The sequence below is a fragment of the Nostoc sp. genome, assembly GCF_036917375.1.
GTDB lineage: Bacteria > Cyanobacteriota > Cyanobacteriia > Cyanobacteriales > Nostocaceae > Nostoc.
Window position 1 is genome coordinate 1 of record NZ_JBALDN010000050.1, and the last position, 57,671, is coordinate 57,671.

Below are 57,671 nucleotides of genomic sequence, written 5' to 3' on the forward strand. Positions count from 1 at the left end.
AGCGATCGCACAAAAATGGTAATAGCTGAAGTACTTACAGGGTGGGGAGTTGAAGTTTTGGAGCGAATAGAAGAAGTAAGTATAGATTTATGGCATCGCACTTATTGCCATCTTAAGATTTACAGTGCGATCGCACTTTATTCCCTTTCCTTACGCTCTACGACTTAGTGGTAGAGGTCGCTGTGCTAAAACTCCTTTATAAAGTTCTTCCAGCAGACTAATATTTTTACTAAGTGTATAACGGTCTAATACGCGCTGTCTGGCTTTTTGCCCCAGTAGGGTTGTTAACTCTGGATGGTCTTGCAACACTGGTAAGAGAGTTTTTAATTGCGATCGCGCTGTTTTAGTACTAATAACTACACCTGCGCCCTTTTCCAATACTTCTCCGTCTGCACCCACATCTGTTGCTAAACAAGCTAACCCACACGCCATTCCTTCTAACAGAGATAGGGACAAACCCTCTACCAATGAAGGCAAAACAAATACATCTGCGCCCCGCAAAATTTCGATGCGTCGGTCTTCATCAGCGACAAATCCCAACCAGATAATGCCGTATTCTGAACCATAAAACGGCTCTAAGGAAGACTTCAAAGGGCCGTCGCCAACAATTAGTAACTTAGTACCAGGCGCCATTGCCGACTGCTTCCAAGCGCGGAGGAGAGCTTCGACATTTTTCTCTGGTGCTATGCGACCCTGATAGACAAATAAACGTTCGGCTTTAAATTCTGCTTTGATTTGAGAAAATCCTGGAGAATACTTGGCAGTATCAACACCGTTGGGAATTACGGCAATATTTTCTTCCCTTACACCCATCCCTGCCAATAATTCTCGCTGAATTTGGGAAAATACAATCACGCGATCGTAGTTAACTAAAAAAGGCGCGTAGAGCTGATAAGCCAAAAGTTGTGTTCCCGATACCAGCTTTGCTCCCTTACCAGCAAACGGTGTGTGAAAAGTGGCAACTAGGGGCAACCTCAGTTCCTCACAGATTTCTGGTAGAAAAAAGTCTAGGGGAGATAAGGTTAAGGAAGCATGGACTACATCTGGTTTGATTTCCCGCAGTGAATCGGTTAAAACTTTGGTGGCTTTAAAAGTGGGAATTGTGTAAACCTGGGACTTATAAATAAAAGGTAGGGAAACCTCTCGAAGATTCGGCCAATTATCAGGTTCAGACTCTTCCTGGGCGAAGTGAAGAAAGCTAACTTGATGTCCCCTATCTAGCAAGGCATTTGTAATTTCTCGACTGTAGGTGACATTGCCGCAAAAGGGTGATTTTTTTCCAATCCAGGCTATACGCATTCTTTATTTAGCTGTAAGAAAAGCGGGTTTAATCTATTACTTGGTGTCCTTGGTGATTTTCCTTTTATCTAGCTATACTTGCTGGTTTTTTTATTTATTAAAAATTTCCAAGACTTTCTACTAGTTTAAAAAGCTTATTGTCAGCTGATTAAACCAGTGGATTGATGGCTTTATTTATTTTAGTTACTAAGTTGTTAATTTCTGATATTTCAACAACTTATTCCGACTAATGTCAGATTCATATCCGGCAAGTATGTGATAAATTTTCACTGGCAACAGTTTACCATGAACGCAAAAGCTTTAAGTAAATTATTAATTACGTCAAGGTAATGAATAATAACTACTGTTAGCTGATAACTACTTGTGTGAGTTATACCAGGTTAATATACCTCCTGAAAAGACGATCGCAGCTAATCCCATAAAAACTACCTGTAATCCCAGAAAGGTTTCTGCGACACCAGCTAATGCTAAAGGTAAGGAGAGGGCAATATTAATTACATTGTTCTGCAAACCAAAAACTTTACCACGCATTTCTGGAGGTGTTTCTGTTTGGATTGCGGTTTGCATAGGAATTCCCACTAGTGCCCCAAAGATGCCCACTAGGGCCACCAGTAACAATACGAGCCACAGTTGAGTTGTAAATACTGACAGACCAATCAGGGATGCTGCCATACCCATACAACCGCACAGACTTAGCTGAGTATAGGAGAAACGTTGACCAAATTGACCGAGAATCGTTGCTCCACCAGCGATGCCAACACCACCAGCTGCTAATAAAAAGCCAAACTGAGAGGCTTTCATGTTGGGAATTATTTCTGCCATCCGAACGGCTAGAACAGTTAATGCTGCAAAAACAGAAAACAAGATAATCAGTTGAAGCAAAGCATTGCGGACGCGATGATTTGCTTTGAGATAGGCAAAACCGTCTCGCAAGTCAGAGAATACGTGAGGGAATTCTGTATCGGGGTGGTGGTGTTTTTCCTTAGTTGCCAGGAGGAACAAAATTATTCCAGCGATCGCATAACTGCCACCTACTAAAAGTTCTTTGCCCAAACTACCACTACCACCAATTTGCAGCCAAAGTCCATCTGCGATCGCTAACAATGGTTCTCCAACAGCAAACCCAACAATTACCGATGCCATCATCGTTGTTGTGTAAAGCGAATTAGCCGAGAGTAAATGCTGTTCTTCTACAATTAAGGGAATTGCCGCCTGTTCTGCCGGGGCAAAAAACTGCGTCAAAGTCGAAACTAAAAAAGTCACACCCAAGATAATTACAAAACCCACTGGCAGCAATCCTATGGGTTTCCAATCATGAGTCAACCACAGCATGAAGGGAATTGACAAAACCAGAATGCCGCGCCAAATATTTGTTGCTACCAGTACAGCCTTTTTCGACCAGCGATCGACAAACACGCCAGCAACGGAACCAAACAATACGGCTGGAATAGTAAAAGCCATCATCAAGACTGATACCCAACCACTAATACTCTGATTGCTTCCTTGAAACTGAGTATTAATCAAGGCAATCATCAGTACCAAATAGACTTTATCTGCTAGTTGAGAGAAAACTTGACCGCCCCAAAGAGCCAAGAAATTAGGATTTTTTAATACAGGTAAAAATCCTAGCTGTTTTACATTCCCTGTAATAGCTTCTCCACCTGAACCCGACCCATCTAATTTCGGTAATTCTTTCTCTGGGATAGTAGCTACTGACAAATTCTGCCCATTACGAAGGCCATTGCTATCTACCTCAGCAGTGGTTAATTTGTCCTCAGATTGTGTTTCTGATTGGCTTGTAACATCAGTTTTTGGGATCTCTGTTGTCCGACTTTGATCGTTTTGAGAAACGTCTTTTGGGGACACTTCTTGGCCATTTATTTGACTAGGTGTACACTTGGGAACAGCACTCAAGTGATTCCTGACTGTAGGATCTGATACCCTATTCTGTTTTTTGGCGAGGCTTGGTGACAAAGGCAGGATTTTCTTATCCAAATCAGACGGTTGCATCATGGTTGGCAGCAAAATAAGAATCGATCAAGGTAGCAGAGCGGATAGGGCGACCTAATTGATACTGAGCATACTGGCGCAATATCTGCTCAACAGATAACCAGTCATGATCTCTAGCACCATCAATTTGCATTATCTCTGGTTGTGACAGATGTTGAAGCAAAGCTAGTTGCATAGCACCCAAACGACTAGAAATAACAGGTATTTCTTGCCGATGCACAACAATTGTTTGGGTATTGGGGAGCCAGTGCGTTGCGGAGGTTCCCTCCGTTGAAGCAACTGGCGTCATGGAGGATGGGGCATGGGGCACAGGGAATTGGTTATTAATTTCCCCCTGCTCCTCTGCTCCCCTTCTCCTCTGCCACTCTGCCCTCATCTCCCTCTCCCCCTCTTTTCGTAAACGTTCCCTAGCTTCTAAGGAAACCGTTCCACCCGCAGGGATGCTAAATCCTACCTGCCAGTTGGGATCTGTGAAGTCTGGCTTAAGGGAACGTTGAGATAGGCAACAGATTTGCACTTGTGGTGTCAGTCCTGCTAAGGCTAAAAGGTGAAATACACCATGAGCTAGATGAGCTAAAACACCAGATGGATTTGCACTAGACACCGCCTCTAAGCGATGGAGATGTTCATTGAACAAATCATAAAGTTCTTCTTGGGGTTGTTCGCTCAAAGCTTCACACAGAACTATTTCTGCTAAATATTGACTGGCAGCCAGTTTTCCCAAATCTTTAGCTAAACCAGGATAAGTTTTTAACGTTTGTGCTTGAGTAATTTTATCAAGCGATCGCCCTTTGGCAATCAATAGTTCATTCACAACGAACATTCCACTCCTACCGCCCAGGCTGGAGTTGTGCTTACGTGACCCTGGAGCCACGGCTCGAATTAGACCGAATTCTCGTGTCAAAATCGTCACTATTTTATCCGATTCTCCTAGCGCCTGGGTTTTAAGATTAATACCAGTTGCTTTATAGGTTCTACTCATTGCTCATTAGTCATTAGTCACTAGTCATTAGTAGTTATTAATCATTGCTCATGGGTCATTAGCTTAGGACAAATGACAAATGACAAAGGACAAATGACTATTCACCCTTTCCCAGGTTATCGCGCTGACGGATCAAATCCATACCGCGAGATGTGCCTAATCTAGTAGCACCCGCTACGATTAAGTCTAGGGCTTGATCGATCGTGTGGATACCACCTGAAGCCTTAATTCCCACCTTTTCTTTTGCCAATTCCTGCAAAAGTCGTACATCTGCCACTGTGGCACCACCATTCCAACCTGTACTAGTTTTTAAGAATGCTGCTCCCGCCTCCATAGCTATTTCAGCAGCTATTTTTTTCTCTGCATCTGTCAACAGGTTAGTTTCCAAAATTACTTTGACCGTTTGCCCAGTCTCTTCACAAATTTCGGCAATCTCCCGATGGACTTCTTCAGTTTTGCCAGCTTTCAACCAGCCCAAGTTCATGACTACATCCAACTCAGTGGCCCCACTATCCACCGCTTCTTGAGCTTCGTACAGTTTCACGGCTGAAGTCGTTGCACCAGAAGGAAAGCCTATCACTGTACAAACTTTCGGGTTTTTACCGTGGAGGAGTTCAACTGCTTGCTTGACATTAGCGGGGAACAGACAAACCGCCGCAAAGTTGAATCTATATGCTTCTTCACACCATTGCTCAACCTGCTCTGGAGTAGCCGTTGGCATTAACAGGGAGTGATCGATAAATGGCGCAATATCAATGTCTGGATAGTCTGCTGCCATCGTGTCTTCTGCCAGTGATTGATTATTAAACTTTATAAAAAATTAAAACATTTCTTATATATATATTAAACCACATTTATTACGAGTTTATCCTGAAAACAAGTTGCTGAATTGTCTTTAATATTGGCTTTACAGATATCCCAGGATTATTACAAGTGTTTAAGTTAACGCTAATTAGTAGTAATACTAGGAATATCAAGAGTGTTTTTTATACTATTTGCTAAGAAGTTAATAATACTTTGAGCCAATGCCTGCGATGCCAAATATGGAACACCATTACCAATAGTTTTAAACATATTAGTGAGTGACATATTTTCTGGAAGTACAAAATTTGCAGGCAAAGATTGGATAGCTAAAGCTTCTGCTACAGAAATCCGTCGGACTTTGTAAGGATGTAAATGTACCTCATTATTTCCATAGCAAGCTGTCGGAGAGTAACGCCATCTATGCAGACGTTTGAAAGATTTTTTAGAATCATCTCCTTCATCAATAGCAGCAAACTTTGTGATACCTGCCCTTGGTTGAAAACAGTTTTCCGTATTGGGATGTTTTAGAACATTATTTTTTCTAAACCAGTATTCAACTGTTAATTCTTCAGGTATATTATCAGGACAAGGTGTTAGAGAATTTTCTTGGAATGATTCACACTTACGCCAAGGGTAAGCAAAGACTTTTTCGGGAGGATATAAAATATAATTATCCCAAGGGAAATATTGCTCATGTAGTAACTTTTCCCTACCGATTTTGATTCCTATGTTCTGAAGAAAATTATTTTTGAAACCAATTAGAATAATTCTTTCTCTATCCTGGGGTACGCCGTATTCGATAGCATTAATTAATCGCTCTGTTAATATATAGCCTGCTTCCTGTAATTGAAGCTTGAGCGATTCAAAAAATAAACGGTGTTTTGTCGTTTTCCATAACCCCTTAACGTTCTCAAATAAAAAGAAATCAGGAAGATTGCGGCAAATTAATTCAACGTAAGAAGCGGAAAGCTTGCCATTATCTCCTAAACGTCCTCTATTTTTCCCACCAATAGAAAAATCAGGACAGGGAGGCCCACCGATGAAACCAATTATATTATGAGATTTGCGGCAGTCTTTGACTAATTCCTGAAGGTGTTGTGCTTCTTTTTCGATAATAAGTTTTGTTACATCTGCTGCTTCACCCTGATGATATCCATATTCAGGCGATCGCATTTTCAGAACTTCTCGTGAATGGCGATAGGCGGCAATGAATGGGGCGAAGATTTCATTAACATAAACAATATTAAAACCGCTGGTTTCAAAACCTAAATCGAGGAAACCTGAGCCAGCAAAAAAAGAGAAAATACAAGGGCGATCGCTCATTGAATTACTAGTACGAGCCAAAATATTATTAATATTCAGATTTTAGGAAAATGGGTTATTTACGTAATTTATACTAACTATCCTAATTTTGATTTAAGGGTTAGCAAAAACTAATATACTTAGGGTTTCTACGTAAGTACCAATTAAAAAATCACAATTGAAAAACTGCTTAAATAGTCAAAAAAATTTACAGTTTCCCTAAGTATTACATCTTAAAGTTTACTCAATCTTTAAGGAAAATACCTGACAGAAAAAGAGTCTGGAGTCACAATTAAATATAGGGGTTTCCAAACCCAAATCATATTTCAGACAAATATTTGTCATTAAATAAAAAACCGGGGTACTTCGGACTAAATTTTTATGCGGATTTTAATTTACTCCTACAACTACTATCCAGAACCGATTGGTATTGCCCCACTGATGACTGAATTAGCAGAGGGACTAGTGAAACGTGGGCATGAAGTGCGTGTAGTAACCGCTATGCCCAATTACCCTGAGCGGCAAATTTACCAGGAATATCGGGGTAAATGGTATGTCAACGAAGAAAAAAATGGCGTTCAAATTCAACGCAGTTACGTTTGGATTCGTCCACAACCCAACCTTTTAGATAGGGTGTTATTAGATGCTAGTTTCGTCGTCACTAGCTTTGTACCCGCCCTTATCGGTTGGCGCCCAGATGTGATTCTCTCAACATCGCCATCCTTGCCAAGCTGTGTACCAGTTGCTCTTTTAGGATGGTTACGTGCTTGTCCTGTAATTTTAAATCTACAAGATATATTACCAGAAGCAGCCGTCCATGTCGGTCTATTGAAAAATAAATTACTTATCCGGTTGTTTACATTATTGGAAAAATTTGCTTACCGCACTGCCACTAAAATTAGCGTCATTGCCGATGGGTTTGTGGAAAATTTGCGATCTAAGGGTGTAGAAGCTGACAAAATTGTGCAAATTCCCAACTGGGTTGATGTAAATTTTATCCGCCCTTTGCCTAAAGAAGATAACCCTTTCCGCACAGCACATAATCTAAAAGGCAAATTTGTAGTACTGTATTCTGGTAACATTGCCCTAACCCAAGGCTTAGAAAGCGTCGTCAAAGCTGCTTCTGTCTTGCGCCATATCCCAGATATTGTCTTTGTCATCGTTGGAGAGGCAAAAGGTTTACAGCGATTACAACAGGAATGTCTAGACTGCGGCGCAGATAATGTGATGTTACTGCCATTTCAACCCCGCAAAGATTTACCACAGATGTTAGCAGCCGCGGATGTTGGTTTAGTGGTACAAAAGAAAAATGTTGTATCCTTCAATATGCCGTCAAAAATTCAAGTGTTACTTGCCAGTGGAGGGGCCTTAGTTGCCTCTGTACCCGATAATGGTACGGCAGCAAGAGCCATTAGGCAAAGTGGCGGCGGAGTTATCGTTCCTCCAGAAGATCCCCAAGCTTTAGCGATGGCAATTTTAGATTTGTACCAAAACCCCGAAAAAGTCAAAACTCTGGGTTACAAAAGTCGCCAATATGCCGTTGAGCAATATGCTTTTGAGCAAGCTTTAAATCAGTATGAGTCCTTGTGTTACTCATTGACAGCAGAACGTAGAGCAATTCAATCTACAGGCATAGTTACGAAACAAGAAGTTTAATTTTTGCTGCAAAGTTATGTTACATCTGTAGAAATTACGATTATGCCCTCATGTCTAAGTATTAAGAGATTTCGAGGGTAGTTAATTTTACTATTAAAAATATAGCGATAGATAAGCAGGTTGTCAGTTGGATTGTTGAACTAAAAATCTCACGGCTCACTTCATTCAAACCGTGGGTTAATGATGAAAAAGTAAGTATTGATACTTAAACGTGTGCGTATATAAAAAATCGGACTTTTGCTAGACCAGTAATTAGTATGCTGTGTTGTATCGTAATTTTTAGCAGACAGTATAAAGCGTAGATGTGTAGTTATCTGCAAATTACTAGCTTTAAATTACATATTATGCTGTTTGATGAATCTGCAATTATTTTCGCTGTCAATTTCTGCTGGAAAGCTATTGGTTGATTTATCGCTGCACAATAACCATCAGCTTTTGGGCTGTTGCGGATATCGAAATCTAAACAGCTAATTATCAAACTAATCCCATAGACACCTGTTTTTTTGTTAGTATTCAAAAAAACCTATTGACACATTTGTCAGATCAATTGTTCGTTGTTTGTAAGTAAATGTCAACAATTGTTTCAAAAGGAAGAAAGCACCTGAGGTTTAATGACTGATTATTTCCAAGGAAATTTCCCATTGCAATCTGTCCCACTGACGAAGAGTGCGGTAATAAGCCACGGCCAAACCGAAGAGGCGAGTGAAAAATTAGCTGCAACGATCGCTGTTGCGGCATCAGATCGCAAAGCAGGTGAGATTCTATTGCTCAAAGTAGCAGAGGTATCTTACCTGGCGGATTACTTTGTGATGATGACTGGCTATTCTAAGGTACAGGTAAGGGCGATCGCTCAAGCAATTGAAGGAAAAGTCGAAACTGAGTTGCAACGCCGTCCCTTAAGGACAGAAGGAAAAGTCGAGGGCAGTTGGGTACTACAAGATTACGGTGATGTGATCGTTCATATCATGATGCCCAAGGAACGGGAGTTTTATAATTTAGAAGCGTTCTGGATTCATGCAGAACGTATTCCCCTTCCAGAATCTGATGAAGGTGAGGGTAAGCCAACATGATTAGGTCTTCGGTTTCTAATTGCCCAGTTCCTACAGACCAACAACCACTCAATGAATACGAAGAGTTAAAAACTTCCTGGCTGTTTCGTGATACTACTTTACATTGGCGCGAGTATATCACGAAACTTGTTTGGATTTGGGGTTTATCTTGGCTCTTCGCAGGGCCGATAGCTGCGGCAAGTTTTCCTCCTCACAAGTATATTGCACATTTTATTCTTTGCGGTGCAGCAGGAGCCAGTGTCGGGTTAGTGCTGATACTGGTAAGGTTATACTTAGGCTGGTTCTACGTGTGCGATCGCCTTTGTAGTCCCACAGTATTTTATGAAGAGTCCGGCTGGTACGACGGTCAAACTTGGACTAAACCACAAGAAGTCCTTAACCGCGATCGCTTAATTGTCTCATACGAAATCAAACCCATTCTGCGGCGGTTACAATTTACCTTCGCTGGGTTGGCGGGAATGTACGTTATTGGTACTATAGGTTGGCATTTGTTTTAAAGAGTTATTGGTCATTGGTCATTAGTCATTAGCTAAAGATTAATTACCAATGACCAATGACTAATTTAATTAAAAAAGGTGATAAATATAAACCCATGACAATGGGAAAACGAACTCAAGCCACAGCACTGGAAGTCCGGTTGCTGCGGGAAGGTATTATTGAATCCAGGCATATAGTCCAAGCTGTTGTCTGCGACGAACGAGGACGGGTTCTAACCGTTGCCGGAAATTCTGAAACTGCTGCATTTATCCGTTCAGCCCTCAAACCATTTCAGGCACTTGCTGTCACCACCACAGGTACACTAGAACGCTATCAACTCAGCGATCGCGACTTAGCAATTATCACAAGTTCCCATAAAGGAAAAATCGATCAAGTCCGACAGGTATTTAACATCCTTTGGCGGGCCGATCTCGATCCAACTATACTCCAGTGTCCAATTCCTGAAGATAAGCGGAGTCCTCTGGAATACAATTGCTCTGGAAAACATGCGGGAATGTTAGCTGTTTGTCAGCAACGCCATTGGCCCTTGAATAACTACTTGGATCGCAAGCACCCAATCCAGCAGTTAATTTTGGGCAAGGTAGCAGAGTTGCTGCGAATGCCAGCCGCAGAATTTATCAGCGCTCATGATGACTGTGGCGCACCAACATATCTAATGCAACTCGGTCACATGGCATCTTTGTATGCACTGCTAGCCTCTAGTACCAACTTGGATATGGAGCGGATTGTCCGTGCCATGACTCATCACCCCGCAATGGTCGCAGGAGATGGAGAATTTGATACGGAACTGATGCGCTTAACTCCAGGAGAACTAGTCAGTAAAACTGGTGCCGAAGGAGTGCAGTGTATTGGTAGACTCGGTGAAGGCTTGGGATTAGCAATCAAAGTCATGGATGGGGCAAAACGCGCAAAATATGCCGTTGCTATTCACTTACTCCAGCAAATGGGGTGGATTAGTCCCAGCGCCGCCGAAAGCCTCTCAGAAAAGTTTGTCACCTTGGGAAAATACAAGCGTTTAGAAGTAATTGGAGAATTATCGTTTTTGTAGTTGCCAAACTCTTGACTATAGGTTACTATAAATAAGTCGAGAGCAACGCGGGATAGAGCAGCCTGGTAGCTCGTCGGGCTCATAACCCGAAGGTCAGTGGTTCAAATCCACTTCCCGCCACCAAATAAAATATAAAACAAAACCCTACAATCAGTAAAGATTGCAGGGTTTTGTTTTATTTTGATCTATTCTGGAAGAAATAGCCATCCAAAAAGCGCGGAGAATCATGGTTGTGAAGTTGCAGCGACCAATTTTAGTGGGAGGATTGGGACTTTCCTTTTCCCTGTGGATGTTGGACAGTTGGCACGATTCTATAGTGCAGGTGGGTGAGTTTGGTTTGTTGAGTGCCTTAGCTGTAGGCGGTGGTTTGTGGTTATTCCAGCAAAATCGCCCCAAAAACAGTTTAGAGCAGCTAGATGGTATGGTGGTGGATCGGGCGACTGTGGAAAATGCGATCGCTAAAACTGAAACTGTAATTAACCAACTAGCACAAGAAGCAGAAAACCATCCAGCCTTAGAGACACTCAGAGAACAAGTTGCCCAATTGTTGCTGGAATTAGACAGGCAAAAAATTAAAGTAGCTGTGACTGGCGGGAAATCCGTGGGTAAAAGCACTTTAATTCAAGTGCTACAGCAAAATTTAGAGACACAAAATTTCGTATCTCTACAAGAGACAGCACCTTTGTTTAGAGAAGTCGGTGAAAATTCAGATGCGGCTATTTTGGCGGAAGTAGCAAAATCTGATTTCGTTCTATTTTTAACAAACGGTGATTTAACAGACTCAGAATTTCAAACCTTACAGCAGCTAAAGGCAGCAAATCAGCCTAGTATGCTGGTTTTCAACAAACAAGACCAGTATTTAACCGATGAAAGCGCCAACATCTTGCTGTCATTGAAACAGCGGATGCAGGGAAGTGTAGTTGCAACTGCGGCCTCTCCCATTGCCATCAAAGTCCGAAAGCATGAGGCTGATGGTTCTGTGCAAGAGTGGATGGAGCAACCAGCAGCTGATATTCAGCAGTTAACTCAGCAGTTGGGTGAAGTTTTAGCACAGCAAGGACAACGGCTAGTTTGGCTAACTACCGTGAGAAAAGCCGGGTTGTTGAAAGCTGAGGCGAAAAACTGGCTGAATGGAACCAGACGCGATCGCGCCACCCCAATTATTGAACAATATCAGTGGATAGCTGCTGCCGCTGCCTTTGCTAACCCAGTACCAGCCTTTGATATTCTGGCAACTGCGGCAATCAATGCTCAAATGGTAATGGATTTGGGTAATATCTATCAGCAAAAATTTTCTCTAGAACAGGCACAAACTGTAGCTGGAACAATGGGAAGTTTAATGCTGAAATTAGGTTTAGTTGAACTTTCTACAAAGGCTATTAGTACTGTTCTGAAAAGTAATGCCGTTACCTTTGTTGCTGGTGGCGTAGTGCAAGGAGTAAGTGCAGCTTATCTGACTAGAGTCGCAGGGTTAAGTCTAGTTGAGTATTTCCAACAGCAGGAAATAGCGATAGATTCTGGAACTGGTTTGAATTTGGAGAATTTGCGGCAAACCTTGCAAAAGGTATTTCAGCAAAATCAGCAGATTGGTTTTTTGCAGGGGTTTGTTAAGCAAGGTGTGAAGCGTTTGTTGCCAGAGGTACAGCCGGTTGAAGTAGTTAGTGTTCAGAAGGCAATGGGATAATCTCACGCAAAGGCGCAGAGTTTTTCTTAGCGCCTTTGCCTGAAGCTAAAAACCAGTTTTCAAGTATTTTTATATACTATTAATCACAGTTAAAAGTCTTTGTGCTATTGGCTCAAAGTATTCAACTGAGTCTCTAGCTCTACTAATGTGTGCCCCACGCAGACCATCTGCACTGGTACAATCAAAAACTGGTTTTTTTGCTTCTAGTGAATAAGGAATTAGACTGTGAAGATTAGGAATTTTTCCTAGATTAAAAGTTTTATCAGGCCAGTAGTGAACTTGACCCAATTTTGTTAATCTGTTGACGATATTTTCTTCAATTGCCGACTCTATGCGATTTCCAAATATCTGCCAGCCTTTTGTCATTTTTTCTTCAGAATCTTCGCGGATATTGTGTTGTTGCATCACATAGCCTAAAAATGTTGGGCGTCCGTGCGGTAGAGCTAAACTTTGATCTTTCCATGCATCATTACATTGTTCCCAACCTTGACGCCATGCTTCGAGTTTAGAACCTAGATTTTCTGTACCTCTAATCGAGAATAGATCAGGAGAGATAGGAATTATAAAATAATCACTAGCCCCCAGTACAGCACGATTGAGAGCGCCTAGATTAGGCCCAAGATCAACCATAATGACATCCGCTTTGACACGGTTCGCTGCCCAATTAATATAACGATAAATGGCAGACTGAACTCTTAAACTAGATTCACTACCACCTCTTCCACTGTTCCATGTATCACCCAAAAGGTCTTCATAGTTACTTAAGAGCAAATCGCCAGGAACTATATAAAGATTTGGATAGCTGTTTGGACTTATTTGAGATGGGCTACGTTGACGAATATCTCCAATTGATCTATAAACTGGTTCAATTGCTCGCCAAATACTATTTCCACGCTCGCTCCATGATCGTTCTATATTGCTCTCAGGCAGGGCATAAGCTGTTAAATTGCATTGGCTATCACAATCAACCATCAGTACAGTTTTATTAGACTGTTCAAGAAGATGGGCTATATGAAACATATAAGTGGTTTTACCCACTCCACCTTTATTATTAAAGATACTAATGATGGCTGGCATATAATAAATTAAACTTTCAAATATTACAGTAACATTTGAATGATAAAATGTGTATTTTATACTTTTTTGCTGGTTCAGTTTTCTTACATTTAGGTTTTGAAACCAGCTATTATAACATTGTTTGTGTCAAAGACATTTTCTCACAATTCATGCCAGTATATTGTCATTGAAGCAGAGATTCACTTTTTATTTGTTAAACAGAGGATGACACTTGCGTTTGTAGTGCTGTAAATCAATCTAAAATTTACCCAAGCCTATTTTAGGCTTGGGTGTATTTAAGAATATCGTGAGAGTTGCGAGTTCTCAAAAAATTGTGAATAAGGATAATTAACTAAACAGCACCACTGTTTCTATTAAACAGAATAGCTATAGTTTTGAAAATTAGCTTTAAATCGTACACTAAACTCCAATTTTTTTGATACTGCAAATCCAGACGAATTACATCTTCAAAACTACGGACTGTAGAACGTCCATTTACTTGCCATTCGCCAGTCATGCCGGGTTTTACATCTAAACGCTGCCACTCAGGTACTTCATAGCGTTCCACTTCATCGGGTGTAGGTGGTCGGGTGCCTACTAAACTCATTTCTCCTTTGAGGACGTTCCAAAATTGGGGTAATTCATCAAGACTAGTTCGCCGTAACAAGCGCCCTACCTTAGTAATTCTAGGGTCATTTTCATTCTTGAAAAAAGCACCTTGCACTTGGTTCTTGACTTCGGATTTCTTCGCTTCCGCATCCACACACATAGAGCGGAATTTCCAAATTTTAAACCGTTTCCCCATCCAACCACAACGAATTTGACTAAAGAAAATGGGCCCGGGATCGTTAATTTGAATAGCGATCGCAATCGGAATAAATAAAATTCCTGTAATTAATAAACCAATCACTGACCCAACAATATCTAAGAACCGTTTCATCCAAGATGCCATAGAAGGATGAGTAGTGGGTAACTGCTCTACTTTACGGGAAGTTGTCTTCCGATTATCTACTACGTCATTTTGTTCTATTAACGAGCCATCCTCCACAAGTTCTAGAGGAAAAACCTGATCCAACCCTGTGAGTTTTAGAACTGCCATGACTTGAGGTGTTACATTCCGCAGTGTTAATGTAATATCCTTAGTCTGAGCATATTTAAAATTACTTACCAGGGCACCTAAACCACTACTATCGATAAAAGTAGTTTGGTGAAAGTCAATGATGATTTGCTTGGGATGTGAATTGGTCCCAATTAAGCCTTGGCAGGTTTGCTTAAAGCCTAAAGCCTCCAGCACGCTCAACCGCGTCGGCACCTGCACTATAGCAATGTCGTTTAGGGAATTAACTGGAAAATCGACCTCTGTCGGTTGGCTAGTCATGAAGCTCTGCACTTTCGTTGCCATGTATAATGTAATATGCCAAACATTAGTTTGTCCTACAAAATTACTTAACCTAATATCGGAATTAGTGGTAATTAGGACTAACTGCTATTTACCGGGGCTGAGATTGGAGATCGCTAGCGACGATTCACAATAGAACAAGAAGCCAAAAAACATCCTTGCTGTTGTGCCGACGCAGCGCGATCGCGTTGCTCTCATCAAATGATTGCTAAAAATACGGTTACACCCACCGCACGCCTGATTGAGGTCTTTTCTGCCATTCAAGGGGAAGGACTGAATGTAGGGACACGTCAGATATTTATTCGTTTTGCTTTGTGTGATTTGCGCTGTCACTTTTGTGATAGCGCCCACACTTGGAGTGCACCTACAACTTGTCGGATAGAGCGATCGCCTGGATTGCGCGACTTTGAAATTCACTCTAACCCTGTCCCATTACCCATATTACTCGAATGGGTGGAACAGCAAAATTTACCTTGTCTACACGATAGCATTAGCTTAACTGGCGGCGAACCACTTCTTCATGCCTCATTTTTAACGCAGTTTCTACCCCAAGTGCGAGCCATAACTGGTCTACCTATATACTTGGAAACTGGCGGACATCGCCCAGAACAACTAGCAATGATTATCCCATACTTAGACTCTGTAGGTATGGATTTAAAACTGCCCAGTGTTAGCGGCGAAAGTCATTGGCAAGAACATAGTAAATTTCTCCAGTTATGTTATGACTCATATTTAAATGTTTTTGTCAAGATAATTGTGTCTCAAAACACAGATCCCGCCGAGTTGGAACGTTCAGCTTCGTTGGTGGCAGAGGTTAGTCCAGATATCTCAGTATTTTTACAACCTGTTACGCCTTTGGCAGTATCAGAACAATTTTCTCCAGTACCTGTACTTGCGCCTTCCAGCGATCGAGTTTTGATGTGGCAAGCTTTGATGAAGGGGTTTCTCAAGCACGTGCGCGTGATCCCTCAGACACATAAAATGCTGAACCAGTTGTAAAATTTTAGTTTGATAAAGATGTAGTCAAGAAAAAAGTAAGATTTTATGAAATGGTAATTGGGCTGTTGCCGCTAATTAAGGAGGCGGCAGCCCCTAAAGTAGGCAGTCTAATTAGCTAAATCAAAAGACCACTAAGAGGTTTTATTACGTAAAACCTTCTCTTCCTGACTCAGAGAGAAACTTGAACTAAAATTCAAGGCAGGGAGAGGTTTGTCAAACTCAGGTTGATTTAGGTATTTCGGGGGTAGGTAATACCCACCCAACCTAATTTATGCTTGCTATAGTGCGCCCTCATCTGGAGCTTTAGATTTAGCTTTTGCCTTATTGGCACTGCGTTTTAGGGCAGAGAGTCTTGCTTCGTATCTCGACCGTTGGCGCTTACTAGGAGTATTATCAATCAGGGTTTTCAAGGCGCTACCGAGACTCTTGTAGGCATTAGGGAGGCTATAACCAAAACGAGTTGCTAAAGCGATCGCTTTCTCATCAGCATTAAGCAATTCTCTTAGTTGCTTTTCCCCATTATTCTTTTGGTACAGTCGCCAGCCTGACACGCCACAAAGCGACAAAGCTAACACCAGCAGCAATCCATCTTGTACCCACAATTCCCCTACAGCACCACCTAGACCAATGGCTAGTGCTGCCATTTCCCAACCATCTTTAGGAATTGTGTCATTTTGAACGCGAGCAACCTCATGCCAGAACAGCAAATTACGCTGATCCATAGCGAGGGCATCCCATTTCACCAAATCAATTTGAATTTCTACCTGGTCTTTACCAATTTCTTCGCAGCGAACCAGGGGTGGATTGACCTCAGTTGTGCCTTCAACCGTGACCCAGCTTTGCAGTTCTGGTGGTAGTAAAGCTTTCAACCGCCGGAGTTCGCTCATTTCCGCTTTGGCAGAGGAGGTTGCATAGGATGTCATAATATCCAGCCCCAGAAAATTTCAGTATATAGTGAGGGTATCACTTTGGAGTATAGCTATTTAAGTGATGATCCGTCTCACTCACTAGGAAAACTTCCTCGCTTTTTTCGCGCTTCCATTGCTTTTTCTAGTAAATCTAACAATCCTGGGGCTTCTTCTTGGATACTGAGTAATAGCCTTTCCCCAAGTTCTATATTCCCCGGATCGAGACCTGTTGCCATCACTTCTTTCAGGCGAGGTATTGCTATGCCATCCACAATCTGAATTAATCCACTCAGACAACGGTGAAATTGTTTTTCTGTAAGAATCGAGTCTTCTAAAGGAAACTCAATAATGGCACGAATTTCACCATCGGATGGGTCATACTCCCATTGCAACATTTTGGTTTCCCAGGAAATGGCAAGCATTGTTTGGAGGATAGCTGCCTTGTGAGGATGCTCTTGGATTCCTCCCAAAACTTGAGGGGCAAATACCCGAAAAAATTTTCCTTCTTCATCCAGTTGGACAACTATTAGAAAATCTTCTAGATTATCAGCCTCCACACCTGTTATAATTCGGTCTTCTTCATCATCAAAGCGGTAGTCCCAACCAAGGTTGTCTAAATAGTTGGCAATCTGTTTGAGGTTAGCTCCCATAAAAGCCTCATAAGGAACGTGGAGCAGTTGTTACCAGACCTAGTTTAACCTGCTAGGGGTTGTTGTTTGGGTTGGTGTGGATACTTCCGATCGCATAGAAGTATGCAATTAAGGTATTGGGGATGGGTTATAGAGTATGGGGCATTGGAGATAAGAAAAATAGACGCTCGGTCGGACTTATGAAGGATATTTTTTGAATGACTCTTGCGGATTCTTAAAGAAGCAATCATTACTGTTTTTCAAATCTTAGCCAATAAAGGATATAGTCCTAACTCTCTTAAATTTTAATTTTTTTATAAATAATTTTAATAAATGTCTTGCTAGAGCAAGCATAGTGGCAGAATTTGTAATCGAATTCAAACATAAAGCCAAGTTTAAATAATTTCTACAAATAGTATCTAAGGTTGTTTAAATATACGTAAAAGCCTCAGATACTAATTTTTATTTTGAATAATATAGCATAGTGATGAGACATTTTTGTGTTAAAGTTAACAAATTATTTTCAGGAAATGATTGTAGCTAGCAATACTTTGTTAATTATTAACATCAAGAAATTTTATGCGTAAATCAGCATTAATGATAGCGAGTACACCTCTAGCTTTTATTACAAATTACCTAAAAAATTTGCCCTATTATTGAAACTTATAAAATCATATCAAAAAAATGGAATTGCGACACCTGCGCTACTTTATTGCTGTAGCTGAAGAACTGCACTTCAGTAGAGCCGCCGAGCGACTGCACATCGCTCAACCGCCCTTGAGCCAGCAAATTCAGCAATTAGAGACGCAATTGGGGGTAGAACTATTTCACCGTAAAACCAAACGACAGGTACAATTAACAGAAGCAGGGGAAGTTTTTTTGCAAGAGTCTTATCAACTTTTAGCTCAACTCCAAAAAGCAATTGAGCTAACCCAAAAAACGGGAAGAGGTGAAAAGGGACAATTACGAATTGGGTTTACCAGTTTGGTAACTTACGATTTGCTTCCTGTAATTTTGCGGCAGTTTAGAGAACAGTTTCCAGAAGTAGAGTTGGTATTGCAAGAATTAACCACAACTCAGCAAGAGCAAGCACTACAGGATCGCCGCATTCATGTAGGTTTTGCCCATCCACCCTTAGAAGACAACACACTCAATCAAGAGTGCATTCAGCAAGAAGCTTTAATTGTGGCTATGTTGGAAACTCATTCTTTAGCCGAACAAGAAAAGATTTCAGTGCGATCGCTAGTAAACGAAAACTTTATCATGTTCCCTCGCCATTTGGGGCCCGGACTTTACGATCAAATCGTAAGTCTTTGTCAGCAAGGAGACTTCAGCCCAAAAGTGACTCAAGAAGCGATTCAGATGCAGACGATTATCGGATTGGTTTCAGCGGGAATGGGGATTGCGATCGCACCGTCTTCATTGCAAAATCTTCAGAGAACTGGTGTAGTTTATCGTACTTTAGAGGATAAAACACCATTAGTAGAAACGGCTATAGTGTGGCGAGAAGAAGATATGACACCTGTACTAAGAGAATTTCTACAAGTTGTCAGAAGTATCTGTTAAGAAATGACGACCCTTTTCTGACAGAGATGCTATGGAAAATAACAAAACATTTAAACTTTGTATTTATAAATATAGTTTTTTGAAATAAAAAATTAATAAATGAACGAGCGCTACAGTATGGTAATTCAATGGTCAGATGAGGATAATTGCTACTTAGTACACTTGCCGGAATTTCCTTGGCAGCAATTCCACACTCATGCTAAGAGTTATGAAGAAGCCGCTAAACATGGGCAAGAGGTAATTGAATCTTTGATTGAATGGTATAAAGACCAAGGAAAACCTTTGCCAGAGCCAATTACTTTTCCTCAAAAACCGTTAAAAGTGGCTTAAATATTTTTAAGATACAGGGCATCGCACCTTACCCCAATTCCTCAATATCTGCACTTTCCCCTTCAAACTCAACAGGCTCAAACTTTACCTTGTTGTATAAATCTTGTAGAGAAATCTCAAAGGGTACGGTTACAAGTGCGATCGCTTCATCTTCTTCATCATATTCACGAAGCGTCCATTGCTTTTTCCCAATTTTGGAAAATTGATCTACATGAATCCAAGTTTGGTCAATTAATAGATATTCTTGGAAAGTGGAAATAGTTCGGTAAGCCTGAAATTTATCTTCGCGATCGTAGTTTTTAGTAGATTTAGACAAAACCTCAACAATAACTCGGGGATTTGTAATAATATCTGTACGATTATTGAAAAATTCTGGTTCATCGGCTATTACTGTCACATCTGGATACGTGTAGATACGCTTTTGGTATATCCACAGACGCATATCGCTATTAAACACTTCGTATTCTTGTTGTCTGAACGCGAAGTTTAACACAGCATAGAAATTACCAGCTATACGATTGTGATTTGCTGTTCCACCTGCCATAGGAATTATTTGCCCGTCAATGTATTCACTTTTGTAGTCAGCAGCTTCTTCTAACTCTAAATATTCCTCTGGGGTATAGTATCGCTGTTTTGTTATTTGCATAATTTTATCAGGTAGCAATGTTTAACGATATGGAGCATCTAGTGACCCATGTTTACTGAACAGGTTAACATGGTTAGATAGAGGTGTTATGTGCTTTCTACAAAGTGAGCGTAGGCGCAGCCCGCAGTTCTCTACGAGACGCTGCGCGAAGGACAAAGCTCAGTGACCACCGTAGGCATCGTTATTTCAATTCACAAAGTCTTTTAACTTCTTTTCCTATTGATAACCAGCAGCTTGTAAGAGAAACAATTTGGCATAACGTCCTTCTAGCTGTAACAGTTCTTCGTGAGTTCCCTGTTCTATAACTTCGCCGTTTTCTATAACTAGAATTTTGTCAGCCATTCGTACTGTCGAGAAGCGATGGGAAATCAAAAGTACCATCTGATTTTGAGTAATAGCGCGAAAATGATTGAAAATCTCAAACTCAGCTTGGGCATCTATTGCTGATGTTGGTTCATCTAACACCAAGATATCTGCTTGCGATCGCATAAAAGCACGAGAAAGAGCAATTTTTTGCCACTGTCCCCCAGAAAGTTCTTGTCCTCCCTTAAACCAACGACCAAGTTGAGTCTGAAAGCTTTGGGGTAATTGGTCAATAAAAGATTGGGCCATGCCTTTTTCAGCAGCAGTTTTCCACTGTGTTTTGTTTTCAAGATGTTCTACATCGCCTACGCCAATATTCTCCCCGACAGTGAACTGGTAGCGGACAAAGTTCTGAAAAATCACACCAACGCGCCGCCGCAACACATCCACATCCCATTCCTGCAAGTCCAAGCCATCTAAGAAAATTCGCCCAGAGTCTGGCGTGTAGAGTCGAGTAAGTAGTTTGATTAAAGTAGTTTTACCGGAACCGTTTTCACCCACAATTGCCAGTTTTTCTCTGGGTTTAAGATGTAACGAAATGTTTCTCAATGCTGGCTTAGAACTTCCCGGATAAGTAAATGAGACGTTCTCAAAACGGATACCATCTTGGGAATTTAACCCAATGGTTGCCTTACCCCAAGATTTTGGTACTTCTTCTTCCAGAAAATCGTAGAGATTTGATAGATATAGATTGTCTTCATACATCCCTCCAATAGAAGTGAGGGCATTGGAGAAAGTAGATTGTCCTTGGCGAAAAACGGTGAGATACATTGTCATATCTCCCAAAGAAATCTTACCTAGCACTGTTTCCAGCACAATCCAAGCATAAGCTAGGTAAAAAGCACCTGTACTGACCAAACTTAAGAGATATCCCCAAAGTCCTCGCCGCAGAGTTAAATCGCGGTCTTCGCCATATAGTTGATCGAACAGGCTGCGATAACGTCCTAGCAGCATTTCTCCCAACTGATAGAGTTTGACTTCTGTGACAAAATCTTCTCTTGCTAATAGATTTTCTAAGTAGTGCTGTTGTCGGGTTTCTGCCGCACGCCAACTAAATAAGCGAAAGGCTTCTCCAGCAAATTTTGTTTCGGCAATAAATACAGGCATAGCTGCCAAAACCAGCACCAACACTGCCCAACCTGAGAAATTTACTAGCAAAATACCGTAGGTGAACAGAGAAAGACCATTTTGCACCAACCCAAAGGTGCGGTTTACTAAGGAAAGCGGACGAACCGATGCTTCTCGTCGGGCATTGGTCAATTTGTCATAAAATTCTGAGTCTTCAAATTGCCTAAGATCCAGTGTCAGCGCCTTTTCTAAAATGAGTACGTTTACTCGCTGACCCATTAGCGCCCGCAATAACGACTGACAAATGGTGATTCCCCGTTGACTGCCTGCTAGTAAAATTACAGCGATCGCTTCTAATCCTACATAAAACAACGAGGGATAAATATTGACAAAACCATCGCTTTGTGTATTAGATTGAGATGCAAATACCACTGCATCAACAATTAACTTACTAATGTAGGATATCGCCGCCGGGAAAAGACCAGCCACTAAAGTTAGACTAGCCAGAAAAATAGTAAGCGATCGGCTAGTAGTCCATACCAAGCTTACAGCCCGTCCACTGTAGCGGAAAACCGTCAGTGATTGACGTAGGATATTTCTTTTTTTTTAATTTTCATCTTTCTTGCCGCGAGATACCCCAGCTTGGGCGGATCTTCCTGACTCTATTAAATCTTTATTAATTTTACATTTTTCTAAGAATGTTCGCTGAAAACCCCGAAGTTGAAATCTAAAAACTAGTTTTGTAGGGTGTGTTATGCCGTGGGCTAACGCACTAGGATGTTAACTTTGTACCATTTTAGGTGTTCAAAATTAATGCAATATATATAATATGCCAGTAGTTCTAATCAAGCGGACACTGACTTTTACACAAAGGCTTTCAAATAGGTGTTATACATATAGCTCCAGAGGGTGCAATTGCACAGGTCAAAGTAGGGCGATCGCCTATCGTCGTAGGCTGGGTTGACAACAGGAAACCCAGCATCACTTTTCTCTGGCAGTACTAACCAGAAGCCAGATTGCAATTTAAGCCGCAACCGTGGATGCAATCGCGAGGCTAAAATGAGAGGGCGATCGCTTCCTTTCACCAGCCCTCAGACGAGGAGATTCTCAAATGCCATTAGCTGAACTCATGTCACAAATCCAAGAACTTCCAAAAATTGACAAGCTTCGGCTAATGCAGTTCCTTGCCACAGAACTGGTCAAGGAAGAGGATGCAAACTTCTTTGTTGCGAACCGGGAGTATCCAGTCTGGTCGCCGTACAATTGTTCTGAGGCTGCCAATGTCTTGATGAATCTTCTGGCGACAAAGCAGCAAGAGAAGAATGGTTAACACTCAAAAATTTCCCTACAAAATCATTGATAGTAGCCTTGGCATGGTTGATCAAATGCCATACATACCTTTGATGCTCAGTCTTAATGGTCAATCTCTGAACACTGAGGGTTTATTGGATACAGGTGCAAGCGTTAATGTTTTGCCCTATGAGTTGGGTTTACAACTGGGCTTAATTTGGGAGGATGAAACTCTCTCAGTTCTATTGACAGGGAACTTGGCTCGATTTGAAGCTCGTGCAGTCGTTGTTGATGCTCAAGTCAGTTTATTCCCCACCATTAATCTTGCATTTGCTTGGACACAAACACCCAATGTGCCTTTAATCTTGGGGCAAGCTAATTTCTTCTTTGAGTTTGATGTTTGTTTCTTCCGCGCGCGTTCTGAATTTGAAGTTCGTCCCAAAGAGGTTGGATAAAATGAAGATAGGAGCGTCAGTTGGCAGCGATCGCTGAGGTACGGTCTAACAATCTCGTTGCACACCGACTGTACAGAGTCTCTGATTTTCGGTGCATTAGGACTAATGTCCATAACGCACCCTACCAGATTCAAGCCAATGTGCATGAGGTTTTCCGACTTGTGTGTACACAGTAAGTCTTTAGACCGGAGAGTGTCAGATCCACAATCTCCTACCTACTTTCCCATTTAATCTTTGATGAGTATCTTCCAACAAAGCTGGAATATCTAACTTTTCTGGACACCGAGGCAAACAGTCACCACATTCTGTACAACGGTTGCCTTTCATTCCTGGGAACCAGTGACCTGCATTTTCAAACATTCCGTAACGATATTGGCCATAGTCTTGCATCTCGTATGCCACGGCAAGATTACGTAACCGTAATACCTCTGGAATATTGATATTTTCTGGACAAGGCAAACAAGCATAACACTGGCTACAATTATCAGTTTCCAAAGCAAGTTTTTGGTGATTTTCTAACTGCTGGAAAGTGGAAATTTCTGCTGATGTTAACTCTTCATCATGGTCAGCAATTTGCAAAGGTTCTCTTAATTCACCTGGGTTAGCTGGCCCTATACTCAAAGTAGTAATACGGCGATCTACAAGTAAAAATCGATAATTCAATTCTAAGGGTGAATACGGATAACACAGGTCTTTTAAGGTTTGAGGTGGCGTGTAGAGGCGTCCTCCCTTATCAGCAGGGGAAATAATGAAAATGCCCATATCCTTTTCGGCAGCTAGTTGAATTGCTGGTGCGTGCCGTTGAAAAAAATAGTAATAATGCAGATTGACAAATTCAAATAAATCTGTGTTTATTGCAGCCTGAATTAACTCTAATGGCCCGTGCGTGGAAAAACCGACGTGTCGCACTCGACCATCAGCAACAGCTTCCTCTACTGCTTGCATACAGCCATTTTTGGCTTGTACCCATTCCAAATGTTGCCACGTATTCAAACCATGAACACCTAAGCAATCTAAATAATCTAGTTGTAATCGTTCTAGGGATTCGTCGATGCACCGACGCATGGTGTCAGCATCTGCTGTGGCTGAGATTTTGGTAGTGACATAAAGCCTAGTTCGGGGTACTGACAACCCAGCTTTTAGCGCCCTACCAAGATACTCCTCGCTTTTGCCATAACCTCTGGCGGTTTCTAGATGATTAATTCCTAGCGTTAAGGCTTGTTCGATGGTCTGGTGAGCATTTTCAAAATCAGCCAAGTAGCGCATTGTTCCTAAGGAAAAAACCGAGAGGCGCAGATTCGTTTTTCCAAAGCGTCGGTATTTCATAAATTGAATCTTGAATAGTGAGTCCTAAGTAGAAATACGATTAATAGTGTCTCTACAAGAATGAACAGAGAAAGAATAAAGAAATTATTTTATTCTCTAGATTCTCTATTCTTTCTCAGCACTGGCTCAACCCGAACTATGCGCTAACAGCACTCAGAACTCAGCACTCAGAACTCAGCACTCTCCTAGCTGTCGTCATTACCAAAGCGCTTGATCAAATCTTCAGGACGGAGATTAGAAATAAATTCACGGAAGGCTTGCTGTTCGGCTTCATCTGCATCGCGATCTACAGGGATAGAAGCATCGGCAATGACTTCTTCCATTACCCAAATGGGAGTATTTGTACGGAGGGCAATAGCGATCGCATCGCTAGGACGCGCATCAATTTCTTTTTTGACTTCGCCTTGCTGGACAATTAAAGCTGCATAAAATGTATCCTTTTGCAGGGAATGAATAATCACCTTTTCTAGAGTCATGTTCCAAGTCTCTAGAATATTCACAATCAGGTCATGAGTTAAGGGTCTAGGAGGCTTCTGATTCTCCAGTGCGCCCATAATTGCCCTGGCCTGTTCCTGACCAATGTAAATTGGCAAAGCCCGCCGATCTGAAGAATCTTTCAAAAGGACGATCGGGCTGCGAGTTATGGCATCTAATGCTATGCCAGCGACTTTCATTTCAATCATTGCCTAAGCCTCTACAATGCTTTGAGAGTCTTGGATGCCGTGTAACAAATAGCACCCCTTTTTAGGCGGTTTGGTGACAGTAATAAACATAAGCATTCGTTCTCTATAATTGCTTCTATTAAACTCCGAACTTGTGGTGAAAACCAGAGTAAGTCAAATTGGTCTTCTTAGACAATAACCTTCTTACCCAAGTATGCCCTGTGAAGGATGCTAATGTGTTAATATTCCTATGCGAAAAAACTTTGCGAAAAAAAGTCAGAAAATATACTTCGATGTTCGAGATTTCTGTGACAATTACCAATTGATTTCAGCCAAAATTAAGCAATAAATAGAGTTAGTTTGACAAAAAAGCCGTGTTTACAGGATTAATCCAGGCATTAGGAACGATGGAACCCTTAGGGGGCGATTCTTGGCAAATTACTTGTGTAAGCCAGTCGGGTGAAGTAATTATGCAAGATTTGGCTTATGGTGACAGTGTTGCTGTAGATGGTGTTTGCCTGACAGTGGAACAAGTTTTAAAAGAAGGGTTTATTGCCACGGCTTCACCGGAAACTCTACGCCGGACAACCTTGGGGGGTGAGCAAACCCAAAGGAGATATGTCAATTTAGAAGCGTCGCTCAAGGTAGGCAGTAAAGTTGGCGGTCATTTTGTGATGGGTCATGTAGACGGCATCGGTCGATTGCTAGTGGCAGAACAAACGGCTAGTTCTTGGGAAATGACCTTTATTGCTTCCGTTGCGATCGCACGGTACATTGTCCCCAAAGGTAGCATTGCCGTCAATGGCATCAGTCTCACAGTCGCCGCTTATGAGCCAGAACTCTCCCAATTCAAAGTAGCGGTAATTCCCTTGACATACAGCGAGACAAATCTTCGCTACTTGGTTTCTGGCAGTTTGGTGAATCTAGAAGGGGATATTCTCGGCAAATACGTCGAAAAATTCCTTTATTCTGGCAACCCCCACACCAGAGGCACTGATAACAATAGTATAGATGGCATTACACCCGCATTCCTCGCAGAACACGGGTATCTCTGAATTTTAGATTTTAGATTTTGGATTTTAAATTAATCTAAAATCCAAAATCTAAAATTTCCAATCTAGCTGCCTGGTTCCTGGCTTACCTGAGCGGTTTGCAAACCTCGCACTAACTGGCTGAGGGCACTTTGTAATTCCACGCCTGGGTCAGTAGCAACCCACCCATCTTGTGTCAGGTGGCGGACTTCAAAGTGCAAGTGAGGGCCTGTGGAGTTACCAGTACTGCCAACTCGCCCGATGACAGTTCCAGGTTGTACCCACTGACCGGGTTGAACCAGGATTTCTGACATGTGACCGTAGAGAGTTTGTTCAGCGGATTTGTGATTCAGGATCACGGTTAAACCATAACCACCCACCCAGTTAGCAGTTTCCACTTGACCCGCAGCAGCTGCCAAAACTGGTGTTCCCGTAGGCGCACCCAAGTCTGTACCTGCATGGAAGCGTTGATTACCTGTGATTGGATGAATTCGCCAACCAAACAAAGAAGTAATGGGAGCGGGAATAGACAAGGGATACATCATTCCCGTACCGCTATAGGCAACTCTCCCCATGTAGGGAATTTGTGGCAATACTGATGCCAGTGAGAAGTCGTAAGCTACGTTGCTGGGGCGGGGTGCAATGTTGCCATCTGCCATTGGTGGCGGTAAAGTCCCACCACTCGGTGCAATGGGAGTTACACTCACTCTTGTGGGGCTGAATTCTGCGGGAGTCGGGATAAACCGATTCGGGCGAAATGCGCTCTTGGTGACACTGCTAGAACCACTTTGAGCAGCACGCCATCTACTGGTGTTGCCAGTAGTTGCAATTTGCCGCACAGTTGGAACTACTGGTAACTGGGCGTTTTGACTTCTTCTGAGCCAATTAGGTGCTGGTTTACCATTAGAATTAGCTACACTCCTCTGGGGTGCTTTGGCGCAAGCACCGCCTAATATACTTTGCCCTGACGGCAAAATGGCTCGACAACCACTGGAGCGTTCTGTAAGAATTACAGAGTTTGGTGCTTGATAAGTACCTGTTGCACCACTGTCATAACTATTAGGATCGATATAAGCGTTATTATAATCCTTGTTTTTCTCCGCCGTTGCACTGACAGGGCTGTTAGAGTTATTTGATGGTTGAGCAACTACTGGAAGTTTTTCAGGTGCATAGCGGGCAGGGGTATTGGGTTTTTCCTGTCTCACCCTTACAGGAGTAACCTGAGAGGCTTCTACTTTGGGCTTTGACTGTCTGATAATCACAACAGGTTCAGCAGCTTCGATTTTGGGTGTAGACTGCCTAACTGGCTCTTTTGATTGAGCAACCTCTGGCCTGCCCAGTCTCTGTCTGAGTCTGGCTCGCCGTTGGGAAAATTCCGGTTGTGCTTGAGGGGTTTCCGGTGCAACAGCCTGTTTCTTAAAAGTCGAGGCTTTAACTGGATTTGTAACTGCTGTTGGTTGAGAACTTTCAACAGTGGGAACGATGTTGTCTATTTGTGTTTCCGTTTGGGCAAACACGAAGCCACCGCTAAGGAGGCTAACGCTACTCAGCCAACAGAGGCTCTGGGCTGGTAGTGTTGAGGCAAAACGTTTTTTTGTTAGACCTTGCTGCCATAAGTAATGCAAACGATGATGGGCAGAATTATTGCGCTGCGTCATTTGTTCTCTCAGTTGTGTGTAATTAGCCTAAAGAGATGATGCTAGTGGTTTGTTTTGCCCAAAGAGCGAAATTTTGAACAAACCTCAAATTTAAACGGAAGATTTATGGTACCCCAAACTGATTGTACCGGGTTCAATATAAATTTCCGGTGTATTTAGTCCCTTTGTATCATGTGTTTCTAAATCAACTCGTAAATTTCCTTGAAGAGTCACTCCAACTACAGTACCCGAAAGATTATTGACGTACACCCGATCGCCCATGTTTGTAAGCAAATCTAAATAGCGAGACAAGAGTATGCTTACTCCTTCTTGAAAAAGGCACTCCATACCGGATTCTATTCCCAGCAAGACTCTAGAGGTGAGCATTTCCAGACAAGAAATTGGTCTAATATCTTGGGAAGCTTGCCACGATTCCAGATTGATTCCAGTTTCTGGGACTGGGTTTGTCCAGTTAATACCAACACCGATTACTGCTTGGGTGATTTGTCCTTTGTTTACTTTGGTTTCTGTCAAAATGCCGCCTAGTTTGCGACCATTTAAAACTAAATCGTTGGGCCATTTTATCCCAACATCTATACCGTGTTGGCGCAATTGCGACGCAATTCCCCAAGCAGTAGCGAAAGTTAGCTGGTAGCTGTCAGTAGCCTCTATTTTGTGGTCGAAAGAAATCGCCACGGAAACATATAATCCCCCAGCCGGAGAAATCCACTGGCGGCCCCATTGTCCCCGCCCAGCAGATTGCTGAGTTGCGATTACTACTGTTCCGGAAATAGCCCCTTGGTTGAGTAGGTTCCAGAGCGTTTGATTGGTTGAGGAAACGCTTTCAAAAAAATGAAGAGAAAATGGTAAATATGTATGCTTACGCCCTGCTTGCAAGGCTGCTTCCAAGTTTTGCAGATTAAATCCCACAGCAGTTAACCCAAATTCCGTTGTTCAAGTTAGCATTGATTGGCTGATGAGTGATTTCTGTTTAGGTTTGGTTGAAGATGCACACTTGGCACTGGCGCAATTGGGAAGGACTCCCCTATCTAACTTGTAGTATTCTGGAAGGTTGGCATCACGGCTTCTTTACCCAGCAGTTTTGGCCGCGATCGCCACAAGTTATCACAGAAGTATTGCAACCAGAGGCATCAGTCTATCGCTTAAAGCAGGTTCATGGCAATACTGTTCTCACCCCCCAAGAAGTTGAAAGCTTCTTAAGCTCTGCTGAAGAGGATTTCGCATCGGCAGATGGTTTAATGAGCGAACAGCCAAGACAAGCGGTTTGGGTCGCTAGCGCAGACTGTACACCCGTGTTGATTGGGGATGTGCAAACTGGACGGGTGGCGGCATTACACGCGGGTTGGCGGGGGACTGCTAAAAAGATTGTTCCCTTGGCGATCGCTCGATTACAATCTCAAGGCAGCAAACTTGATGATTTGAGGATTGCAATGGGCCCGGCGATCGCTGGTGAGGTTTACCAAGTCTCTATCGAAGTGGCTGCCGAAATTGGGGCTAGTATTATAGCACATGATGACGAAGAAAAAATTGTTCAAGCGTTGCATGAATTACCAAATTCACCTTTGCTAGAAGACCCTAATCCTGGCAAGGTACGGTTAGATGTGCGGCGAGTGAATACCTTACAACTGGAAAATATGGGAATTAGTGCAGAACAAATTGCGATCGCACCTTATTGTACTTTTCAAACTCCAGAACATTTCTTTTCTTACCGTCGGGAGAAAGAAAAAAAAGTACAGTGGTCAGGGATTGTTAGCAGCCAAACGAGTCACTAGTAGCCTGTCAGCTTTTTTGAATTGAGGGGTAAGCAAGTTAGTAGTAAGCACTAAAGTCCTTACTACTAACCCCAAAACTAACTTAACAAACTACAAAGTGTAAATTTGATACTCAATAAAAAGGTTCAAATTTCATCACTTGTTTTTGACGAAGGGAACTAATTGCTAAAAGTAAAATACTCAGTGTAATGCCTAAAACCGCATAACTCGGTAGGGCGAAGATAGTTACTTTCATAATGTATGGCAATTCCCCTGCTTTTACGTTCCAACGATTTGCTAGCGAGTGGATAAGCCAGCCATGAATAACTGCTGTTTGCACTGCAATACAGCAAACCCCTATGAACCAAACAGACATTCTTATCCTAGAGAATTTACAATACCTGATCTGATACAGGAAATCATTTAGCAAAAAAACAACAGCAGGTATTAACATTACAGAACTAGTTTCTTGTGAATAGTTGATGCCAATACTCAAGCAAGAAACTAGTACCATTTCTACCAAATATATTTTTTTTGACCAGTTGGTGAAAGATTGTTGTAAATACCAATACCAACCCGTCAAACCAAGAAGTATCATAACAATTAAGTTTGACAAAAGCTTGGCAAAAAATGGGTTATTAGGAACTAATCTTGGGCCCACAACCATCAAATCGAGACGACTGATCGATATATAAGGGCTAACTGCGGGATCGTTTTGCCAGAGGGAAAATCCACGAGATGAATCGGACACGAATTGTGCCAAAGAATTACCTGTCAAGGCTAGACCTAAAAATGCTAGAGTCGTTACTGTGACAACAGATACAAAAACTAGAGAGAACCGTCTTTTAAGTAGAAAATAGAGAATGAATAATGCAGCTAATGTTGGCTTACAAAGGGCAATACCCAAGCAAATTCCTGCTGGAATATCCTGATTTTTTCTAGCAAAGATAAACATCCATAAGGTCAAAATTGCAATAAAAATTGCAATATTACCAACTTGAAGATCGCGAACTACGCCATAAATCAAGGCAGCTGAAATTGTGCAAATAGTTCTTAGAGCTAGTGACTTCGACTCCAGCAATATATTCGCTCCCCATAAGGCCAAACCGATTGCTAATATATGCATTACAATCGAAATTTTAAATGCAGTATTCATCGAAAAATAGCCGAGAAACCAGATGAGAGGAATAATATTAGGTGGATACACAAACGGTGGAACAGATCCACACACCGTAGTTATGGTACAGAAATTTTGGTTAAAAATCTCGACATTAAAAGGACTCAAATGCTGATGAGCTAATTTACTCGCCACATAATACCAGTGAAAATCCCATAAAGGTGCATTTGGCTGGTTTAGGAAATCAATTAGCCAGCCTGTATAACAGATAAATCTCGTAACGACTAATACAACACATCCTTGGACGAAGAGGTTAACAATTGGTTGACTAAAAAATTTTATTAACCGCTGGATGACTGAAGATTTTAAGAATAAAGAATTTTTCCAGGCTGCCTTTTCTTCATCTAATCGCCAATTATTGTTGAGAACTAAAGCAACTAAAATTAGTATAATTAAGTTCCAAAATCCAAAGCTTATCATTAGAATTATTTCAATAATCATTTTTGCATTTAGTAAATAATATCGCTAAAGCAAATATGTACAATAAAGACTAAGATATTTTTATAGCCACTTCATAAACTTTTTACAATTCCTCTATGTACAATAAAGACTAAGATATTTTTATAATCACTTCATAAAGCTTTTATAATTCCTCCCTTTCCGTTAAAAAACAATAAAAGCAGGAAAAGATGTGTTTACATCGATACACAACATGATGATAATTTTGTACAATTTATAATTTATAGAAGTTAGCCCTTTCAAGGTGGGTAAAAATATTACTTGAAAAACCCTTTTTTAATCTCTTTTATCAGTGCTGTCTGCGTATGCAGTGGTTAGTTCAGTTACTTTTAACCAGAGAGTAGCGAGTGCGCCCTTGCAGTTAGTTCACTACACTGTTCGCGCTCTTAGCGTTCCCGCAGGGTAACAACTGGCACAGCATAGAGAGAAAAAAAGGTATTTTATGAGTCACCTTGAAAAGGCTAGTTCTAGAAGTTTTACATTAGACTTCTTGCAAAAGTGGGGGAAAAGGGGAAGGGGTAAAGGGCAAATAAACTCAAAATCCTTTCCCTTTAACCTCTTCCCTTTTTCCTCTCTTGCAAAAATACATTTTTGCAAGAGGTCTATTTTCTTCGCTCTACATCGTTTAATCTTACTTATTAAATAAAACGTGGCTTAATAACTCGCGGTGCATTAATGCCCTATCTACTAAAGATTGGATTTTCTCTGATGATAAAGGATCGCCATTGGCGTAATGCTCCATCCAAGTCAGACCAATCAAATTGGGGTCATTGGGTAAACTTGTTAAATCCCACCCAGGCATTTCTAAGTCTTCCATGAGACGATTGACTTTAGGATCATAACTGAGAGCAAAGCAGCGACAACCAACAGATGCAGCCATAATTAAACTGTGCAAACGCATCCCAATTGCCATTTCAACGCCACGAAACACACCTTTTAAAAGTTGCGGATCTTCCAGACACAAAATCTGGCTGACATCTTTAAGATGTGGTTGAATGGCTTCGGCAATACTTAAATCTTCACTTTTTTGAAACGGCAGTAGTAAAATAAATGCTTGCGTAGCTTTTTGAAAGTCAACTAAAGCGCGAGTTAAGTTTGCTAGACGTGTTTCTGTAAGTTGGGGATGCGATCGCAACGTTACCGCAACTCTCGGTGCAGGTAAATCCCAAAGTCCTGGAACTGGTTTAGATTCCAGCGCCCAAACCGGGTCAGGAGCTATAATACAAGGAATTTGCCAATCAGATAATAGAGCAGCACTGGCGCGATCGCGGACACTAACTTTGGTACAATTACTAAAGGTTTGCCGTGCCAACCAACGAGTTTGCGGACGCACTAACGGGCCAATACCCTGCGCCCAAGCAACAGTTTTCAAACCCATTTTCTGCGCTAGTGCCATTAGTCCCCCGTAATAAAATGGGCTGATGGTACTGGTAACATCTTGAATGAGACTCCCGCCGCCCCAAATCAAGGCATCACTTGAGCGTAAAGCTTGCAGTACAGCTAAGGGAGCCATGCGATCGTAGGTTTCTACATTGTAGCGATCGCGGGTTTCCTCTGGATTACCAGAAAGCACCACAGGCGTTACGTGAGATGGTAACATTTGCAAAAGCGTTGCCAATAAAGCTTCGTCACCACCATTACCTTTACCGTAATACCCAGACAATAATGCCCGCATCTTGACCATTTTGGATTTTGGATTTTAGATTTTGGATTAATAGCTATTGTTAAATGAATCTCTGTCCACCATATAGATGGTAAACTCATTCCCAAGTTCTATAACAGCGGTCAAACAACTTAGGACATTCATTGGCAAATCGTCAGAGAGCTACTGTCACAGTTATCCATAGCAGACTTGTCCTAAGCAGGATAGCAGGCGCTATAATTACTTACATTTTTTCAACTCCAAAGTGTTCGCTTCCGGTTTCATTGAAACAAGTCTTGCAACTTTGCGGTTTCTTGGTCTGTGTTTGGATACTTCGATACCTGGATAAAGGTTGCGATCGCTTCTGTTTAAAACTAGCTAATACAATAGACATCTAGTGAAAAATCCTTGTAGAAACTCGAAATTACGCGTCTCTACAAGGATTTAAATTTTCAAAAGATGGGTTTTGTTACACAAAAAGTAGGAGTAGAGTTCTAATGTGGAACTTGAAAACTGGTATTTTGCTACTCACGCTGAGTTGCATAATTGCAACTGGTATAACCGTATATCTTCTTGGCGGCATTGAACCAGCGCAAATTCAAGCTTTGCTGAAATCTTCTGGTATCTGGGCACCGATTATTTATATTGCTTTGTACGTTGTGGCAACTATGTTAGTTTTGCCCTCAACGGTACTAAATTTGACTGGAGGTGCCATTTTTGGCCCTTGGCTGGGTACTGTCTGGACTAGTGTTGGAGCAGTCATTGCGGCAATAATTGCCTTCATTTTTACTCGAACTATTGGACGCAAAGCAGTTGCAAAACGACTAGCAGGACGCTGGCAAGCTATGGATGCTGAGGTGCGTCGTGGAGGGCTTTTTTATATGTTTGCCATCCGATTAGTACCAATCATGCCCTATGGCTTGGTCAACTTTGTGGCGGGACTGACTTCAATCAGCTTTAAAGATTATGTTCTCGGTACAACACTTGGTACTGTTCCTAGTGTCTTACCTTTTGTACTACTAGGTAGTTCTGGTCTGAAGGCAGTGAATACAGGCGATTTTTTGCCGCTAATACTTGCATTAGGCTTAACTGGAACACTCGTGGCAGGGTCTACCTGGTATCGCCATCGTCGAACTTTTCCCAAAAAAGCTGTAGAAAGGCTGGAAAAATCAGACTCTTCAGATGACTCAACCTAAAGAATAAATAAACTATAACAATCTGACTTAAGTCTTATTAGGTATGGTGAGAAGCAAATCTTTATAATTACAAGCAGTCTATCAGCTGTTAAAAAATTAAACAATATTTTTAGATGTTACCAAAGTATTCATTCATTGTTCCAATTTATAACGAAGAAGAAATTATTCCAGAACTATACCGCAGACTGAGTGCAGTCATGAATCGGATGGATGGGCTTGTCGAATTAATTTTAATCAATGATGGTAGCCGCGATCGCTCCCTACAATTACTACGAGACCTCCATCAAAAAGACCCGCGTATTTGCTATCTGAGCTTTGCTCGTAACTTTGGTCATCAAATTGCAGTGACTGCTGGTCTTAATTTTGTCCGCGGTCAAGTTATTATCATCCTTGATGCTGACTTACAAGATCCACCAGAACTAATCCCCGATATGGTTGAAAAATGGCGACAGGGCTATCAAGTCGTCTACGCTCAACGCACTCAACGCCTTAAAGAAGGATGGTTTAAGCGTTTTACTGCCTATTTCTTTTATCGTATCCTTAAGAAGCTTGCAGATGTGGAGATGCCTACTGATACTGGTGATTTTTGTCTAATGGATCGGCAGATTGTAGATATTCTCAATTCTATGCCAGAACGTACCCGCTATATTCGTGGTTTGCGTTCTTGGGTTGGGTTTCAGCAAACAGCAATTCGGTTCGAGCGCAACCCTCGCTTTGCCGGGGAAGTTAAATATACTTTTAGCAAATCCTTAGTCCTTGCTATCAATGGCCTAGTGTCTTTTTCAATAGTGCCACTGCGGTTATCAACCTACTTAGGGTTATTAGCAGCGGCGGCGGCCATCTTCATGGCTTTATTAGTCTTGTATTGGCGTCTTTTTGTCCCCCATTCGCCTTTAACTGGGTTTACGATTATTTTGATGGCAATTTTCTTTCTTGGATCTGTGCAGTTAGTCAGTGTTGGCATCTTAGGTGAATATATAGGGCGCATTTACGAAGAAGTTAAAGCCAGACCTCTCTACACTTTGGCTGAGGTAGGTGGTTTTGCGCGCAAATCCTCCAACTCAACGAGCAATTCTGACAAACTAGATAATTTAGAAGACGCTTACAAATAAGAATATTTTTTTGGCGTTGCATAATAAAGGTTTGTTTAAACAAATATAAAATTAAAGCTACATATCACCTTGACAGTACTACTCTCCACTCCAAATCTCTAACTCCTAACTTTCTTATGCACACCCTTTCGATTCCCACCTGGATTATTCATGTTTCTAGCGTTATAGAGTGGATTGTCGCCATTTGGTTAATCTGGACTTACGGCGAACTGACTAATAACCGCAGCTGGTGGGGATTATCCCTGGCGATGTTACCAGCTTTAGTCAGTGCTATGTGTGCTTGTACCTGGCATTATTTCGACAACGCCGAATCTTTGGAATGGATGGTAACGCTTCAAGCTACCATGACTTTAGTTGGTAATTTTACGCTTTGGGCGGCTGCGTTTTTGATTTGGCGTTCGACCAAATCTGTTAACACTGTTGAACCAAAACCTATCAAATCAGAGCAATGATTTCTAAAGAAACCCTGTTTGCACTTTCACTGTTTCCCTATTTGGGTTTCTTGTGGTTTATCAGCCGCAGTCCGCAAATGCCGCGTTTGGCGCTGTATGGATTTTACGGCACTCTTGTCTTTGTTGCCATTACCATCCCGGCGGGGATTTATGCTGTATTGCATTATGGCGAGTCTTTAGCCAATGTGGATTGGTTGCACGGTGGTGCAGAACTATTTTTGACGCTTTCTAACATCTTGCTTGTGCTGGGTTTTGGGCAAGCTGTAAGGCAATTACAAATGAAAAATGAAAAAGAGTAAATTCAGCTATAGATAGCGTTTTGATTGCAATAAGGAAGAGTTAAATGGACGTAATTCCAGCGATTGATTTACTAGAAGGTCACTGTGTGCGACTGTATCAGGGAGACTACGATCGCTCGCAAGTTTTTAGCGAAAATCCTGCCGATGTTGCCAAACAGTGGGTAGATGAAGGTGCTACCAGATTGCATATAGTTGATTTAGACGGTGCCAAAGCAGGTAAAGTAGTAAACCTGGAGGCAATTGAAGCGATCGCTCAAGCAGTGTCAGTACCCATTGAAATTGGTGGAGGATTGCGCGATCGCACTAGCGTACAACAAGTATTTAATCTAGGCATACAGTGGGCAATTCTCGGAACCATTGCCGTAGAACAACCCCAGTTGGTGCAAGAACTCTGCCAAGAATTTCCCGAACAGATTATTATCGGTATTGATGCCCGTAACGGTCGAGTCGCAACTCGCGGCTGGTTAGAAACCTCGGAAGTTTTAGCAACTCAACTGGCTGTACAAATGCAAGAATTGGGCGCAGCCGCCATAATTTACACAGATATCCACCGGGATGGTACACTTACAGGCCCAAATTTAGAAGCTTTGCGAGAACTTGCAGCAGCAATTTCCATCCCGATAATTGCTTCTGGTGGGGTAAGTTCTGTCACCGACTTGTTGAGTTTGTTGGCGTTAGAACCTCAAGGCGTGACTGGCGTAATAGTTGGACGTGCCTTGTATACTGGGGATATTTTACTCAAAGAAGCATTACGAGCGATCGGGCCGGGGCGAATTCAGGATATTCCACCCAATCTCGGTTTTTCTACTTTTGCTTGACATTTTATTGGCAAGTTCGCTATCAAAATCTAGAATTACCCTGGTTGCGGTGGTGGGATAATCAGGGTAATTTGCTACAAATACGATGGGAGCAATGTCTACGACGGGCTACGCCTACGCAATGCTTGGCTGCTAAACTAAGAGAATTAAATATTAACCCCAATTAGTTAGTTTAATTATTTTGGCAACTATCTTTAGATAGATAAGGTAAACACTACATTATTTATCATTATAAATCTCTTACTAATTGTGAAAAATCTACAATTTATATTTAATTGATTTTGTCAAGATGTAATCCCCTGTATGATTTAAAAAATCAGCAAGGCCTTCTCTGGACTGAATTTATATTCATGCTTTCAGTAGATGCAGTTATGACTTTGCAAATGCAATAATTAATGTGTTCTCAAACAATAATAGTTGCTGTGATTCAGATAAAAAACTCAGATTTTATCAGACTCTAGTAACTTTGGTTTTTAGAAAATTGTTTGATGTTTTGAGAAGGTAACACAATGAATAAAATCCTAAAACGCGCACTTTTACCCAGCCTCATGGCTGCAAGTTTAGCTGGTGTAACCTTAGTTCCCGCCAAACCCGCTGCTGCTGATGACCAAGTACTAAGAGATGCAGGTATTGGGGCTGTTACCAACGTTGTAACCGGAGCTGTTAGGGGAAATGGCAGTGTATTAGGGAATGCTGTTAAAGGTGGTGTCACTGGTGCAGCCGTCAATGGTGCAAATGGTCTGAGACATACTCGCAATCGCCGCCACCGGAACGCCGCTCAAGATGTCGGAGTCGGTGCTGGAGCTAGTGCATTGACTGGTGTAATTACTGGCGATAAAAAAGATACCCTTGGCAATGCTATTGATGGTGCAGCTGTTGGTGGAGCAATCCATCTATTAACCAATGGTAAGTAATTGGTAAATTCATCAGCTAAAATATTTTCCAACGGTTAAAGAACTTACCTCTCCCTAATTCCTCTCCTTCGTAAAAAGAGCAAACCTAACCTCGTTTCCCTACTAGGGAAGCGAGGTTGTAGGTTAGATTTATTTGAGATATATACCACCGTCAGGATTGGATGACGTTAGGTTAATAGTAATTCCTAGCCCTTCAACGCCTTTCTAAAGTTTCGACGATAAGACTGATTTGTAATAAACAAAGCTGGCCATAGCAAAGATAAACCAATCCGATTGGTCAAAGTTGGATTAAAATTAGTCCGTCCAAACCCATTCCAAAACTTCCAAGCTCCGCCTCCGTAAACCACTATCAAGCCAAGAAAAATTAAGGTACTCATTCCCATCAACTCCGTTAGTAACTGACAGAATTTAAGTTAAGTTTTACCACACGAGGTTATCACCTCATAAGCAAAACCGAGAAGGTATGACAAAACTCCCCAGGTTTTGATATCTAAGTCAGTTAAACACACATTCTCTTATTCCAGTGTAGATTAGCCTCACGCATCCCAGCTAGTTATCAGCGGTGGCAAGCTAGTCAAAGGATGCAAAAGCGTTATTTTTGAGGTGTTTTGGCAACACATTTAAATGTAAATCCCGATCCTTTAGTACAAGAAAGTCTATACCATATTAAACTACAAAGTTCTGTGGTGCATGATTCTTATACTTCATTTACCCAATAAAGATAATATCTTTCATTATCCACCCAGCCTCTCTGAAAATCTTTGATAGAAACAATTTTCAAATCATTGCGGTTGACATTCAGTTTTTTATTTAAAATCAGCAAAACTTTCTTTCGCTCATTTTGATTTTGAAGTAGAGAATTAATCTGGCTTAATATCTCAGCTTGTTCTACTTCTTGACGACCTTTTTTAAATAAAGTAAAGCTTCCCATTTTTTCAATCTCTGGATAGTAAAACTTTCGATTAAGATAACCCGATAAAGGAGCCATATTCGCATCTCGACTGGCAACAATAAACTCATTATCTAATCCAGATTTTTGAATATATTGGGCTGTTTCGCGACTAGCAGAAAATGGTATAACTAAATCTCTTGAAAAACTATAAATTCCTCCCCCAAACTGGACATAGAGAATGAGCATCAAAGCCAGATAATGCCATTTGTGAATAAATGTAATTGAACTTGGAAGAATAGAAATTTTATTAAGTAAAACTATAGACTTGCGATAATAACTTCCCAGCCATAAAGCTGCAATTAAAACTAAATAGAAATGTCCAAAATGCCGTGGCATACCTATAAATCTCAAGTATGTAAAGGCAAATAATATACAATTACCAATCGTGTAGAAAAAGAAAATAACTGGCTTTTCAGATAATTTTATTAAAGTTAAAACTACAATAAATAAAGCAATTGTCGCACAAACAATTAAATCCAACCATCTTTTATGTGTAGGAATAATTAATAAATAACTACCAAATACTCTGCCGACGCTTCTCAACAGATGACGGATATCGAATTCTATTAGCCAACCATTATTTAACCCACCGTGAAGATAACTATCTGTCGGAGGAGTAATAATATAAATGGATAAAATGAAAAATAATGTGATAATTAAAATACTTAAAAATAAGTCGTACTTTTTGGTTTGACTAAAATAATGCTGTCGATGTTCGCTATCAAAACAAAATTCAACCAGTAAAGTTAATAATAAAGAAAATGATACTAGTAAACCATAAGCACTACTATTTGCTAGTAAACCCAATAGAATTGCCAAATAAGCATAAGTTATTTTTCTAGATGCAAAAACTGTACAGAATGCAAAAATAAATAACATACTAAAGGCATAGTTTCGAGAAATTAAAAGATATTCGTAAAAAGGAAAGAAGCCAAAGGAAAATAGAAATTTTTGTTGATGGTTAAAAGGGCTATACAGGCAAAAAAGTGTAACTGAAACAACAGTAATTGCCAAATGGAAAATTTGCATAATAATAGGATCGTCGACTATTTTTCTTAGAATTGCCAAAGAAAAATACCATAGAACAGGATGACCTTCATAATGAATATTTGCAATTAAATCCCCCAATGAACCACTATCTCTGACAATCAGCCAGGGATTCAGTTCATCTCGCCACATAGAATGGTTAAGAATACCTATTAAACCAAGAAAAGAAAAAAGAAGAATAATAAACGAAGGAGAATTCAAAGGTAGTTTTGAAGTATATTTGCTAATTTTATTGCTTAACATTGTTAGTTCAGAATCCAATTTGTTTGGCTCGTCAAGATTGCTGTAAATGCGATTATCATCAGATATTATTCTGACTCTTTAACTATTCAGACAGATGGATTCAGACTTCTGAATTATTACTCATTTTTACTTATAACTTTCTGGTATACCCACTGGTGATAAACCTGCGATCGCTCGTAAGTTTTGGCAACGAATCAACTCAGTAAAATTCAAACTGGAACGCCCTTCAATTTTGGCTACCGCTTCAATTGCTGATAAAAGGTGCTGTCCTGCTTCGACTTCTGAATAACCACGCCGCTGTGCTATTTTAATTGCGGCTGCATCGGCATTTAACTCTGACTCTTGAGATTTATTAGTGCGCCAAATCCGAAAAGCAGCGATCGCACTTAATCCCCCAGCGACAGCAACGCCTACGACATCTGACTGTGCTGCTTCTAAGAATCCGCCTAACAGTCCAGCCAACACTACGCCTTGATAAATGTCGGGTTTAAACCACTTTACCCCCGTCAACCAGCTAACCATCTGCAACAGCAGCAAGTCTCGTTGCGGCTTTGTCAGGCGACGCCACAAATCAAAATTAATATATATCGGTCGCGCTTGGTTCCAGGGTTGGGGAAAGGAAGCGTCAATTACTTTTGCTTGCTCTGGCTTACTGACGATTTTTGTCGTCATCCGACCAGAAGCAGGCATCACATCTAACAAACGGCGAATTTCAACATTTGGCTCCATAAATTTAATTATTAGCCATAATGTGCAGAGTAACTAGGTGTGTAAAAAATAAAGTTTTCATGTTAACCTTTGATTTATGAGATGCTTTCACAGTCATTGAATAGATTCAGATCGAGCTATAAGAATATTTATTCAGCAGTTTGATAGTATGGCGGGATTTTATAGTATTGCTTTGCCGCCAAATTCCAAACCTCAAAGTTTTGGCTTGCCATTAAGACTATATTTGTAACTACATGGACGCTTTTGCTACCCTCCCACCTGAATGGACAAATAAGGCAATACATGCCTATGATTTTTGCTGTCCTAACTGTCACTCAAGTAGCCTAGAAGCTGAGAAAGTTTGGCTAAATCGGCGATCGCCTGTTCTTACAGAAGACCGTCGTCGCAAATGGCAAGAGTTCTATTACTGCCACTGTGGTTCTGTGTGGTGGGCTTGGAGTAGCGATCGCCCCCCAAAAGATATATCCAATCAGCCAGATTACAATCCTACATAGCCAATTTTCTTCCTAAATAAAACCCCACCTAAAAGTGGGGTTTTGTTTATCTAATTCTGAGCTTTGCCAATTTTAGAAGGTGAAGGTAGTACGTAGAGTACCTACGTATTCAGTATCGTTAGCGTCGTTGTGCTCTGGATTGAAGATTACCAACAAGCCAGGTGTTACCTGAATATTATCAGAAACCTTGTACTTGTAAAGACCCTCTAAGTGATAAGAAGTACTGTCGTCAAAGGTAGTATTGCCAGCGACATTTTTGATGCTACCACCAGTAACTCTGGGTGGTTGACCAAAGATAATACCTAAAACGTTGCCTTCGCCACCAAAGTCTTTCAAAGCAAGCGCTCCAGCCCAATACCAAATATCTGCGTCTGTACCTGCATTAGCACCAGTCTTAGCATCAGCAGTTGTATAACCTCCCCAACCACTAATAGCCAACTTAGGACTAAATTGGAAGGTAGCTTCTACACCGTAGTTATTGGATTCAGTACGAGTGTTAGCCCCAAAAGGAGTGTTGGCAAAAATACTACCTGTACCTTGGAAAAGGTTATTGGCAGCAGTATCAGTTTGATAAGTGCGAGCGTAGGTTAGACCAATATTAAACGCTTTGGAGGGTTGGAAAGATAACTGACCAAAGATAGCGCTATCACCATCAAACAACCCATTATTAAGGGTAGGGTCGTTAGCAGTCCTAGCTATATAAGCACCGCTGAGACTGATGGCGCCTTTAGGATTGAAGGTAGCAGTTATACCAGCGCCACCTTGACCTTGGCGATATATGGGGCTGAAACGTCCATAGCGTGAGAGCGCACCTCTACCAGAGCTTGCAAAGTCAGAGTTGAAGTTATTGACGTTTTCGTATAATTCGGCACCAGTGGCGTCAATTTTGACACGCACTGCGTCAGTCAAGTTGAAAGCATAGTTGATTTTATCAATGCTAATGCTGTTGCCAGTATCTCCATCAAAACCTAAACGGCTCATGTTGGTACCAGTACCAGTACCCAATGCATCATTACCCCGATTGGAGACGACATTTCCAGCATTCAAACGAATTTGCAACTGGTCTTTACCAGTGAAACTGCTGTATAAGTTTAAACGAACGCGATCGCTAAAAGTGGTATTATAATTCAAGTCTTGAGTAGGAGCGCCACCACGAGCGGCTCTAGTGTCACCAAAAACATCAGACACGGCGAAAATTGCTTCTCCAACTAACTTGGTGGTAGTAGAGAACTGATTAGCTTCCAACTCAGAAGTGCGGGCTTCTAATCCATCAACACGACCGCGCAGAGTTGCTAGTTCAGCAGAATATTCTTCTTGCAAGCGCTGTAAAGTAGCTAAATCTTGTTTGCTGACCAAATCGGCAGTAGCTGTAGCAATCAGTTCGTTAACCCGATCTAAACAGGCGTTCAAACCTGCGGCAAATTCATAACGGGTTAAAGCACGGTTCCCACGATAGGTACTGTTAGGATAACCTGCAATACAGCCATAGCGCTCAACTAGAGATTGTAAAGCTTGGAACGCCCAATCTGTAGGCTGCACATCCGAAAACTGAGAAACTGATGTTACCTGACTCATATCCTTAGACTCTTGAGTTTCAGATAACTCGCCAACATTTGTTACTTGTTCGTTAACTTCAGCAGCTAGGGCACTATTAGCAACAAAAAATGTAGCGGCTAATACAATTGGACTAACCTTAAAAAGATTCCAGAATCGTTTTGTCATGTTTTTACTTTCACTCACACCTACAATAATCCAGTCATGATAAAATGCTTTAAACACTTTTCTTTCGTGGATTTTACACACAATCACAGCAACGATTATACATTTACCCTGTGATTATTACAAGCAATTCATTTAACATGCTGCTGAACTATAGTTTTTAATTAATTGATTTGGGAATCGCAAGATAATGCGGCGTTTGTGACGTAAAACTGTTCCTTCTTCTTCTAACTGCTGTAAGAGTCGGGTAACAGTTACTCGCGTAGTATTTAAAACTTCAGCAATATCCTGATGGGTAACATTTAAATCAATTAGCTTGCCCTTATCTACATCACGGCCAAATTTTTCACTTAACCAGACTAAAAACTGCCATAAACGTAGCGAAATTGGTTTTCGATGCACAATGCTTAGTAAATCCTCTGCTTGTTGAATATGAGACAACAAAGCATTAATATCTTGATGCCACAAATGAGGTGGCACAATGCTTACTTCTACGCCCGTGAGACATTCAATCTGGTAGGGTTTCACCTTAGACAAAGGATAGCCAATCAGATCCCCTATTCCCCAATAACCAAGAGTGATGAATGTTCCATCTTCACTCCACGTTAAGGTACGAACTGCACCATATTCAATTCGCCAAATTACGTCATTGTAAGGTGGAATTACTTCCCGACGGGTAAATATCTGTTGGGGTAATTGTCCCCCCAAAGCAGAACCATTTGACACGGCAGAAGAGTTTGAAGTAGGACTTGGGGAATACATCATTAACCGTAACTACATAATTATCAGGGAATCTCGCTATTTACAATGATTAAGAAACTCTAATAATTTGTATCAAAATTTACCTGTTTTAACTGAAGTCTATTCTTCTCAATTCAGAGCTAGGAACTAACTCCAAATCTACTGATGGGAACAACTTTTACATAAGGTATTTATCAGTGAGATATAGCCAAAATTTTTAGTTGTTTATCCGCTACTTTAATTGTGTAAGTTTAAGAATAGGTAAGCTTTTAGTAAAATATTGAATTAACTTATTTTTAATTATTTGGAAATTTGGTATTTTGTGAAGACGAAGTAAGTATGTCGGCGCCAATAATTATGAAGATATTAGGGTGGAATGGCACTCAATACTTCTCGGGTTTTGGGGAAAAGGGGAAAGGGTAAAGGGAAAGAAAAAACCTTTAACCCTTACCCTTTACTTTTTACCCCAAACCCGATTTCGAGTTAAAAATGCACAAAGCGAGAAATATTGGAATGGCACTTACTAAATCGCTGGATTTAGATCCCCAACTTCTTACAGACACCTGGAGGGTAGAAGTCGGGGATCTTTGCAGCATATCAATTAGGAGCGTTGACCGGTGACAATATATGCTACCCTTTGACCGATATTCGTAGCATGATCTGCCATACGTTCCAGACAACGAATTGCCAGTGCTAGTAGTATAATTGGCTCGACTACACCAGGCACATCTCGTTGTTGGGCTAAAGTCTGATAAACGCGATCGTAGGCATCGTCTACAGTATCATCTAGATGTTTTAAACGGCGTCCACTGGCTTCATCGAAATCTCCCAAAGCCTTTAAGCTAGTTGCTAGCATCGCCTGCGCGTGAAGGGACATAGCTTCAATGTCGGGCAAAGACGTATGAGGCGCGTAAGGAAAAATTTTAATCGCAATTTCAGCTAAATCCTCAGCATAATCGCCAATGCGCTCTAAATCTCGCACCAGCTGCATAAAGGCACTCAAGCAGCGCAAATCAGGAGCCGTAGGCGCTTGTAGCGTCATAATCGCCGTACAGTCTGATTCGATTTGTCTATAAAAGCGATCGATCTTTTTATCTAATCGGGGGAGTTCCTCAGCTGCTGTTAAGTTACGAGCAAATAACGCTTGGTGGCTGAGGCGAAATGATTGTTCTACCAAGGCACCCATGCGTAATACATCCCGTTCTAAGCGCCTAATGGCGCGTGCGAGTTGTGGTCTTTGAGGATTGGGAGTATAATCGACGGCTTTCACACTTGTTGTCTCAAAGGTGAAGATATTACTAACTATAGTCTTGGCTTAGGGAGTTTGCCATAACTTCGGGAAATTGGAGTTGCATCCACGCGCCGCCAGTTTCTGGATGGTTCATCGCTTTGATTGAACCACCGTGGGCAATTAGAATTTGCTCAACGATCGCTAATCCTAATCCATTGCCAACGATCGCTCCTATAGAATTACTATCTTGGGGGGAATGAGTTCGGGCTTTATCTCCTCGATAAAATCGCTCAAAAACGTGGGGTAAATCTGCCTCAGAAAAGCCGACTCCAGAATCAATAAGATTTATTTCCAAGATTGGGAAAGCAGCATCGCCCTGATTATTATTCGTCGAGCGAATTTTTGCATGAACTTGAATGCTTGTACCAGGAGAACTGTATTTAATGCTGTTGTCTAGCAAGTTGAGAAAAACCTGGTAAATTCGGGCTTTATCTGCCTTAATCCACAAATTTTCTGGCCCAGAATAAGAAAAAGACAGATGTTGGCGCTGTGCCAAGGGTTCTAGTGTTTCCCAAACAGATGTAATGAGCGATCGCAATTCTACAGCTTTGGCTTGCAATTGGATATTTGGGTTTGCTTCCATCTGGGTAAGGTCTAACCAGCTTTGCACTAAGTTAATTAGTCGATCAACTTCTTGCATGAGGCGGTTAACCCAGCGATTTAAAGGTGGTTCCAAGCGATTTTGTAAAGTTTCTACAACCAAGCGAATCGAAGTTAGCGGTGTTCTGAGTTCGTGTGCTAGATCGGAAAAATAGCGATCGCGTACTTGATTTATATCTAATAGGGGTTGACGATTTTCTAAAAATACCCCTACTTGTCCATTGGGTAAAGGCAAGCTAGAAGCCCGCAAAGCCAGAGATTTGATTGTTCCCATCTCTGCTGCATCATCACAAGATGGATGAAATATCCATTCTCCCGTTTGTGGTTTTTGCAAATCGCGAGTTTGCTCAATTAAATGGTCGAGTTCATAAGACCTGACCAACTCTAATAACAAGCGCACTTGTTCTGGTTGCCACCTTTGCAGATACAAAATTTCCTGCGCCTGTCGATTACACCACAGCAATTGATTTTCCTCATCCACCTGCAAATATCCCACTGGAGCAAAATTTAGCAGGTCTTGATAAGTTTGCAACGACTGCTGCAAATCTTGCCGCTGCTGTTTCACCATCGCTATTTCTTGCCGCAACCCAGGAATCAGCAGCAGTCCCATCTTGTAAGAATGCGAGGTTAACGGTCGGAGTAAGCGCCCCAGGTAGCGGTTAAGTTGAACCTGTTGCCAAATCCAAAACCCAATGCCTACCGCTAAACCCAGAAAAAATCCCAATAAAAGCATTTGAGTTGTTAGTTTTTTGGTGACTACTAAAAACTAACAACTATCCCAACTAATTATCCAAACCTATAGCCAAAACCTCTTACAGTCACAATATATTCCGGATGACTGGGGTCTTGCTCTAATTTTTCCCGCAACCACCGAATGTGAACGTCTACAGTTTTACTATCGCCGACAAAATCCGGCCCCCAAACCTGATCGAGCAATTGTTCCCGTGACCATACCCGGCGGGCATAACTCATAAACAGTTCCAGCAAACGGAACTCTTTGGGCGAAAGACTCACTTCTTGACCGCGAACCAGCACGCGACATTCTTGGGGATTCAAGGAGACATCCTTAAATTTTAATACTGGTATTGGTGGTAAATTACTTAGGCGTTGGCGGCGGAGTAAAGCGCGACAACGAGCCACTAACTCACGCATACTAAAGGGTTTGGTCAGGTAGTCATCTGCACCCACTTCTAACCCCAACACACGGTCAGTTTCACTACCCTTAGCACTAAGCATTAAAATAGGTACTGGGTTGCCTTGATGACGCAGCAAACGGCAAATATCTAGCCCATTGATTTGCGGCAGCATCAAATCAAGAATTACCAGATCGAAGGGAAGTTCCCCTGAATTGGTTTCAAAACTTTTGAGATACTCTATAGCAGACCGCCCATCGGGAGCAGTTATCACCCCGTAACCTTCTTCTTCCAGAGCTACAGCTAGCATTTCCTGGATTAATTCTTCATCTTCTACTACTAGAATACGGCTGGTTTGTCCAATGTCCGTTCTGGCAGAGTATTTGGTCGATTCACTGGTATACATTGATATCACAAAAGTCTACGACTGTGCTTGTATCAATTAGGATGATTAAGTCTATTATCTCGCCTTACTGCAACCGCGCTTCTACTGGGATTAATTCTTTTAGATTTTCTTTACAAAAAGTAACATTTACCACAGCAGTCTTCTAAATCATAAATCATTGTGGCTGCAAGCTTCTAATAGTTTTTTTAATTAAAGACTTTGAATTTTCGATTCTGTCTTCAAAAGATCCAAAGACATTATTGCATGAAGATTATCTTGACAGAGGAAATTAGGTTAGGTATATTTGTCTTAGTACAAAAGTACTATTTAGCCTCAAAGGGAAAACTATACCTGAAAAACAGAAGGACATATATGTGGAAAATTCGTACCCACTAAGTGTCAGATGTGGATCATTTCAGTATTTCCACTGCGTTAAAAATGTTGATTAAAAGGCTACTCTGATGTCTGCATAGGGTAGTCATTGGTATGGCTTGCTACCCAATAAATCATTTGCCTATTGAAGGGAGTTGGAAGATGACTACAGTTGGAGTCAAAGACAGCAAACAACAACTAATGCAAGCATTTCAACAAATTATTATCCAAAGAAAAAAACTTGAATCTAAAATAGCAACCAAACAAGAGGAAGCAGAAAAGGCAAAAAGTCAAGAAATTCTGCAAGCAGCTTCTGCATATACAATTGATAGTATTGTCAAAGGTTTAGCTGATTTACAATTAGAGTTTGGCAGTATTCTCAATGGATTATCTGAAAAACTAGCTCAGGAAAATTCCAAGTTAGATGAATTGAACCGAGCTATAGAAATTGAAACCCAACGGCTACAAGAACTGCAACAAATTAGAGTTGTAGCGGATACTCTAGACGTTTTAAGTCAAGAACACCAAGAAAAATTAAAAATTCTCGAACAAGATACTATTAGCAAAAAGGAAGCACTAGAGAAAGAAATTACAATCAGACGGAAAGACTGGCAAAAAGAGCAAGCAGAGTATGAAGAAAAACTTCAAGCATATAACGATTTATTAGCCAAAGATCGCCAGCGAGAACAAGAAGAATTTCAGTATAAGTTAGAAACTACTCGTAAACTCAATACAGACAGCTACGAAGGGATAAAACGCCAACAACAAAGGGAAATACTAGAAAATTCTCAAAGGAAAGAGAAAGATTGGGCACAACGAGAAAAAATCTTTGCTGAACGCCAACCACTCTTTGCAGATTATGAACAAAAAGTAACTACATTTCCTAGTGAGCTGGAAGAAGCCGTTAAGAAAGCTAGAGAAGAGGCAATTAAAGAAACAAGCCAAAAAGCTAAAATCGAGGCTGATTTATTTGAAAGAGAATGGGAATCTAACAAACAGAGCTATGAACAAAAAATTCAATCTCTGGAAGAAACAATTAAGAAACAATCTGAGCAAATAGAAGGGATTTCTGCTCAATTGCAAACTGCATTAAAACAAGCACAAGACTTAGCTATGAGGGCTTTTGGTAGTTCTAACCCTAAATAGTTGTGAGTTCGTAGCATCTTAATTATTTTGAATTCCTGAAGAGGAGGTTTGTTGTGGTGGGGAAAAAACCGACTGATAAGAATACTAAAGTAGAAATTCTTCAGGCGTATGAGGAGTTGGCAAAAGAAAAAGCAGCACTGAAATCAGAACTTGATAAGGTTGCCAAAGAAAACCAGTCTGGAACTAAAGAACAGCCTAAATTAGAACAAAAAACAGCTATGAATCAGCTTTCTAGTGTCCAACAGAAGATGAACAATACAATTGAAAGCTTGGCAAAGATTCAATTAGGTTTTGGCAGTGCTGCTAATGAATTATCAGAACAGCTAACCAAGAAAGCTTCTAAATTGGAAGAAATTAGGCGAACTTTAGAAGAAGAAATCCAACAATTAGCACAACTGCACAATTTAGAAATTTCTGATGATATCTTGGATACTCTCATCCAAGCCTATGAAGATAATACTAAAGCTTATCAGGAAGAATATAGTCAACGTTCTGAAGTGTTATTCCAAGAAATACTAGAGCAAAGAAATACTTGGGGAAAAGAACAAGAGGAACAGCAACGGGCGATAAAAGAACGGAATGAAAACTTGAATAAAACTCGGCAACGCGATGCAGCAGAGTACAAGTATAATCTAGAACTTCAGCGGCAACTGCAAAATGACGAATACGAACAAGAGCAGAAAGCGCTATATAAGCAATTAGAAGAATTATTACAAGAAACAGAAAAGCAGTGGGCTGAACGGGAGAAAGCCATTTCTGAGAGAGAGAAACAATTTGAAGAGTTAAAAGCTAAGGTAGAGGCTTTTCCGAAAGATAAAGAAGCAGCCATCAAAAAAGCTACAGAAGAAGGCAAAGGCATCGCCCACTACCAAGCTAAGGTAAAATCAGATTTATATTCTAAGGAAGTGGAAGGGCAAAAGCGTTTCTATGAACAAAGACTGCAATCTCTAGAACAAACTATTACTAATCAAGAGACGCGAATTCAAAATCTTTCTAAACAACTGGAATCTGCTCTCAAACAAGTTCAGGATTTGGCAGTTAAAGCTATTGAAGGTACTTCAAATGTGAATTCATATCAGGCAATTAAAGAAATAGCTTTAGAACAGGCAAAGACTCAAGCAAAAAATAAATAAGCTGATTTAATTTTTGATGAAAATTGTAGAGACTTAAATTCAATTAAGTCTCTACAAATAACTCTAATGCTTTTTATTCAGTTTTCTTTGGTTTTTTGAGGTCTGGCGGAGGTTGTATTTTCTTCTTCTTTGTTGGGCTAGCCTGCGTTTGCTTCAATGCTTTGTTGGAATTTTGTTCTTGACTAGACATAATACTAACTTTTAATATTTACTACAATATTATTTAGATTACAAGTATCATTGATTACATCAATATATCATAGAGAATTAAAGTTTTACTAAAAAAAGTTAGTAAATAATGTTACCTTTGTAGCAACCTTCACTTTCAATGGTCTAAATACAAATCTTAATAAGTATCTATTAAAAAAATTATGCTTGAGTTGAGTCTAAAAGCTCAAGTCTACCTCAACCCATACTTTAATGAATCTTTATTTTAATTACGTATTTCTTTAGTAGCATTTCCTCAAAAACTTAAATAAGCTAATAACAAGTTATTCAAAGTTTAAAAAATGGATATCATTCAAAATATTAATGAAGCATCTACATTTGCAACAGTAGGTGCAGTGGTAGGAGTGACTGTGTACCACAGTATTGGAGGTGCAGGCCTAGCAATCGGAGGAACTGCTTACGGAATAGGTTTAGTAGGATTTGCTGGGACTGGTGCAGTTGCTGGATTAGCTATTTACGGGGTAAAAAAGTCAGTTTTTGGATAATTAAGTTGGCTTTTAAATTGGTTTTAAGTTAAATAATCATCGAAATTAAAATAATAAATTTAAAACCCCTGTTTTGAATTTTATCGGACAGCAGAAGGAGTAAATGATTCTCGTGCTAGGGCTATTTTAGACAAGTTAGTAGGAATTGAGGACTAGAAACCGGGTTTTTCCGAAAAACCCGGTTTTTAAATACGATTGTCACAAGGACAAATGTAAATTTAAGTAGAGACGAAGCTGTTATACCAATTCGCAATTCGCAATTCGCAATTAAGAAATCTAGCTCCAGCAAGACTTTCCTGATTTCCATCTGTTGCCGAGTTTTAGAGAATTGGTATTATTTCTAAGAATCTGTTGATAGCCAATTCTCTAAGCTTAGTCCTTCAACTCGCATCAAGTCAGAGTCATTAGAAACCAGAATTAATCTGCGTACAATTGCCGTAGCTGCTATCAATACATCAGCCTCTTGTATTTTCCTACCCTTTCTTTTTAAATCTGCATGAATTTCGCAGGATTTTTCTATAATTTCTAAATCATCTAAAAATAAAATTCTATAAATTCCACAGAATTTATTTAAATCAGATATCTGTCTGCTAGCATTTGCATAAAGCAATCCTCTTTTGGATTCAAAATATGTTATACAACTTATAAATACATCTTCTCCGAGAAAACGCACCTCCTCTAGCTTACTATTTACTTTCTGATTCTTCTTCAAAATAGCCGTTAATATATTTGTGTCGAGAAGATAGCCCATTTTTTATTCCTATCTCCTTTTCACTGCTGCATCAAACATCTCTATTTGCTCTGGTGTTAAATCATTTAATGTCCCCGAAACTGCCTCTATTACTAAAATACTATCAATTCTGTCTGTTAATTCACCATCCGAAAGAGCATTTATAAATTCTGGTGAAAACTTATCCAATAAATTAACTAAATGTTGAATAATTTCTTGTTTATCTAATCTTTCTTGATAGAGACTATTACCTTGAATTAAGCGATCCACAGTTTTTGATAATCGTGCGATCGCCATATCTCTTTTCCCTGAAACTTCCTGCATAACTTCCTCCTAATTCGTAACTGATTTATTCAATTATAGTCAATCTCCCTTAACCCTTCTCTATGTCAATACGGTTCAGTTAAGGGTTAGTGGTGTAGGTAATTGGTCTTTAAGACGCGATTTATCGCGTCTCTACATGAGGGTTTTGGGCTTATCTGAACCGTATTGTTCTCTATGTAAAAAAAGGCGGGCTTTTCAGCCCACCCTACAAAATTTTGAGAATATTCTGTTGCTATTAACCCAACAATTGTTTAGCCTTAGCTAATACATTATCAACGCTAAAACCAAACTTCTCTAAACAAACACCACCTGGAGCTGAAGCACCAAAGCGATCGATACTAACAGTATCGCCTTCAGTACCCACATATTTGTGCCAACCGAAACTAGCGCCAGCTTCTACAGATAAACGCTTGGTGACAGCTTTCGGCAGAATCGACTCTTTATAAGCCGCATCTTGTGCTTCAAACAGTTCCCATGAAGGTAGAGAGACAACACGGACTTTCTTACCTTCAGCCTTAAGTTTTTCGGCTGCGCCAACGGCGAGGCTCAGTTCTGAACCAGTTGCAATCAGGATGAGATCGGGTGTACCTTCGCTATCCACAACGGTGTATCCACCCTTGGCTACGCCCTCAACCGACGTACCTGCCAAGTTGGGAACGTTTTGACGGGTGAACGCCAGCAGAGACGGAGCATTTTCCTTCGCCTTTTCGATCGCTATTTTATAAGCGCCAGAGGTTTCGTTACCGTCTGCGGGACGAAACACTAATAGATTAGGAATGGCACGCAAGGAAGCGAGAGTTTCAATGGGTTGGTGCGTGGGGCCATCTTCACCTTGTCCAATGGAATCGTGGGTCATCACCCAAATCACGCCAGCTTGGGAAAGGGCGGATAAGCGGATGGCAGCACGCATATAGTCTGTGAAGATCAAGAAGGTAGCACCGTAGGGAATCAATCCTGAACTGTGTAGCGCTATACCGTTACAGATTGCGCCCATAGCATGTTCCCGCACACCAAAGTGGATGTTGGGGTTTTCGTATTCTCCTTTTTGGAAGTCGCCCTTGCCTTTGATTTCGGTCAGGTTGGAGTGGGTTAAGTCAGCCGAACCACCAATCAATTCAGGTAAAACTGCCGCTAGTTTGTTAAGGCAGGTTTCTGAGTGTTTACGGGTAGGTAGTCCTTTGTCTTCGGGGGTGTAGGTGGGTAGTACTTTATCCCAACCGTCGGGTAGTTTGCTGCTTAGGTAACGTTCAAATTCGGCGGCTTCTTGAGCATACTTGGCTTTGTAGTCGGCAAAGGTTTTGTTCCAGTCGTTTTCGTAACCTGCGCCGCGCTCAACTGCTTTGCGTGTGTGGTTTAGGGCCTCTTCTGGAATTACGAAAGGCTCGTATTCCCAACCCAAATTTTTCCGAGTTAATGCTATTTCGTCTCCACCAAGGGCAGCGCCGTGAACGCCAGCGGTGTTTGCTTTATTGGGGGAACCATAACCAATAATGGTTGTTACTTTGATGAAAGAAGGCTTATCGGTGACAGCTTTAGCCGCTTCAATGGCTTTGGCGATCGCTTCTAAATCGGTGTTGCCGTCTTCAACGTGTTGGACATGCCAACCGTAAGCTTCAAAGCGCTTGGAAACATCTTCGGTGAATGCCACATCTGTGGAACCATCGATCGAAATGTGGTTGTCGTCGTACAGAGCGATGAGTTTACCTAATCCCAAGTGTCCTGCAAAAGAACAAGCTTCACCAGAAATTCCTTCCATGTTGCAACCGTCACCTAAAATTACGTAGGTGTAATGGTCAACAATCTTGGCATCGGGTTTGTTAAATTTAGCGGCAAGGTGCGCTTCGGCGATCGCTAAACCGACTCCATTGGCAATTCCTTGACCCAAGGGGCCAGTTGTGACTTCCACGCCTGGGGTCATGAAGTTTTCGGGGTGTCCAGGGGTTTTCGATTCCCATTGACGGAATTGTTTGATATCTTCAATGGTGACGCTATCGTAGCCTGTCAAATACAGCAGGGCGTACTGCAACATCGAGCCATGACCGGCTGACAAGACAAAGCGATCGCGGTTAAACCATTTAGGATTCTTGGGATTAAACTTCAAAAAGCGATCCCAGAGGACAAAAGCCATTGGAGCCGCGCCCATTGGTAGTCCTGGGTGTCCCGATTTTGCCTTTTCTACGGCATCAATAGCCAAGAAGCGGATCGAGTTAATAGCCAGTTCTTCGACGGACAATTCTTTGGCGGATTGGGTTGCAACAGTCATAATCTCTTGTTTTTAACGACGGGTTAGCACTCTTCGTAGCTTCTCTTGCTGGGGTTATTTTAGATTCCCCACAGTATCCTCATCATCCCACTCCCGCTTGTCGATGGACAAGCGGGATCTCCTGAGTTTCTGGTGATAAATCAAGCTGATAATTGGGTCATGCTGAACGCTTAAGTTATATCGGAATGATATTTCTGATACTTTGGGCATTGGGCATGGGGCATTGGGCATTGTGCATGGGGCATGGGGCATTGGCCATTAGGCAAACGAGCAGGTCGGATTAAACTACTGAATTCTGACTCCTGCCTTCTGCCTTCTCCCAAGGGGAGACGCTAAAAGCGATCTGCCTTCTGCCTTCTGCCTTTTCTGCCTCCTAACTTCTTTTAAACGTATTTCTTAAAGGCCAGTGTGACATTATGACCGCCAAACCCAAAAGAATTGGATATTGCTATCTCGACTTTTTGAGCGCGGCTAGAGTTAGGTACGTAATCTAAGTCACACTCTGGATCGGGATTTTCCAGATTGATTGTCGGTGGAATTTGGTCATTGGCGATCGCTAGTACTGTTGCGACTGCTTCAATACCTCCAGAACCGCCCAATAAATGACCTGTCATCGATTTGGTGGAGCTAATTGCCACCTTATAGGCATGTTCTCCCAAAGCTTTTTTGATTGCTGAGGTTTCAGTTGAATCATTAGCTGGGGTACTTGTGCCGTGGGCATTAATATAGCTAATTTGTTCGGGAGTTATGCCGGCGTCTTTGAGCGCTAGTTCGATGGCTCTCGCGGCTCCGAGTCCACCGGGCACGGGAGAGGTTATGTGGTAGGCATCACAGGTCATGCCATAGCCGATCATTTCGGCATAAATGTGAGCGCCGCGACTTAGGGCGTGTTGCAGTTCTTCGAGAATTAAAATTCCCGCACCTTCACCCAAGACAAATCCGTTGCGATCGCGGTCAAAGGGACGGCAAGCATGAGCCGGGTCATCATTGCTAAAAGAGAGTGCTTTGCAGGCGGCAAACCCAGCTATCGACAATGGTGTGACAGCTGATTCCGTTCCCCCGCAAATCATCGCCTGGGCATATCCCCCTTGAATTAAGCGAAAAGCATCGCCTACAGCGTTAGAGCCAGCGGCACAAGCAGTTACAGGACAAGAGTTTGGCCCTTTAGCACCCGTATGAATTGCCGTTAATCCTGCGGCCATATTGGCGATCATCATCGGGATCATGAATGGACTACAGCGATCGGGGCCGCGGTTGAGGTAGATAGTTTGCTGGTCTTCTAATACCTTAATGCCACCAACGCCAGAACCGATCATCACACCTACCTGTTCTGCATTCAGGTCATTGATCGCTAACTCCGAGTTAGCTAGAGCCTGTTTTGCTGCCGCAACCCCAAATTGGGAAAATCGATCCATGCGCTTGGCCTCTTTGCGCTCCAAGTAATCATGTGGATCGAAGTTTTTCACCTCACCAGCAATCCGGCAATCATGGCGAGACGCATCAAATAATGTGATGTAGTCAATGCCATTGCGTCCACTCAATAATCCATTCCAATATTCTGTTGCTGTGTTACCTATAGGTGTAATCGCGCCAACACCAGTTACAACAACGCGTTTACGTGTATGATCTGTCATGATTCAGTTAAAAATGGCGAAAAAGCAGCAGGCAAAAAATTTGAGGTTAGCGACTAGGTACTGGTGAGCCAGCGCGGTCTTAAAGGTTTCCTTTACGAGCGACTGGCATCGGATTTGCTGACTTCAAGTGACTGTCGTTAACGTCAGCATTAGTGACATTAGCAGCGTCAGGCGAAGAGTGGCTAGATATTAGAGAAAAATCTCCCCAATCCCAATCCCCAATTCCAATCCCCAGTTAAGCTGAGGCGGTAACTTTGTTATTGATGTAATCTACTGCGTCTTGAACAGATGTAATCTGCTCCGCAGCTTCGTCGGGAATTTCGATATCAAATTCTTCTTCCAAGGCCATCACCAACTCAACGGTATCGAGAGAATCTGCTCCCAGGTCTTCCATAAACTTGGCTTGTGGTGTGACTTTCTCTGGGGGATCAACACTCAGTTGTTCGATAACGATTTTCTTGACCTTTTCAAAAAGTTCCGTTTGGCTCATAAATAAAAGTCCTTAACCACTTGCTACGATCTGCTCTTTAGAGGAGACATTGTTTTGAGCATATACATCTTATCGTCAAGCGCGATCGCCCGCATACTTCCAAGGGTTTTTCTGCTAGAAAACCTCTGCCATTTTTAAAATAAATGGGGGTAAGTTTTCTGGAAACACTTGAACTGTGGAGCGCGCTACGCCATCACCGATACCGTGTAAATGCTTCGGTTTTCCAATTATTGCTAAAATTTTTTACAATGTCTCGATCAGTATTTACAGTCTTGCTAGCAGTTAAGAATATGTAGATGCCGCGACCCTTTAACCTAGACGCTTAAAGGGTAGCTAAACGTCAAACATCAGAACTTTAGTGCTAACAAGGGAATGATAAAACAGTTATTGTTTAGAGCGATCGCCCTAACCCAAACATACTTCTATGCTACCTCAGACACTGAAATACGCTTACTTCCCCGGTTGTGTTGCTCAAGGGGCCTGTCGAGAACTTTACCAGTCAACTCAAGCCCTTACCCAAGCACTGGGCATTGAGCTAGTTGAACTTAAAAAAGCTGCTTGCTGTGGTTCCGGCACATTTAAAGAAGATTCACAACTGCTAGAAGATACAGTCAACGCCAGAAATATTGCCTTAGCAGAAGAATTAAATCTGCCCTTACTTACTCATTGCAGCACTTGTCAAGGTGTTATCGGTCACGTCAACGAACACTTAAAAGAATGTAAGACTTCTAACCCTGTTTATATTGAACAGGTTAATGGCTTGCTAAATAAAGAAGGTTGTTCGCCTTATCGCGGCAGTACTGACGTTAAACATCTTCTTTATGCCTTGGTGACAGATTACGGTTTAGAGGAAATTACCAAACGTGTCACCCGAAAGTTAACTGGATTAAAATGTGCGGCTTTTTATGGCTGTTATCTCCTCCGCGCCCAAAAATCTATGCCTTATGACGACCCTTTCCAACCGGAAGCGATGGAAAATATGTTTCGGGCAGTGGGTGCAACACCAATTTATTACCGAGGTCGGACACAATGTTGTGGTTGGCCCCTTGCTAGTTATGCCACTACCCAATCTTTTAAGATGGCGGGGATGCATATTCAGGACGCTATAGCGTCTGGTGCTGACTGTATAGTTACACCTTGTCCTCTGTGCCACTTAAATTTAGATTCGCGTCAGCCAGAGGTAGAAAAGGTGATTGAACAAAAGCTAGGTTTACCAGTGTTACATTTACCCCAGTTGATTGCTTTGGCACTTGGGGTTAGTCCAAAAGAACTGGGTTTAGACCGTCACATTGTTTCTACAAAGCCAGTGTTGGAAAAATTAGGATTTTAGTTTATGGAGTACAAGGGACTAAAGTCCCTTGTCTGGTTAATTGATTGGACTTTGGACAGTAATAATGGTTTTGATAAAAAAATTACCAAAATTAACCAACTTACAATATATATATAAGACTGGTAATTTTGGATAACTTTAATTAAACTCTAATTTTGAGAATCGTTTTGGTATTAGCTTCGTAAAGTTAATGCTTCTTTTTCGAGGTTTTCATCCATCCAAGAAAACATATCGCCAATTGATTTAACCATATCTTCAACTCCTTCACGGAAGAGTTCAACATCTTGCTCAGACTTGGTATAAATTTGTGCTACTTGAATCAATTCATCTGTATGTTCTGGATCTAAGTGGCAGTGGAGATGAAAATACTCGATGGTATGGTCATCAATACCTTTAAATATCTTACGAAGTCCTTCGATATATTTGATGAAAATTCCAGGTAAAACTTGCTCAATTGCTGCAAATCTTCCTAGAGAGCGTACTATAGGTTCATCATCACAAACTTCAAATTTCTTAAAGCGTAATGCCGGAATCAGAAACGCTCCATCATCGGCATTGATATCAATTTTAGGACAATCAATACCTTTCATAAAACGCATAAATAATGCTACATGAGCAAGGTTTGAGTTGAGTTCTCCATGCT

General features: G+C 41.3%; 55 protein-coding genes and 1 tRNA gene (1 of these 56 running past the window's edge). 24 read left to right on the forward strand and 32 right to left on the reverse strand.

Annotation, left to right across the window (positions count from 1 at the left end):
- Positions 1 to 150 precede the first annotated feature (150 nt).
- From V7K45_RS12835 to V7K45_RS12855, 5 genes are all read right to left on the reverse strand, one after another.
- Positions 151 to 1,299 (reverse strand): glycosyltransferase family 4 protein, encoded by a 1,149-nt coding sequence (locus V7K45_RS12835; RefSeq protein ID WP_335003877.1) that lies wholly within the window; start codon positions 1,297 to 1,299, stop codon positions 151 to 153.
- A 357-nt stretch (positions 1,300 to 1,656) separates the two neighbouring features.
- Positions 1,657 to 3,309, reverse strand: coding sequence for an MFS transporter (locus V7K45_RS12840; RefSeq protein WP_335004092.1), 1,653 nt, complete (start codon positions 3,307 to 3,309; stop codon positions 1,657 to 1,659).
- Complete coding sequence (recO, locus tag V7K45_RS12845; protein ID WP_335003879.1) at positions 3,296 to 4,291, reverse strand: DNA repair protein RecO; 996 nt, start codon at positions 4,289 to 4,291, stop codon at positions 3,296 to 3,298. Before recO ends, V7K45_RS12840 begins: the two co-directional genes overlap by 14 nt.
- A 97-nt stretch (positions 4,292 to 4,388) precedes the next feature.
- A complete protein-coding gene (gene deoC / locus V7K45_RS12850) occupies positions 4,389 to 5,069 on the reverse strand; it encodes a deoxyribose-phosphate aldolase (protein WP_335003881.1) in 681 nt (226 codons plus the stop codon).
- A 170-nt stretch (positions 5,070 to 5,239) separates the two neighbouring features.
- Complete coding sequence (locus V7K45_RS12855) at positions 5,240 to 6,418, reverse strand: DNA cytosine methyltransferase (protein ID WP_335003883.1); 1,179 nt, start codon at positions 6,416 to 6,418, stop codon at positions 5,240 to 5,242.
- A gap of 360 nt (positions 6,419 to 6,778) precedes the next feature.
- On the opposite strand from V7K45_RS12855, the gene V7K45_RS12860 reads away from it, so the two are divergent.
- From V7K45_RS12860 to V7K45_RS12885, 6 genes are all read left to right on the forward strand, one after another.
- Positions 6,779 to 8,053, forward strand: a complete 1,275-nt coding sequence (locus tag V7K45_RS12860) for a glycosyltransferase family 4 protein (RefSeq protein WP_335003885.1) — start codon at positions 6,779 to 6,781, stop codon at positions 8,051 to 8,053.
- 611 nt (positions 8,054 to 8,664) lie between these two features.
- The gene (gene rsfS, locus V7K45_RS12865; RefSeq protein ID WP_335003887.1) at positions 8,665 to 9,123 is read left to right on the forward strand and encodes a ribosome silencing factor; all 459 of its coding nucleotides are present in this window, start codon (positions 8,665 to 8,667) and stop codon (positions 9,121 to 9,123) included.
- A complete protein-coding gene (locus tag V7K45_RS12870; RefSeq protein ID WP_322694231.1) occupies positions 9,120 to 9,620 on the forward strand; it encodes a CGLD27 family protein in 501 nt (166 codons plus the stop codon). The genes rsfS and V7K45_RS12870 overlap by 4 nt, the downstream gene beginning before the upstream one ends.
- A gap of 95 nt (positions 9,621 to 9,715) precedes the next feature.
- Positions 9,716 to 10,669: an asparaginase gene (locus tag V7K45_RS12875; protein WP_194041738.1), complete on the forward strand. Its 954-nt coding sequence runs from the start codon at positions 9,716 to 9,718 to the stop codon at positions 10,667 to 10,669.
- Between the two features lie 46 nt (positions 10,670 to 10,715).
- Positions 10,716 to 10,792: transfer RNA gene (locus V7K45_RS12880), tRNA-Met, on the forward strand.
- A 103-nt stretch (positions 10,793 to 10,895) separates the two neighbouring features.
- Positions 10,896 to 12,353, forward strand: coding sequence for a YcjF family protein (locus V7K45_RS12885; RefSeq protein WP_335003892.1), 1,458 nt, complete (start codon positions 10,896 to 10,898; stop codon positions 12,351 to 12,353).
- Between the two features lie 69 nt (positions 12,354 to 12,422).
- On the opposite strand, the gene V7K45_RS12890 is transcribed toward V7K45_RS12885, so the two are convergent.
- A complete protein-coding gene (locus V7K45_RS12890) occupies positions 12,423 to 13,430 on the reverse strand; it encodes a ParA family protein (RefSeq protein WP_335003894.1) in 1,008 nt (335 codons plus the stop codon).
- A gap of 331 nt (positions 13,431 to 13,761) precedes the next feature.
- Positions 13,762 to 14,811, reverse strand: a complete 1,050-nt coding sequence (locus V7K45_RS12895; RefSeq protein WP_335003896.1) for a sugar transferase — start codon at positions 14,809 to 14,811, stop codon at positions 13,762 to 13,764.
- A gap of 198 nt (positions 14,812 to 15,009) precedes the next feature.
- On the opposite strand from V7K45_RS12895, the gene V7K45_RS12900 reads away from it, so the two are divergent.
- Positions 15,010 to 15,807: a 7-carboxy-7-deazaguanine synthase QueE gene (locus V7K45_RS12900; protein ID WP_335003899.1), complete on the forward strand. Its 798-nt coding sequence runs from the start codon at positions 15,010 to 15,012 to the stop codon at positions 15,805 to 15,807.
- A 278-nt stretch (positions 15,808 to 16,085) separates the two neighbouring features.
- Here the strand turns inward: V7K45_RS12900 and V7K45_RS12905 are convergent, their stop codons facing one another.
- Positions 16,086 to 16,730: a DUF3318 domain-containing protein gene (locus tag V7K45_RS12905; protein ID WP_292729213.1), complete on the reverse strand. Its 645-nt coding sequence runs from the start codon at positions 16,728 to 16,730 to the stop codon at positions 16,086 to 16,088.
- A gap of 77 nt (positions 16,731 to 16,807) precedes the next feature.
- Positions 16,808 to 17,365, reverse strand: a complete 558-nt coding sequence (locus V7K45_RS12910; protein ID WP_335003901.1) for a hypothetical protein — start codon at positions 17,363 to 17,365, stop codon at positions 16,808 to 16,810.
- A gap of 663 nt (positions 17,366 to 18,028) precedes the next feature.
- On the opposite strand from V7K45_RS12910, the gene V7K45_RS12915 reads away from it, so the two are divergent.
- Together V7K45_RS12915 and V7K45_RS12920 are read left to right on the forward strand one after the other, a co-directional pair.
- A complete protein-coding gene (locus V7K45_RS12915; RefSeq protein ID WP_335003903.1) occupies positions 18,029 to 18,910 on the forward strand; it encodes a LysR family transcriptional regulator in 882 nt (293 codons plus the stop codon).
- Positions 18,911 to 19,009: 99 nt separating this feature from the next.
- Positions 19,010 to 19,240, forward strand: a complete 231-nt coding sequence (locus V7K45_RS12920) for a type II toxin-antitoxin system HicB family antitoxin (protein ID WP_335003905.1) — start codon at positions 19,010 to 19,012, stop codon at positions 19,238 to 19,240.
- A 28-nt stretch (positions 19,241 to 19,268) separates the two neighbouring features.
- Here the strand turns inward: V7K45_RS12920 and V7K45_RS12925 are convergent, their stop codons facing one another.
- The 3 genes from V7K45_RS12925 to V7K45_RS12935 form a co-directional block, all read right to left on the reverse strand.
- Positions 19,269 to 19,886, reverse strand: a complete 618-nt coding sequence (locus tag V7K45_RS12925; protein WP_335003907.1) for a Uma2 family endonuclease — start codon at positions 19,884 to 19,886, stop codon at positions 19,269 to 19,271.
- Positions 19,887 to 20,102: 216 nt separating this feature from the next.
- Positions 20,103 to 21,911: an ABC transporter ATP-binding protein gene (locus V7K45_RS12930; protein WP_335004096.1), complete on the reverse strand. Its 1,809-nt coding sequence runs from the start codon at positions 21,909 to 21,911 to the stop codon at positions 20,103 to 20,105.
- A gap of 269 nt (positions 21,912 to 22,180) precedes the next feature.
- Positions 22,181 to 22,402, reverse strand: a complete 222-nt coding sequence (locus V7K45_RS12935) for a hypothetical protein (RefSeq protein WP_335003909.1) — start codon at positions 22,400 to 22,402, stop codon at positions 22,181 to 22,183.
- A 26-nt stretch (positions 22,403 to 22,428) separates the two neighbouring features.
- Between V7K45_RS12935 and V7K45_RS12940 the strand changes: the two genes are divergently transcribed.
- On the forward strand, positions 22,429 to 22,647 hold the full coding sequence (locus V7K45_RS12940; protein WP_094342777.1) for a hypothetical protein: 219 nt from the start codon (positions 22,429 to 22,431) through the stop codon (positions 22,645 to 22,647).
- The gene (locus tag V7K45_RS12945; RefSeq protein WP_335003912.1) at positions 22,640 to 23,062 is read left to right on the forward strand and encodes an aspartyl protease family protein; all 423 of its coding nucleotides are present in this window, start codon (positions 22,640 to 22,642) and stop codon (positions 23,060 to 23,062) included. Before V7K45_RS12940 ends, V7K45_RS12945 begins: the two co-directional genes overlap by 8 nt.
- Positions 23,063 to 23,257: 195 nt before the next feature.
- Here the strand turns inward: V7K45_RS12945 and V7K45_RS12950 are convergent, their stop codons facing one another.
- Together V7K45_RS12950 and V7K45_RS12955 are read right to left on the reverse strand one after the other, a co-directional pair.
- Positions 23,258 to 24,388: an aldo/keto reductase gene (locus V7K45_RS12950; RefSeq protein ID WP_335003914.1), complete on the reverse strand. Its 1,131-nt coding sequence runs from the start codon at positions 24,386 to 24,388 to the stop codon at positions 23,258 to 23,260.
- Positions 24,389 to 24,573: 185 nt separating this feature from the next.
- Complete coding sequence (locus V7K45_RS12955; RefSeq protein ID WP_190730096.1) at positions 24,574 to 25,071, reverse strand: bifunctional nuclease family protein; 498 nt, start codon at positions 25,069 to 25,071, stop codon at positions 24,574 to 24,576.
- Between the two features lie 353 nt (positions 25,072 to 25,424).
- On the opposite strand from V7K45_RS12955, the gene V7K45_RS12960 reads away from it, so the two are divergent.
- Entirely contained in the window at positions 25,425 to 26,105 is a 681-nt protein-coding gene (locus V7K45_RS12960; RefSeq protein ID WP_335003917.1) for a riboflavin synthase, read from the forward strand.
- Between the two features lie 62 nt (positions 26,106 to 26,167).
- On the opposite strand, the gene V7K45_RS12965 is transcribed toward V7K45_RS12960, so the two are convergent.
- A complete protein-coding gene (locus tag V7K45_RS12965; RefSeq protein WP_335003919.1) occupies positions 26,168 to 27,739 on the reverse strand; it encodes a M23 family metallopeptidase in 1,572 nt (523 codons plus the stop codon).
- Between the two features lie 90 nt (positions 27,740 to 27,829).
- Positions 27,830 to 28,648, reverse strand: a complete 819-nt coding sequence (locus V7K45_RS12970) for a biotin--[acetyl-CoA-carboxylase] ligase (RefSeq protein ID WP_335003921.1) — start codon at positions 28,646 to 28,648, stop codon at positions 27,830 to 27,832.
- A 77-nt stretch (positions 28,649 to 28,725) separates the two neighbouring features.
- Here V7K45_RS12970 and pgeF point away from each other — a divergent pair, with 77 nt between their 5' ends.
- Complete coding sequence (gene pgeF / locus V7K45_RS12975) at positions 28,726 to 29,511, forward strand: peptidoglycan editing factor PgeF (protein WP_335003923.1); 786 nt, start codon at positions 28,726 to 28,728, stop codon at positions 29,509 to 29,511.
- 112 nt (positions 29,512 to 29,623) lie between these two features.
- Here the strand turns inward: pgeF and V7K45_RS12980 are convergent, their stop codons facing one another.
- Positions 29,624 to 31,108 carry a glycosyltransferase family 87 protein gene (locus V7K45_RS12980; RefSeq protein ID WP_335003925.1) on the reverse strand — a complete coding sequence of 495 codons (1,485 nt, stop codon included), beginning with the start codon at positions 31,106 to 31,108 and terminating at the stop codon, positions 29,624 to 29,626.
- Between the two features lie 649 nt (positions 31,109 to 31,757).
- A complete protein-coding gene (gene csaB, locus V7K45_RS12985) occupies positions 31,758 to 32,801 on the reverse strand; it encodes a polysaccharide pyruvyl transferase CsaB (protein WP_335003927.1) in 1,044 nt (347 codons plus the stop codon).
- Between the two features lie 464 nt (positions 32,802 to 33,265).
- Here csaB and V7K45_RS12990 point away from each other — a divergent pair, with 464 nt between their 5' ends.
- The 6 genes from V7K45_RS12990 (at position 33,266) to V7K45_RS13015 (ending at position 37,559) form a co-directional block, all read left to right on the forward strand.
- Positions 33,266 to 33,964, forward strand: coding sequence for a TVP38/TMEM64 family protein (locus tag V7K45_RS12990; protein WP_335003929.1), 699 nt, complete (start codon positions 33,266 to 33,268; stop codon positions 33,962 to 33,964).
- A gap of 113 nt (positions 33,965 to 34,077) precedes the next feature.
- On the forward strand, positions 34,078 to 35,076 hold the full coding sequence (locus tag V7K45_RS12995; protein ID WP_335003931.1) for a glycosyltransferase family 2 protein: 999 nt from the start codon (positions 34,078 to 34,080) through the stop codon (positions 35,074 to 35,076).
- A 116-nt stretch (positions 35,077 to 35,192) separates the two neighbouring features.
- On the forward strand, positions 35,193 to 35,528 hold the full coding sequence (locus tag V7K45_RS13000) for a DUF2499 domain-containing protein (RefSeq protein ID WP_335003933.1): 336 nt from the start codon (positions 35,193 to 35,195) through the stop codon (positions 35,526 to 35,528).
- Positions 35,525 to 35,827: a DUF3593 domain-containing protein gene (locus V7K45_RS13005; protein ID WP_335003935.1), complete on the forward strand. Its 303-nt coding sequence runs from the start codon at positions 35,525 to 35,527 to the stop codon at positions 35,825 to 35,827. Before V7K45_RS13000 ends, V7K45_RS13005 begins: the two co-directional genes overlap by 4 nt.
- Before the next feature lie 44 nt (positions 35,828 to 35,871).
- Entirely contained in the window at positions 35,872 to 36,645 is a 774-nt protein-coding gene (hisA, locus tag V7K45_RS13010) for a 1-(5-phosphoribosyl)-5-[(5-phosphoribosylamino)methylideneamino]imidazole-4-carboxamide isomerase (RefSeq protein WP_335003937.1), read from the forward strand.
- A gap of 509 nt (positions 36,646 to 37,154) precedes the next feature.
- Entirely contained in the window at positions 37,155 to 37,559 is a 405-nt protein-coding gene (locus tag V7K45_RS13015) for a hypothetical protein (protein ID WP_335003939.1), read from the forward strand.
- 185 nt (positions 37,560 to 37,744) lie between these two features.
- Here V7K45_RS13015 and V7K45_RS13020 read toward each other — a convergent pair whose 3' ends face one another.
- The 3 genes from V7K45_RS13020 to V7K45_RS13030 form a co-directional block, all read right to left on the reverse strand.
- Positions 37,745 to 37,936 (reverse strand): hypothetical protein, encoded by a 192-nt coding sequence (locus V7K45_RS13020; protein WP_335003941.1) that lies wholly within the window; start codon positions 37,934 to 37,936, stop codon positions 37,745 to 37,747.
- A 320-nt stretch (positions 37,937 to 38,256) separates the two neighbouring features.
- Positions 38,257 to 39,819, reverse strand: coding sequence for a hypothetical protein (locus V7K45_RS13025; protein ID WP_335003943.1), 1,563 nt, complete (start codon positions 39,817 to 39,819; stop codon positions 38,257 to 38,259).
- Positions 39,820 to 39,927: 108 nt separating this feature from the next.
- Complete coding sequence (locus V7K45_RS13030; RefSeq protein ID WP_335003945.1) at positions 39,928 to 40,530, reverse strand: DUF3318 domain-containing protein; 603 nt, start codon at positions 40,528 to 40,530, stop codon at positions 39,928 to 39,930.
- A gap of 233 nt (positions 40,531 to 40,763) precedes the next feature.
- Between V7K45_RS13030 and V7K45_RS13035 the strand changes: the two genes are divergently transcribed.
- Positions 40,764 to 41,024, forward strand: coding sequence for a hypothetical protein (locus V7K45_RS13035; protein WP_292774854.1), 261 nt, complete (start codon positions 40,764 to 40,766; stop codon positions 41,022 to 41,024).
- Between the two features lie 72 nt (positions 41,025 to 41,096).
- Here V7K45_RS13035 and V7K45_RS13040 read toward each other — a convergent pair whose 3' ends face one another.
- The 5 genes from V7K45_RS13040 to V7K45_RS13060 form a co-directional block, all read right to left on the reverse strand.
- A complete protein-coding gene (locus V7K45_RS13040) occupies positions 41,097 to 42,746 on the reverse strand; it encodes an iron uptake porin (RefSeq protein WP_335004098.1) in 1,650 nt (549 codons plus the stop codon).
- Positions 42,747 to 42,878: 132 nt separating this feature from the next.
- On the reverse strand, positions 42,879 to 43,508 hold the full coding sequence (locus tag V7K45_RS13045; RefSeq protein WP_335003947.1) for a Crp/Fnr family transcriptional regulator: 630 nt from the start codon (positions 43,506 to 43,508) through the stop codon (positions 42,879 to 42,881).
- 577 nt (positions 43,509 to 44,085) lie between these two features.
- The gene (gene phoU / locus V7K45_RS13050; RefSeq protein ID WP_335003949.1) at positions 44,086 to 44,754 is read right to left on the reverse strand and encodes a phosphate signaling complex protein PhoU; all 669 of its coding nucleotides are present in this window, start codon (positions 44,752 to 44,754) and stop codon (positions 44,086 to 44,088) included.
- A 28-nt stretch (positions 44,755 to 44,782) separates the two neighbouring features.
- Positions 44,783 to 46,108, reverse strand: a complete 1,326-nt coding sequence (locus tag V7K45_RS13055) for a sensor histidine kinase (protein WP_335003951.1) — start codon at positions 46,106 to 46,108, stop codon at positions 44,783 to 44,785.
- A gap of 53 nt (positions 46,109 to 46,161) precedes the next feature.
- Positions 46,162 to 46,914 carry a winged helix-turn-helix domain-containing protein gene (locus V7K45_RS13060; RefSeq protein ID WP_094349166.1) on the reverse strand — a complete coding sequence of 251 codons (753 nt, stop codon included), beginning with the start codon at positions 46,912 to 46,914 and terminating at the stop codon, positions 46,162 to 46,164.
- Between the two features lie 513 nt (positions 46,915 to 47,427).
- Between V7K45_RS13060 and V7K45_RS13065 the strand changes: the two genes are divergently transcribed.
- The 3 genes from V7K45_RS13065 (at position 47,428) to V7K45_RS13075 (ending at position 50,257) form a co-directional block, all read left to right on the forward strand.
- Entirely contained in the window at positions 47,428 to 48,411 is a 984-nt protein-coding gene (locus V7K45_RS13065) for a hypothetical protein (RefSeq protein WP_335003953.1), read from the forward strand.
- Positions 48,412 to 48,464: 53 nt separating this feature from the next.
- Positions 48,465 to 49,544 (forward strand): hypothetical protein, encoded by a 1,080-nt coding sequence (locus V7K45_RS13070; RefSeq protein ID WP_335003955.1) that lies wholly within the window; start codon positions 48,465 to 48,467, stop codon positions 49,542 to 49,544.
- Between the two features lie 509 nt (positions 49,545 to 50,053).
- The gene (locus V7K45_RS13075; protein ID WP_335003957.1) at positions 50,054 to 50,257 is read left to right on the forward strand and encodes a hypothetical protein; all 204 of its coding nucleotides are present in this window, start codon (positions 50,054 to 50,056) and stop codon (positions 50,255 to 50,257) included.
- 340 nt (positions 50,258 to 50,597) lie between these two features.
- Here the strand turns inward: V7K45_RS13075 and V7K45_RS13080 are convergent, their stop codons facing one another.
- The 5 genes from V7K45_RS13080 to acpP all read right to left on the reverse strand — a co-directional run bounded on the left by V7K45_RS13080 (position 50,598) and on the right by acpP (position 55,698).
- A complete protein-coding gene (locus V7K45_RS13080) occupies positions 50,598 to 51,008 on the reverse strand; it encodes a type II toxin-antitoxin system VapC family toxin (RefSeq protein ID WP_335003960.1) in 411 nt (136 codons plus the stop codon).
- A 9-nt stretch (positions 51,009 to 51,017) separates the two neighbouring features.
- Entirely contained in the window at positions 51,018 to 51,311 is a 294-nt protein-coding gene (locus V7K45_RS13085; RefSeq protein WP_335003962.1) for a hypothetical protein, read from the reverse strand.
- A gap of 235 nt (positions 51,312 to 51,546) precedes the next feature.
- Entirely contained in the window at positions 51,547 to 53,574 is a 2,028-nt protein-coding gene (tkt, locus tag V7K45_RS13090) for a transketolase (protein ID WP_335003964.1), read from the reverse strand.
- A gap of 383 nt (positions 53,575 to 53,957) precedes the next feature.
- Positions 53,958 to 55,208 carry a beta-ketoacyl-ACP synthase II gene (gene fabF / locus V7K45_RS13095; RefSeq protein ID WP_322667337.1) on the reverse strand — a complete coding sequence of 417 codons (1,251 nt, stop codon included), beginning with the start codon at positions 55,206 to 55,208 and terminating at the stop codon, positions 53,958 to 53,960.
- Between the two features lie 235 nt (positions 55,209 to 55,443).
- Positions 55,444 to 55,698: an acyl carrier protein gene (gene acpP, locus V7K45_RS13100; RefSeq protein ID WP_335003971.1), complete on the reverse strand. Its 255-nt coding sequence runs from the start codon at positions 55,696 to 55,698 to the stop codon at positions 55,444 to 55,446.
- Between the two features lie 424 nt (positions 55,699 to 56,122).
- Here acpP and V7K45_RS13105 point away from each other — a divergent pair, with 424 nt between their 5' ends.
- Positions 56,123 to 57,028, forward strand: a complete 906-nt coding sequence (locus tag V7K45_RS13105) for a CoB--CoM heterodisulfide reductase iron-sulfur subunit B family protein (protein WP_335003973.1) — start codon at positions 56,123 to 56,125, stop codon at positions 57,026 to 57,028.
- 173 nt (positions 57,029 to 57,201) lie between these two features.
- Here V7K45_RS13105 and V7K45_RS13110 read toward each other — a convergent pair whose 3' ends face one another.
- Positions 57,202 to 57,671: the 3' portion of an iron-containing redox enzyme family protein gene (locus V7K45_RS13110; protein ID WP_335003975.1), read on the reverse strand. Its footprint extends 262 nt past the window's final position; the window shows 470 of its 732 coding nt (coding positions 263-732); its start codon lies beyond the right edge, outside the window; it ends in the stop codon at positions 57,202 to 57,204.

Excerpts from the sequence above, each read along its gene's own strand:
- acpP (WP_335003971.1), bottom strand. The coding sequence starts at position 55,698 with ATGAGCCAAACGGAACTTTTTGAAAAGGTCAAGAAAATCGTTATCGAA.
- V7K45_RS12870 (WP_322694231.1), top strand. The coding sequence starts at position 9,120 with ATGATTAGGTCTTCGGTTTCTAATTGCCCAGTTCCTACAGACCAACAA.
- fabF (WP_322667337.1), bottom strand. The coding sequence starts at position 55,208 with ATGACAGATCATACACGTAAACGCGTTGTTGTAACTGGTGTTGGCGCG.
- V7K45_RS12860 (WP_335003885.1), top strand. The coding sequence starts at position 6,779 with ATGCGGATTTTAATTTACTCCTACAACTACTATCCAGAACCGATTGGT.
- V7K45_RS13005 (WP_335003935.1), top strand. The coding sequence starts at position 35,525 with ATGATTTCTAAAGAAACCCTGTTTGCACTTTCACTGTTTCCCTATTTG.
- V7K45_RS12995 (WP_335003931.1), top strand. The coding sequence starts at position 34,078 with ATGTTACCAAAGTATTCATTCATTGTTCCAATTTATAACGAAGAAGAA.
- V7K45_RS12900 (WP_335003899.1), top strand. The coding sequence starts at position 15,010 with ATGATTGCTAAAAATACGGTTACACCCACCGCACGCCTGATTGAGGTC.
- V7K45_RS13040 (WP_335004098.1), bottom strand. The coding sequence starts at position 42,746 with ATGACAAAACGATTCTGGAATCTTTTTAAGGTTAGTCCAATTGTATTA.
- hisA (WP_335003937.1), top strand. The coding sequence starts at position 35,872 with ATGGACGTAATTCCAGCGATTGATTTACTAGAAGGTCACTGTGTGCGA.
- V7K45_RS12895 (WP_335003896.1), bottom strand. The coding sequence starts at position 14,811 with ATGGCAACGAAAGTGCAGAGCTTCATGACTAGCCAACCGACAGAGGTC.
- V7K45_RS13075 (WP_335003957.1), top strand. The coding sequence starts at position 50,054 with ATGGATATCATTCAAAATATTAATGAAGCATCTACATTTGCAACAGTA.
- V7K45_RS12945 (WP_335003912.1), top strand. The coding sequence starts at position 22,640 with ATGGTTAACACTCAAAAATTTCCCTACAAAATCATTGATAGTAGCCTT.
- tkt (WP_335003964.1), bottom strand. The coding sequence starts at position 53,574 with ATGACTGTTGCAACCCAATCCGCCAAAGAATTGTCCGTCGAAGAACTG.
- V7K45_RS13045 (WP_335003947.1), bottom strand. The coding sequence starts at position 43,508 with ATGATGTATTCCCCAAGTCCTACTTCAAACTCTTCTGCCGTGTCAAAT.
- V7K45_RS12920 (WP_335003905.1), top strand. The coding sequence starts at position 19,010 with ATGAACGAGCGCTACAGTATGGTAATTCAATGGTCAGATGAGGATAAT.
- V7K45_RS12910 (WP_335003901.1), bottom strand. The coding sequence starts at position 17,365 with ATGGGAGCTAACCTCAAACAGATTGCCAACTATTTAGACAACCTTGGT.
- V7K45_RS12905 (WP_292729213.1), bottom strand. The coding sequence starts at position 16,730 with ATGACATCCTATGCAACCTCCTCTGCCAAAGCGGAAATGAGCGAACTC.
- V7K45_RS12965 (WP_335003919.1), bottom strand. The coding sequence starts at position 27,739 with ATGACGCAGCGCAATAATTCTGCCCATCATCGTTTGCATTACTTATGG.
- V7K45_RS12885 (WP_335003892.1), top strand. The coding sequence starts at position 10,896 with ATGGTTGTGAAGTTGCAGCGACCAATTTTAGTGGGAGGATTGGGACTT.
- deoC (WP_335003881.1), bottom strand. The coding sequence starts at position 5,069 with ATGGCAGCAGACTATCCAGACATTGATATTGCGCCATTTATCGATCAC.
- V7K45_RS12890 (WP_335003894.1), bottom strand. The coding sequence starts at position 13,430 with ATGCCAGCCATCATTAGTATCTTTAATAATAAAGGTGGAGTGGGTAAA.
- V7K45_RS13085 (WP_335003962.1), bottom strand. The coding sequence starts at position 51,311 with ATGCAGGAAGTTTCAGGGAAAAGAGATATGGCGATCGCACGATTATCA.
- V7K45_RS12835 (WP_335003877.1), bottom strand. The coding sequence starts at position 1,299 with ATGCGTATAGCCTGGATTGGAAAAAAATCACCCTTTTGCGGCAATGTC.
- V7K45_RS12925 (WP_335003907.1), bottom strand. The coding sequence starts at position 19,886 with ATGCAAATAACAAAACAGCGATACTATACCCCAGAGGAATATTTAGAG.
- V7K45_RS12950 (WP_335003914.1), bottom strand. The coding sequence starts at position 24,388 with ATGAAATACCGACGCTTTGGAAAAACGAATCTGCGCCTCTCGGTTTTT.
- V7K45_RS13060 (WP_094349166.1), bottom strand. The coding sequence starts at position 46,914 with ATGTATACCAGTGAATCGACCAAATACTCTGCCAGAACGGACATTGGA.
- V7K45_RS13080 (WP_335003960.1), bottom strand. The coding sequence starts at position 51,008 with ATGGGCTATCTTCTCGACACAAATATATTAACGGCTATTTTGAAGAAG.
- V7K45_RS13035 (WP_292774854.1), top strand. The coding sequence starts at position 40,764 with ATGGACGCTTTTGCTACCCTCCCACCTGAATGGACAAATAAGGCAATA.
- V7K45_RS13105 (WP_335003973.1), top strand. The coding sequence starts at position 56,123 with ATGCTACCTCAGACACTGAAATACGCTTACTTCCCCGGTTGTGTTGCT.
- V7K45_RS13000 (WP_335003933.1), top strand. The coding sequence starts at position 35,193 with ATGCACACCCTTTCGATTCCCACCTGGATTATTCATGTTTCTAGCGTT.
- V7K45_RS13065 (WP_335003953.1), top strand. The coding sequence starts at position 47,428 with ATGACTACAGTTGGAGTCAAAGACAGCAAACAACAACTAATGCAAGCA.
- V7K45_RS12915 (WP_335003903.1), top strand. The coding sequence starts at position 18,029 with ATGGAATTGCGACACCTGCGCTACTTTATTGCTGTAGCTGAAGAACTG.
- recO (WP_335003879.1), bottom strand. The coding sequence starts at position 4,291 with ATGAGTAGAACCTATAAAGCAACTGGTATTAATCTTAAAACCCAGGCG.
- V7K45_RS12955 (WP_190730096.1), bottom strand. The coding sequence starts at position 25,071 with ATGATTGAAATGAAAGTCGCTGGCATAGCATTAGATGCCATAACTCGC.
- V7K45_RS12855 (WP_335003883.1), bottom strand. The coding sequence starts at position 6,418 with ATGAGCGATCGCCCTTGTATTTTCTCTTTTTTTGCTGGCTCAGGTTTC.
- V7K45_RS12840 (WP_335004092.1), bottom strand. The coding sequence starts at position 3,309 with ATGCAACCGTCTGATTTGGATAAGAAAATCCTGCCTTTGTCACCAAGC.
- V7K45_RS12980 (WP_335003925.1), bottom strand. The coding sequence starts at position 31,108 with ATGATTATTGAAATAATTCTAATGATAAGCTTTGGATTTTGGAACTTA.
- V7K45_RS12875 (WP_194041738.1), top strand. The coding sequence starts at position 9,716 with ATGACAATGGGAAAACGAACTCAAGCCACAGCACTGGAAGTCCGGTTG.
- csaB (WP_335003927.1), bottom strand. The coding sequence starts at position 32,801 with ATGCGGGCATTATTGTCTGGGTATTACGGTAAAGGTAATGGTGGTGAC.
- V7K45_RS13020 (WP_335003941.1), bottom strand. The coding sequence starts at position 37,936 with ATGAGTACCTTAATTTTTCTTGGCTTGATAGTGGTTTACGGAGGCGGA.
- rsfS (WP_335003887.1), top strand. The coding sequence starts at position 8,665 with ATGACTGATTATTTCCAAGGAAATTTCCCATTGCAATCTGTCCCACTG.
- V7K45_RS13030 (WP_335003945.1), bottom strand. The coding sequence starts at position 40,530 with ATGGAGCCAAATGTTGAAATTCGCCGTTTGTTAGATGTGATGCCTGCT.
- pgeF (WP_335003923.1), top strand. The coding sequence starts at position 28,726 with ATGCACACTTGGCACTGGCGCAATTGGGAAGGACTCCCCTATCTAACT.
- V7K45_RS12990 (WP_335003929.1), top strand. The coding sequence starts at position 33,266 with ATGTGGAACTTGAAAACTGGTATTTTGCTACTCACGCTGAGTTGCATA.
- V7K45_RS12940 (WP_094342777.1), top strand. The coding sequence starts at position 22,429 with ATGCCATTAGCTGAACTCATGTCACAAATCCAAGAACTTCCAAAAATT.
- V7K45_RS13015 (WP_335003939.1), top strand. The coding sequence starts at position 37,155 with ATGAATAAAATCCTAAAACGCGCACTTTTACCCAGCCTCATGGCTGCA.
- V7K45_RS13055 (WP_335003951.1), bottom strand. The coding sequence starts at position 46,108 with ATGCTTTTATTGGGATTTTTTCTGGGTTTAGCGGTAGGCATTGGGTTT.